66 protein-coding genes, 1 pseudogene and 1 riboswitch (1 of these 68 only partly in view) are annotated in these 57,671 nt (G+C 44.2%); of the genes and pseudogenes, 3 read left to right on the forward strand and 64 right to left on the reverse strand.

Annotated features, from left to right (window positions below; genetic code table 11):
• From MAHAU_RS11855 to MAHAU_RS11880, 6 genes are all read right to left on the reverse strand, one after another.
• Positions 1-267, reverse strand: the start of a protein-coding gene (locus MAHAU_RS11855) for a carbohydrate ABC transporter permease (RefSeq protein WP_013781966.1). The gene continues 639 nt to the left of window position 1, outside the view; only the first 267 of its 906 coding nucleotides appear in the window; the start codon lies at positions 265-267; the stop codon falls past the left edge of the window.
• Positions 268-288: 21 nt separating this feature from the next.
• On the reverse strand, positions 289-1,251 hold the full coding sequence (locus MAHAU_RS11860; RefSeq protein WP_013781967.1) for an ABC transporter permease: 963 nt from the start codon (positions 1,249-1,251) through the stop codon (positions 289-291).
• 102 nt (positions 1,252-1,353) lie between these two features.
• The gene (locus MAHAU_RS11865; protein WP_013781968.1) at positions 1,354-3,069 is read right to left on the reverse strand and encodes a type 2 periplasmic-binding domain-containing protein; all 1,716 of its coding nucleotides are present in this window, start codon (positions 3,067-3,069) and stop codon (positions 1,354-1,356) included.
• Positions 3,070-3,507: 438 nt separating this feature from the next.
• A riboswitch (cyclic di-AMP (ydaO/yuaA leader) is annotated at positions 3,508-3,646 on the reverse strand.
• A gap of 131 nt (positions 3,647-3,777) precedes the next feature.
• Entirely contained in the window at positions 3,778-4,506 is a 729-nt protein-coding gene (locus tag MAHAU_RS11870; RefSeq protein ID WP_013781969.1) for a 2-phosphosulfolactate phosphatase, read from the reverse strand.
• A 97-nt stretch (positions 4,507-4,603) separates the two neighbouring features.
• Complete coding sequence (locus tag MAHAU_RS11875) at positions 4,604-5,128, reverse strand: spore maturation protein (protein ID WP_013781970.1); 525 nt, start codon at positions 5,126-5,128, stop codon at positions 4,604-4,606.
• Positions 5,125-5,703, reverse strand: coding sequence for a nucleoside recognition domain-containing protein (locus MAHAU_RS11880; protein WP_013781971.1), 579 nt, complete (start codon positions 5,701-5,703; stop codon positions 5,125-5,127). The genes MAHAU_RS11875 and MAHAU_RS11880 overlap by 4 nt, the downstream gene beginning before the upstream one ends.
• A 148-nt stretch (positions 5,704-5,851) precedes the next feature.
• On the opposite strand from MAHAU_RS11880, the gene MAHAU_RS11885 reads away from it, so the two are divergent.
• The 3 genes and pseudogenes from MAHAU_RS11885 to MAHAU_RS11895 form a co-directional block, all read left to right on the forward strand.
• A complete protein-coding gene (locus MAHAU_RS11885; protein ID WP_013781972.1) occupies positions 5,852-6,046 on the forward strand; it encodes a spore coat associated protein CotJA in 195 nt (64 codons plus the stop codon).
• Positions 6,047-6,059: 13 nt separating this feature from the next.
• On the forward strand, positions 6,060-6,341 hold the full coding sequence (locus tag MAHAU_RS11890) for a spore coat protein CotJB (RefSeq protein WP_013781973.1): 282 nt from the start codon (positions 6,060-6,062) through the stop codon (positions 6,339-6,341).
• A 4-nt stretch (positions 6,342-6,345) separates the two neighbouring features.
• A pseudogene (locus MAHAU_RS11895) lies at positions 6,346-6,546 on the forward strand (manganese catalase family protein); the annotation flags it as partial.
• Positions 6,547-6,606: 60 nt separating this feature from the next.
• Here the strand turns inward: MAHAU_RS11895 and MAHAU_RS11900 are convergent.
• From MAHAU_RS11900 to MAHAU_RS12190, 58 genes are all read right to left on the reverse strand, one after another.
• Entirely contained in the window at positions 6,607-6,828 is a 222-nt protein-coding gene (locus tag MAHAU_RS11900) for a hypothetical protein (RefSeq protein ID WP_013781975.1), read from the reverse strand.
• Positions 6,829-7,053: 225 nt separating this feature from the next.
• Positions 7,054-7,269: a LexA family protein gene (locus MAHAU_RS11905; protein ID WP_013781976.1), complete on the reverse strand. Its 216-nt coding sequence runs from the start codon at positions 7,267-7,269 to the stop codon at positions 7,054-7,056.
• Between the two features lie 141 nt (positions 7,270-7,410).
• On the reverse strand, positions 7,411-8,904 hold the full coding sequence (gene iscB, locus MAHAU_RS11910) for an RNA-guided endonuclease IscB (protein ID WP_013781977.1): 1,494 nt from the start codon (positions 8,902-8,904) through the stop codon (positions 7,411-7,413).
• A gap of 181 nt (positions 8,905-9,085) precedes the next feature.
• On the reverse strand, positions 9,086-9,763 hold the full coding sequence (locus MAHAU_RS15125; RefSeq protein WP_013781978.1) for an HD-GYP domain-containing protein: 678 nt from the start codon (positions 9,761-9,763) through the stop codon (positions 9,086-9,088).
• Positions 9,760-10,728: a hypothetical protein gene (locus MAHAU_RS11920; protein WP_013781979.1), complete on the reverse strand. Its 969-nt coding sequence runs from the start codon at positions 10,726-10,728 to the stop codon at positions 9,760-9,762. Before MAHAU_RS11920 ends, MAHAU_RS15125 begins: the two co-directional genes overlap by 4 nt.
• Before the next feature lie 281 nt (positions 10,729-11,009).
• A complete protein-coding gene (locus MAHAU_RS11925) occupies positions 11,010-11,534 on the reverse strand; it encodes a hypothetical protein (RefSeq protein ID WP_013781980.1) in 525 nt (174 codons plus the stop codon).
• A 10-nt stretch (positions 11,535-11,544) separates the two neighbouring features.
• Positions 11,545-11,823: a hypothetical protein gene (locus MAHAU_RS15615; protein ID WP_148258425.1), complete on the reverse strand. Its 279-nt coding sequence runs from the start codon at positions 11,821-11,823 to the stop codon at positions 11,545-11,547.
• A gap of 471 nt (positions 11,824-12,294) precedes the next feature.
• Positions 12,295-13,308, reverse strand: coding sequence for a ParM/StbA family protein (locus MAHAU_RS11935; protein ID WP_013781982.1), 1,014 nt, complete (start codon positions 13,306-13,308; stop codon positions 12,295-12,297).
• 15 nt (positions 13,309-13,323) lie between these two features.
• Entirely contained in the window at positions 13,324-13,761 is a 438-nt protein-coding gene (locus MAHAU_RS15130; protein ID WP_013781983.1) for a prepilin peptidase, read from the reverse strand.
• Positions 13,761-14,654, reverse strand: coding sequence for a CpaE/TadZ family protein (locus MAHAU_RS11945; RefSeq protein ID WP_013781984.1), 894 nt, complete (start codon positions 14,652-14,654; stop codon positions 13,761-13,763). Before MAHAU_RS11945 ends, MAHAU_RS15130 begins: the two co-directional genes overlap by 1 nt.
• A 50-nt stretch (positions 14,655-14,704) precedes the next feature.
• Positions 14,705-15,160 carry a hypothetical protein gene (locus MAHAU_RS11950; protein ID WP_013781985.1) on the reverse strand — a complete coding sequence of 152 codons (456 nt, stop codon included), beginning with the start codon at positions 15,158-15,160 and terminating at the stop codon, positions 14,705-14,707.
• Positions 15,157-15,558 carry a hypothetical protein gene (locus MAHAU_RS11955; protein WP_013781986.1) on the reverse strand — a complete coding sequence of 134 codons (402 nt, stop codon included), beginning with the start codon at positions 15,556-15,558 and terminating at the stop codon, positions 15,157-15,159. The genes MAHAU_RS11950 and MAHAU_RS11955 overlap by 4 nt, the downstream gene beginning before the upstream one ends.
• Before the next feature lie 30 nt (positions 15,559-15,588).
• Entirely contained in the window at positions 15,589-16,341 is a 753-nt protein-coding gene (locus MAHAU_RS11960) for a type II secretion system F family protein (RefSeq protein WP_013781987.1), read from the reverse strand.
• Positions 16,338-17,264 carry a type II secretion system F family protein gene (locus MAHAU_RS11965; protein ID WP_013781988.1) on the reverse strand — a complete coding sequence of 309 codons (927 nt, stop codon included), beginning with the start codon at positions 17,262-17,264 and terminating at the stop codon, positions 16,338-16,340. The genes MAHAU_RS11960 and MAHAU_RS11965 overlap by 4 nt, the downstream gene beginning before the upstream one ends.
• Positions 17,265-17,267: 3 nt before the next feature.
• Positions 17,268-18,506 (reverse strand): TadA family conjugal transfer-associated ATPase, encoded by a 1,239-nt coding sequence (locus MAHAU_RS11970; RefSeq protein ID WP_013781989.1) that lies wholly within the window; start codon positions 18,504-18,506, stop codon positions 17,268-17,270.
• Complete coding sequence (locus tag MAHAU_RS11975) at positions 18,506-19,213, reverse strand: CpaE/TadZ family protein (protein WP_013781990.1); 708 nt, start codon at positions 19,211-19,213, stop codon at positions 18,506-18,508. The genes MAHAU_RS11970 and MAHAU_RS11975 overlap by 1 nt, the downstream gene beginning before the upstream one ends.
• Before the next feature lie 158 nt (positions 19,214-19,371).
• Positions 19,372-20,370 carry a CpaB family protein gene (locus tag MAHAU_RS11980; protein WP_013781991.1) on the reverse strand — a complete coding sequence of 333 codons (999 nt, stop codon included), beginning with the start codon at positions 20,368-20,370 and terminating at the stop codon, positions 19,372-19,374.
• A gap of 16 nt (positions 20,371-20,386) precedes the next feature.
• Positions 20,387-24,325, reverse strand: a complete 3,939-nt coding sequence (locus MAHAU_RS11985; RefSeq protein ID WP_171804981.1) for a peptidoglycan DD-metalloendopeptidase family protein — start codon at positions 24,323-24,325, stop codon at positions 20,387-20,389.
• Between the two features lie 613 nt (positions 24,326-24,938).
• Positions 24,939-25,142, reverse strand: a complete 204-nt coding sequence (locus tag MAHAU_RS11990; protein WP_013781993.1) for a hypothetical protein — start codon at positions 25,140-25,142, stop codon at positions 24,939-24,941.
• A gap of 64 nt (positions 25,143-25,206) precedes the next feature.
• Positions 25,207-25,410: a hypothetical protein gene (locus MAHAU_RS11995; protein WP_013781994.1), complete on the reverse strand. Its 204-nt coding sequence runs from the start codon at positions 25,408-25,410 to the stop codon at positions 25,207-25,209.
• A gap of 74 nt (positions 25,411-25,484) precedes the next feature.
• On the reverse strand, positions 25,485-25,892 hold the full coding sequence (locus tag MAHAU_RS12000; protein WP_013781995.1) for a TadE/TadG family type IV pilus assembly protein: 408 nt from the start codon (positions 25,890-25,892) through the stop codon (positions 25,485-25,487).
• Positions 25,893-25,919: 27 nt separating this feature from the next.
• Positions 25,920-26,759, reverse strand: coding sequence for a type II secretion system F family protein (locus MAHAU_RS12005; protein ID WP_013781996.1), 840 nt, complete (start codon positions 26,757-26,759; stop codon positions 25,920-25,922).
• Positions 26,760-26,777: 18 nt separating this feature from the next.
• On the reverse strand, positions 26,778-27,683 hold the full coding sequence (locus MAHAU_RS12010) for a type II secretion system F family protein (RefSeq protein ID WP_013781997.1): 906 nt from the start codon (positions 27,681-27,683) through the stop codon (positions 26,778-26,780).
• Positions 27,683-27,910: a response regulator transcription factor gene (locus MAHAU_RS12015; protein ID WP_041644128.1), complete on the reverse strand. Its 228-nt coding sequence runs from the start codon at positions 27,908-27,910 to the stop codon at positions 27,683-27,685. Before MAHAU_RS12015 ends, MAHAU_RS12010 begins: the two co-directional genes overlap by 1 nt.
• Positions 27,911-27,914: 4 nt before the next feature.
• Positions 27,915-28,481, reverse strand: coding sequence for a hypothetical protein (locus MAHAU_RS12020; RefSeq protein WP_013781998.1), 567 nt, complete (start codon positions 28,479-28,481; stop codon positions 27,915-27,917).
• Positions 28,482-28,520: 39 nt separating this feature from the next.
• Complete coding sequence (locus MAHAU_RS12025) at positions 28,521-29,756, reverse strand: TadA family conjugal transfer-associated ATPase (protein ID WP_013781999.1); 1,236 nt, start codon at positions 29,754-29,756, stop codon at positions 28,521-28,523.
• A gap of 22 nt (positions 29,757-29,778) precedes the next feature.
• Positions 29,779-30,459, reverse strand: coding sequence for a CpaE/TadZ family protein (locus tag MAHAU_RS12030; protein ID WP_013782000.1), 681 nt, complete (start codon positions 30,457-30,459; stop codon positions 29,779-29,781).
• Between the two features lie 18 nt (positions 30,460-30,477).
• A complete protein-coding gene (locus tag MAHAU_RS12035; protein WP_148258426.1) occupies positions 30,478-31,089 on the reverse strand; it encodes an SAF domain-containing protein in 612 nt (203 codons plus the stop codon).
• Between the two features lie 43 nt (positions 31,090-31,132).
• Positions 31,133-31,684, reverse strand: coding sequence for a hypothetical protein (locus MAHAU_RS12040; protein ID WP_148258427.1), 552 nt, complete (start codon positions 31,682-31,684; stop codon positions 31,133-31,135).
• Complete coding sequence (locus MAHAU_RS12045) at positions 31,681-31,974, reverse strand: hypothetical protein (RefSeq protein WP_013782003.1); 294 nt, start codon at positions 31,972-31,974, stop codon at positions 31,681-31,683. Before MAHAU_RS12045 ends, MAHAU_RS12040 begins: the two co-directional genes overlap by 4 nt.
• 208 nt (positions 31,975-32,182) lie before the next feature.
• Complete coding sequence (locus MAHAU_RS12050; RefSeq protein WP_013782004.1) at positions 32,183-33,022, reverse strand: hypothetical protein; 840 nt, start codon at positions 33,020-33,022, stop codon at positions 32,183-32,185.
• A gap of 95 nt (positions 33,023-33,117) precedes the next feature.
• Positions 33,118-33,678 (reverse strand): hypothetical protein, encoded by a 561-nt coding sequence (locus tag MAHAU_RS12055; protein ID WP_013782005.1) that lies wholly within the window; start codon positions 33,676-33,678, stop codon positions 33,118-33,120.
• A 19-nt stretch (positions 33,679-33,697) separates the two neighbouring features.
• Positions 33,698-35,713, reverse strand: coding sequence for a leucine-rich repeat domain-containing protein (locus tag MAHAU_RS12060; RefSeq protein ID WP_013782006.1), 2,016 nt, complete (start codon positions 35,711-35,713; stop codon positions 33,698-33,700).
• A gap of 105 nt (positions 35,714-35,818) precedes the next feature.
• Complete coding sequence (locus MAHAU_RS12065) at positions 35,819-36,253, reverse strand: metal-dependent hydrolase (RefSeq protein ID WP_013782007.1); 435 nt, start codon at positions 36,251-36,253, stop codon at positions 35,819-35,821.
• A 17-nt stretch (positions 36,254-36,270) separates the two neighbouring features.
• Positions 36,271-36,792 (reverse strand): glycosyltransferase family 4 protein, encoded by a 522-nt coding sequence (locus tag MAHAU_RS12070; protein ID WP_041644131.1) that lies wholly within the window; start codon positions 36,790-36,792, stop codon positions 36,271-36,273.
• Positions 36,793-36,817: 25 nt separating this feature from the next.
• Positions 36,818-38,209, reverse strand: coding sequence for an RNA-guided endonuclease IscB (gene iscB, locus MAHAU_RS12075; RefSeq protein WP_013782008.1), 1,392 nt, complete (start codon positions 38,207-38,209; stop codon positions 36,818-36,820).
• Between the two features lie 227 nt (positions 38,210-38,436).
• Positions 38,437-39,042 carry a glycosyltransferase gene (locus MAHAU_RS12080; RefSeq protein WP_342630325.1) on the reverse strand — a complete coding sequence of 202 codons (606 nt, stop codon included), beginning with the start codon at positions 39,040-39,042 and terminating at the stop codon, positions 38,437-38,439.
• A gap of 218 nt (positions 39,043-39,260) precedes the next feature.
• Positions 39,261-40,967, reverse strand: coding sequence for a M23 family metallopeptidase (locus MAHAU_RS12085; RefSeq protein ID WP_013782010.1), 1,707 nt, complete (start codon positions 40,965-40,967; stop codon positions 39,261-39,263).
• 50 nt (positions 40,968-41,017) lie between these two features.
• Positions 41,018-41,464, reverse strand: a complete 447-nt coding sequence (locus MAHAU_RS12090) for a hypothetical protein (RefSeq protein ID WP_013782011.1) — start codon at positions 41,462-41,464, stop codon at positions 41,018-41,020.
• Positions 41,443-42,684: a hypothetical protein gene (locus MAHAU_RS12095; RefSeq protein ID WP_013782012.1), complete on the reverse strand. Its 1,242-nt coding sequence runs from the start codon at positions 42,682-42,684 to the stop codon at positions 41,443-41,445. Before MAHAU_RS12095 ends, MAHAU_RS12090 begins: the two co-directional genes overlap by 22 nt.
• A gap of 66 nt (positions 42,685-42,750) precedes the next feature.
• Positions 42,751-43,479 (reverse strand): hypothetical protein, encoded by a 729-nt coding sequence (locus MAHAU_RS12100; protein WP_013782013.1) that lies wholly within the window; start codon positions 43,477-43,479, stop codon positions 42,751-42,753.
• A 140-nt stretch (positions 43,480-43,619) separates the two neighbouring features.
• Positions 43,620-43,997, reverse strand: a complete 378-nt coding sequence (locus MAHAU_RS12105) for a nucleotidyltransferase domain-containing protein (protein ID WP_013782015.1) — start codon at positions 43,995-43,997, stop codon at positions 43,620-43,622.
• 114 nt (positions 43,998-44,111) lie between these two features.
• Positions 44,112-44,309, reverse strand: a complete 198-nt coding sequence (locus tag MAHAU_RS12110; RefSeq protein WP_013782016.1) for a hypothetical protein — start codon at positions 44,307-44,309, stop codon at positions 44,112-44,114.
• 20 nt (positions 44,310-44,329) lie between these two features.
• Positions 44,330-44,725 (reverse strand): type II toxin-antitoxin system VapC family toxin, encoded by a 396-nt coding sequence (locus MAHAU_RS12115; protein ID WP_013782017.1) that lies wholly within the window; start codon positions 44,723-44,725, stop codon positions 44,330-44,332.
• Positions 44,718-44,939 carry a hypothetical protein gene (locus tag MAHAU_RS12120; RefSeq protein WP_013782018.1) on the reverse strand — a complete coding sequence of 74 codons (222 nt, stop codon included), beginning with the start codon at positions 44,937-44,939 and terminating at the stop codon, positions 44,718-44,720. Before MAHAU_RS12120 ends, MAHAU_RS12115 begins: the two co-directional genes overlap by 8 nt.
• Positions 44,940-45,156: 217 nt before the next feature.
• Complete coding sequence (locus MAHAU_RS12125; RefSeq protein ID WP_041644133.1) at positions 45,157-45,660, reverse strand: hypothetical protein; 504 nt, start codon at positions 45,658-45,660, stop codon at positions 45,157-45,159.
• A gap of 653 nt (positions 45,661-46,313) precedes the next feature.
• A complete protein-coding gene (locus tag MAHAU_RS15135) occupies positions 46,314-48,200 on the reverse strand; it encodes a cell wall-binding repeat-containing protein (protein ID WP_013782020.1) in 1,887 nt (628 codons plus the stop codon).
• Positions 48,201-48,240: 40 nt separating this feature from the next.
• Positions 48,241-49,026 (reverse strand): hypothetical protein, encoded by a 786-nt coding sequence (locus MAHAU_RS12140; protein ID WP_013782021.1) that lies wholly within the window; start codon positions 49,024-49,026, stop codon positions 48,241-48,243.
• Positions 49,027-49,108: 82 nt separating this feature from the next.
• Positions 49,109-51,256 carry a hypothetical protein gene (locus MAHAU_RS12145; RefSeq protein WP_013782022.1) on the reverse strand — a complete coding sequence of 716 codons (2,148 nt, stop codon included), beginning with the start codon at positions 51,254-51,256 and terminating at the stop codon, positions 49,109-49,111.
• Positions 51,235-51,756, reverse strand: a complete 522-nt coding sequence (locus MAHAU_RS12150) for a hypothetical protein (protein ID WP_013782023.1) — start codon at positions 51,754-51,756, stop codon at positions 51,235-51,237. The genes MAHAU_RS12145 and MAHAU_RS12150 overlap by 22 nt, the downstream gene beginning before the upstream one ends.
• Positions 51,757-51,791: 35 nt before the next feature.
• Positions 51,792-52,040, reverse strand: coding sequence for a hypothetical protein (locus MAHAU_RS12155; RefSeq protein WP_013782024.1), 249 nt, complete (start codon positions 52,038-52,040; stop codon positions 51,792-51,794).
• A gap of 18 nt (positions 52,041-52,058) precedes the next feature.
• Positions 52,059-53,903 carry a VirB4 family type IV secretion system protein gene (locus MAHAU_RS12160; RefSeq protein WP_013782025.1) on the reverse strand — a complete coding sequence of 615 codons (1,845 nt, stop codon included), beginning with the start codon at positions 53,901-53,903 and terminating at the stop codon, positions 52,059-52,061.
• Positions 53,900-54,631 carry a TraC family protein gene (locus MAHAU_RS12165; protein ID WP_013782026.1) on the reverse strand — a complete coding sequence of 244 codons (732 nt, stop codon included), beginning with the start codon at positions 54,629-54,631 and terminating at the stop codon, positions 53,900-53,902. The genes MAHAU_RS12160 and MAHAU_RS12165 overlap by 4 nt, the downstream gene beginning before the upstream one ends.
• Positions 54,631-54,921 carry a PrgI family protein gene (locus MAHAU_RS12170; protein WP_013782027.1) on the reverse strand — a complete coding sequence of 97 codons (291 nt, stop codon included), beginning with the start codon at positions 54,919-54,921 and terminating at the stop codon, positions 54,631-54,633. The genes MAHAU_RS12165 and MAHAU_RS12170 overlap by 1 nt, the downstream gene beginning before the upstream one ends.
• Before the next feature lie 4 nt (positions 54,922-54,925).
• Positions 54,926-55,168, reverse strand: coding sequence for a hypothetical protein (locus MAHAU_RS12175; protein ID WP_049783364.1), 243 nt, complete (start codon positions 55,166-55,168; stop codon positions 54,926-54,928).
• An 18-nt stretch (positions 55,169-55,186) separates the two neighbouring features.
• Entirely contained in the window at positions 55,187-55,516 is a 330-nt protein-coding gene (locus MAHAU_RS12180) for a hypothetical protein (protein ID WP_013782028.1), read from the reverse strand.
• Positions 55,517-55,817: 301 nt separating this feature from the next.
• Positions 55,818-56,141 (reverse strand): hypothetical protein, encoded by a 324-nt coding sequence (locus tag MAHAU_RS12185; RefSeq protein ID WP_013782030.1) that lies wholly within the window; start codon positions 56,139-56,141, stop codon positions 55,818-55,820.
• A gap of 436 nt (positions 56,142-56,577) precedes the next feature.
• Positions 56,578-57,369 (reverse strand): hypothetical protein, encoded by a 792-nt coding sequence (locus MAHAU_RS12190; RefSeq protein ID WP_013782031.1) that lies wholly within the window; start codon positions 57,367-57,369, stop codon positions 56,578-56,580.
• Positions 57,370-57,671: the final 302 nt, after the last annotated feature.

The following is a 57,671-nucleotide window of genomic DNA, read 5'->3' on the forward strand; positions in this document are numbered from 1 at the left end:
TAAAGATAGAGCTGTGCCTATAACCGTCCTGGCTATTGTGATAAAGTACGCATTATATACCAAGGGATTTTGAAAAATAAGCTCATAATTACGAAACGTAAAAACACGAGGATAAATAGTTATGCCACCCCTTACCGTATCGCCTGCATCATTAAGGGATATTGCCAAGGCATTAAGAAACGGATATAGCGTTACAATCACAACTATGAGCATAATTACTACATTTACTATATCGAATATTCTATCACCAATGGATTTACTGCGCATGATCTCACTCCTCTCGCTGCCTTAAAATAGTGCATTTTCTGTTCTGGCAGCCAATTTATTAGCACCTAATAAAAGCGCTATATTTATGACCGATTTAAATAAACCTGCCGCCGCTGCATATGAATACCTCGCCTGCTGCAAGCCCACTCTGTATACATAGGTATCTATAACATCGGCATAATTTATTAAAAGCGAATTAGTCATTTGGCTGGTCAGTGTCATTATTTGATCAAAGTTAGTATTAAGCAAATTACCTACCGTAAAAATGAATAATAAAATAATAGTAGGCCTAATGCCGGCCACAGTAATATGCCACATTTTTTGAAGCCGTCCCGCGCCGTCCATATCGGCTGCTTCATATAATTCCGGATCTATAGACGAGATAGCCGCGAGATAAATAATTGTGCCCCAGCCAAGTTCTTTCCATAAGTCGGTAAGAACAGCTATTGGCCAGAAATATCTGCCCTCTCCAAAGAAGTGTATCGGCCTATCTATTAAGCCCAACGACATTAGCAATGAATTTACCGCACCATTGTCCACTGATAAAAAGTCAAACATGAGTGTTGCGGCAACAACCCATGATATAAAATGCGGCAGATAGCTTATGGTTTGTACAGATTGCTTAAAATATTTAACGCGCAATTCGTTGAGCAGTAAAGCAAATATAATAGGAGCCGGAAAATTAATTATCAATTTTAATAAACTTATAACTATCGTATTGCGCAATACTCTGCCAAAATTAGGATCCGTAAACAGATATTCGAACTGTTTAAATCCAACCCATTGACTCATGCCTGGAAAGTCACCCAGTTTGAACTCCTGAAAGGCCATCAACACACCATACATAGGTATATAAGCAAAAATAATCAACCATATGATTCCAGGTATTACCATGAATTGCAGGTCAATTTGTCTGATGAAATCCGTCAAGCCACTTTTTTTATTAGAAACCTTCGGCTGTTGCAGTGCAGTTTGACCGCTCATTTACATAAACTCCTCCCCTTTGATTTCGTATGAGTAAACCAATTAAACGGATAGCTTACAGAGGAGACAACTATTGGCCTCCTCTGTAAATGATTTAATTTCTTATTTACTGTAGCGGCCCTTGGTTAAAACCGTACCCACTTTTGAAACATTTTCTTGATATTTCTTATCATATATCTCTTCTATTTTGGAAAGGCCATTCTTATCAGCAAAAGCTACGATTTCATTATAGGCTGCTTCGGCTTCCGCTTGTGATTTAGCCATTAAAACCTTTGGGTAGTTCTCTTTAATATAATTGTCAATCAACGTTCTCTGAATCCCTTCATTGCTCTGAGGATCCACGACATCGGCTATCCCTGTAAACTCATCGCTGAGAACCTTTGTGGGGGTCAGAATGTGCGCTTGAGTACTGATTACCCAATCCTGCTTTTCCGGGGGCTGCATATCGTTAACAGCAAATTTTATTTTGTCGATATGATCGCTATGACCGGGTATCATCCAAAACCATAACCCAAGGCGATTCATTTCATCCGACGTAAACTCAGACTCGGGCTTTTTCAGTATAGGTATCGGCAGCCCGTCTTCACTGGTCTTTGTTTCATCCCACAGTTCACCTTTTGGGCCATACATCTGCAATACTGCTGCCTCTGGAGTATAAAAGTATGTCCACAAGTCGAAAATCCTTTGCGGATTTTTAGCGTTCTTTGTTATGCAAGTAACATTCCAGCCTACAGATGTGTCGATATCTCCGTAAATATCACTTGGGCTTAAACCATTAGCCGGTGGGAAAGGATTGGGTTGAACTATTTCATAGCTGTCATCCGGATATTTTTCTTTTAGAATTCGGCGGAACCTGTTAGTGGAATCCTGAGAATGATCATAATACAACAAAGCTGTTCGCCCCGCCACTATTTTCTCAAGTATCTGATCCTTGGTATCGGTAAATTGTGTCTCCGATATGAGTCCCTCGCGCCACCATTTATTTATCTCCATACTGGCTTGTTTAAACACAGGGTCTTTGAAAACAAACTGATATTTTTTATCTAGAACAGTGTACCAGCCATTGGTCAGAACACCACCAAAGGAACGATAGAATGCACCCGCCAGCATATTGCCGTCGGGAGTATAGTCTGTTATAAATGGAATAGTAGGCGCTCCGTCTGCTGTTTTAGGAACATCGCTTTTTATCTTTTTAGCATAATTATATAAATCATCAAACGTTTCAAGCTTAGGACTACCAGCGGCTTCATATAACTTTTTATCGTAGATCCATACGTTATTGCCTCCCGTAGCTGCTGTTCTCGGCCAGTTAGGTATACCGTAAAGCTTTCCGTCTATCTTTAACATATCTATGGTATTAGGCAAGAGGTTTTGTTGCATATTAGGGTTTTTCTCCATAAATGGCTCCAAGGGCTGCAACAAACCTAAACGAGCCATTTTTATATTATCCGCACCCCTATCCATCATTATGGAATCAGGTAGATCGCCCGATGATATCATGACATTGAGTTTTGCCTGCGGGTCGGAATCCGGCTTCTGGAACTCAACAGTAACGTTAAATTTTTCTTTAAGAGTCTTCGACACTTCGTCTTGAGCCCATGGTTTTATACCCCAATAATCATAGTTGAAGTAATGCGTAAATGTATATGGTTCGAGCGTTCCATCGCTTGACGAGTCGCTTGAAGACGCTTTGTCGGAATCATTTGTCGCAGAATTATCTGAAGAATCATTAGAAGTATTACTTGTCCCACATCCAACCACTAGAACAGCAAAAATAAGAATTGCCGCCAGTAACGAAAATAATTTTTTCTTCCTCATATATAACTCCTCCATTTTTTATTAATAATAAAAACTCTATAAAAATATTTCCTATAAACAATAATGCAAAAGCTCAACAAATAAATATAAGGCATCACCTCACCCTTACAATTATTTTAGTTTCACACATATAACTTATCCTACACAACACCTCCCCATCCAAAACTGAGATAATTATAGTATATGCTAAATAAGTTGTCAAATATTTTTTGTTCATTTATCACAATTTAAAATTGTAATATTGAACAAATTCATAAATTCAAAATTATCCATTAGATATATATTCAACCAAAAAGAAAACCCTGCAGAAACATGCTGCAGGGTTCTAAAAGGTGGGTTTTATGTCAAGCTTTAAAAGCTCGCTGCCATATCGGTTTTGCCTACATACAATAAAAGGCAAAATAAAAACCGCGGAGTTACCGCGGCTTATTTAATCCGTTCCACTCCCTTTCAACGCCTACGAGGTTAGCTGACGGGCTCGAGCTGAAAGAGTTGCTCTATCCTTTACGGAATACGCCCCATCTGATGGTTCCCCCGCTTTACGGCAATAATGCCGAAAATTAAGCGCTCAACGAACTTATTAACTTTTAACAAATTTATTATATAACATGAAGGCTAATGACTCAAGTTCTATAATTGGCGATTATAGTCCATAATCCGTCGTTTATACACTATAATATGCATTATGCTCTTTATTGCTCATTCTTGCTACCTGTTACCTTTATTCCTTATAATGCCATTCTCATAATGCGGCACCAAATCTATAACATCGTTCTTTAAGCAATATTTTATATCCTCTTCAAATCCGGCCTCCATAAGCTTTCCATAATGGTATGTATGGCTCAACAGCCTATTCAGATCGCTTTTATTTAACTCATATATGTATCTGCTGGTCAGCGCTAGGTCGTCGAGCTCTACCTCTTCCTTATTGCGGCATATATACGATACTACCATTCCTGCAGTAACCACATCGTCTAATGAGAACTTGCCATCTGTACCGGCGCATAATATGACCACATCTTTATTCTCCTGACACAAATGTTTGGCTACCGCCGCAGCGTTAAGCATACAGCCTATCACTACTTCGGCCGCTTCATAAGCGCGCCTTATAGCCCTGGTACCGTTAGTAGTGGTTATTATAATAGTTTTATCCTTAACAGTTTCTTCAGTATATTCGAGCGGCGAATTGGACAAATGAAAACCGTTTATCCCGACAGTTCCCCGTTCGCCTGCTAATAAAAACATATTTTTATCATAGTTCTTGGCCATATTTACGGCTTCTTCTATCTCCATAACCGGTATTACTTCTTTACACCCGTTGGCCAATGCTGTAACAATGGTGCTCGTAGCCCTAAGCACATCTATTACAACGGCTACCCTCCCTTTTAATTCTTTCTCCAGTATGCTATTTTCCGTCGCAAAAACGCTAAGATTCATGGACAATTGGCACGCGGCTATAACCGCTGCCCCTCCTTCCTGTATACAAAAACTCCAGCTTTTTTATTATACATTCTTGTATAGCATCATGCAAGTTTCAATTGCCGAATATCCATCGCACGGCTATGGCTGCCATAATAAACCCTGTGATATCGGCCATAACGGCGGCTGGGAGAGCATGGCGGCTTTTTTTCACTCCAACCGCTCCGAGATAGATGGTCAATACATAAAAAGTGGTTTCGGTAGAGCCCATCATAGTAGAGGCTACTCTGCCTATGTAGGAATCCGGGCCTGCCGCAGACAGAATATTGCCAAGCACGCCCAATGAGGCACTGCCGGATAGCGGCCGTACTATTATAAGCGGCAATACTTCCGATGGGATACCCAACGGCTTTAATACAGGAGCCGCAAAGCTGGCCAGCATATCCATGGCTCCCGACGCTCGAAATACTTCTATAGCCACAAACATCGCTATCAGATAGGGCATTATCTTAAAAACCGTCACTATTCCATCTTTAGCCCCATCCACAAAGGCATCATAAACCTTTACCCCGCGTATATATCCCGCAGTAAGCACAAAAAAAATAAAAAGCGGCACCAGCCATGACGATACGAGCCTCAATATATGGCCTTCTCCAGTATCTTAGCTGCGCATATACCGACCACGGCTGCACAAAAAGTGGTTATCAGCGTTGTACCGATTATACCGGCCGGATCAGAAGAGCCGGCACTGCTGCGCATGGCTATTACTGTGGTAGGTATGAGCTGCAACGATGCAGCATTTACAACTACCAGCATAGCCATATCATCGCTGATAGTCTCTTTATGAGGGTTTAATTGCTGTAAATGCTGCATTGCCTTTATACCAAGCGGCGTAGCGGCATTTCCCAAGCCCAAAACATTAGCTATTACATTCATGGATATAGCGCCCATAGCAGGATGGCCCTTGGGCACATGAGGAAATAATATATGCAGGACGGGGCGCATTACACGCGAAAGCGCATCTATTAGCCTCGCTCTTTGCGCTATCTCCATTATGCCCAACCATAAACCATATGCACCTATCAGGCCAAATGAAATTACGACGGCCTGCGAAGCTCCGTCTATAGCCGCTTTGGTAACGGCATCAGCCCGACCGTTCAGCAAACCTACAATTATACCGACTGCCAGCATCACAGCCCATACGGCGTTTATCACACTGTCCACCCCACCTGCTTTTTGCAATATATACTCGATTAATATATATTCGGCAGAAGGTGGTTTTATTCAACAAGCGCCTGTAACACTTTTATAGCACTCGAATAAAATATATATAGACTATATATATTGTGAAAGGGGAATAGCCATGAATAACGGTTATTCAAACTATGAGCAAAATGCTCCACAAAAGCCTCCTTTCCCGGGCGACAGGTATCCAGGGCTAGCCGAGGCATATGTACCGTACCAGCGCTATACAAACAGCTTTCCACCTATGGAAGCGTTAAAAAACGGCACCATGTTTCCTGAACTGGTAAAGCCCTATAACAAGGTAAAGGCATAGGGAGGAAGATAAAATGTCTGATAATAGAACAGAGTTATTAAATCAAATAAGGGCCATAGAATTTATGGCTGTGGAATTAAACCTATACCTGAACACGCATCCGAATGATCAAAGGGCTCTCAACGAGTATAACTACTACGCAAGGCAGCTCATGGGAACTAAAAGTGAATATGAACGGCGTTATGGACCTTTGAGCAATTTCGGTGGGTCTTTCAGCCGCTACCCATGGCAGTGGATAGAAGAACCATGGCCATGGCAACAAGATATAATCCCCGCCCAAGAAAAGGAGGAATAGGAATATGTGGTTTTATGAAAAGAAAGCACAATATCCCATAAAGATAAAAAAGACTGATCCCCGTATGGCCAGTTATATATTATCTCAATATGGCGGCCCTGATGGAGAATTAGCAGCATCTCTGCGCTACCTCTCTCAGCGCTATGCCATGCCTACCCCAGAAGCTATAGCCACATTGAACGATATAGGCACCGAAGAATTCGCGCCGACATGTTATCAATGATATGACCCAAGCAAAATGAGTTGCGCCAATGCTATAAAGCATTTATCCCTTAAGCCTGTTTTTATGCGCAAGTTGCTCAACGATCTCCCAACCTATTGCTTCCACTCTTTTTAATATCAAGTCTATCTCTTCCGGCGTTTTATCTTTATATTCTGCATTGCATATTTTAATCTTTGTATCTCCTATATTATATTCTTTAACAATTTCGCCGTCAACAACATCGTTCTGATTTAAGTCAATCTGTTGTACCGCATTTATGCTCAATTCCCTTATCCTCCCTTAACTCAAATGTTAATATATAAATATGAACCACTTTTGCCTTTTGCGACAAAAAAAAGGATGGTTCTCATTCCACAAATATTGCTTGTGAAATAAAAGTCATCCTTTTGTTCAAAAAGGAAAGTGCTTACATTTGAGCACTGTTTCCGCAAGGGATTAAGATTTGGACGTTTCCTTAATTAACGATCAGTTGCTGACTTGCCGCGTCTCCTAACCTGTCGCAACAATTTCTATCGCGCGTGGACTCGCTGCCTTACGCCGTATCGCCTTGGCCTTTTCCAGTCGTATCAGATATCCGTATATCGTGCTCTTGCTTTTCCCGATCATCCCGGCCATCTCGTCGATTGTAGGCGGATACCCGTGTTCTGCTTGAAACTCCTTGATTACCTCTAACACTTTCTGCTGATTTTCCGTTAATTCTGACATTTTTCGACACACTCCTCTCACTCGTATATTATTATATGCGAACATGTGTTTGTTTGCAATATATTTTACCTACATACTCATCTTTATGAAATTCTGCCGAGAACACTCCTCTATTTATTGAGGAGATGATAGGCAGCCGTATCACAAGCATACTATACCTGTATTCCTCGTCATCAGTCTGCAACTGCCGGTAGACACATAACCGTCATGTCCTTCCAACAACAACGATTGCCCTTTGTGTAAAATGCCTTTGACAATAAAGCGTTGGCCTTTGTACAATACGCTGCTTCCGCTTGTTATCGGTACGTCTTTGGCGGGCGTTCTCATCCGTTTGACAGCCCTGTATACTTTCAGCCCGGATATGGCACATGACGCTTCCTCCTTCTCTGCAGCTTCTGCTATCTCCTGCCGGTATTCTTCAAGCGACGGCTCTTCCTGCTCGGTTTTCTTGTGCCTGTTCCTCGCCACTATCTTGCTGTCTTGTTTGTATAGCCTGTCTCTTTGTGCATCTGTAAAACTACGGTTATGACGCCTGTACTGCTTATACTCATACGGCTTTATCTTCTCTATGCGGCTTATATGCCCGGCTCCCATAAGCGCCAGCGCATAGCTATCGTTGTAATGCGTCTTACTCAAGCCCAGTTGCCGTCTCATTGTCTCGGTTTCGTACCCGTAGCGTATCTCTACGTTCTCTTCGCCGAGCTTTGACTTAAGATATTCATAGAGATACGGCATGATGATGTTGAGTATGCTTGGATCAGCATACTCCTTAGCCGCGCCGGCTGCTTTCTGCGCCAGCTTCGTTTTGGCCTTAGGATCTTTGTGCACTTTTTCATGGCATTTACCGCATAACCCCGCTATGTTTTTGTAGGTATCGCTGCCGCCTTTTGAGCGCGGGACTATATGGTGCAAATGCTCTATCTTGCGCTTGCCGCATAACAGGCATTTACCTTCCTGTTTTGCTATAATATACTCACGCATGTTGTTGTAGCTATACAGCGTACCTTGTTGATACTGCTTTCCTGCTATATCGGGATTCTCAAGCTTCTGTATATCAAACTTGCCATACTCGAGCACCACCTTCCTGATAGGCAGTATCTTCGCAACTTTATTGAAATAGTTGATGTGAGTCTGCAAAAGCTGGTGGGCTGTCGGCGTAAGCCAGCCTTCCGGCCTCTTCCTGTTGCTGAACCGCGCTTGCTTCGGCTTGACATACTTTGCTGTTATAGGCTCCTTAGTTCCGGGCTGTACCACTTTTCTTGGCGCCCGGAAATAAGTATGATTCGCAATAGCACGCCTTATTTTCTTCCGGCGCCTGTTATGCCGCCTTATCATACGGTACATCTTGCGTTCTTTCATCAGCTTGGGCACGTCCTTGTTGCGGCAGTGATTTACAGATGAGTACAAAACATCGGTTGTGCTGCTGTCAATAGCCGTGATGGACTGATGTGTGCGCCCCGTGTCATATGCAGATGCCACATCCTGCGTGTATGTTGTGCTGTCATATAAAAGCTGTATAGTGAACGGTTTGCTCTGGACTACACATGCTTTCTTCTGTTTCAGCAATATCCTTACCCTGTCATGCCGTTTTGTCGGCATGAGCGGTTTTCCGTCTTTTGATATAACGTATACCATCTTTCCACCTCTCTCAAGGTAAATACTCAACCACACAGGTTGGTAGGTCTCCCCCGGCTTGATACGGCTCATCAGTGCCCGGGACTGGGAGTGGCATCCCGGAGTGCGCAGCCGTATCAGCCAGCCTGTTCAACTACCGCATCCTAAGATGCAACATAGCAGCCACGCGGCTGTATGCTCCTCAATTTATTGAAGAGTAGTTGACTTTCTTTTTATACCATTTCAGTTCCCGTTCGTCCACGCTGTCTGCTATATCCTGGATAAGTATATCCATCAGTTCCCCTTCGTTAACTTGCATTAGAGCGGCCACTACCGCAGGTTCAAAATACCTGCCTTCTTCTTTTTTTATCTTCTTCAACGCTATCTCTACCGGCATTATTATCTTTGTCCCTCTGGGTGCCGCCAGGCTGTCCATATAATCGGCCACCGCTATCACACGTGCCGATAACGGTATCTCTTCACCCTTCAGTGCTTCCGGATACCCATATCCGTCCCACCTCTCATGATGATACAATATGCCGGGTAAGATATTGCCCAGGTATTCTTTCCTGTTTATTTCACGATATCCCAGCCGCGGATGAGCCAGTATGTCGTCCCACTCTTCCTCTTCCAGCCACGTGCCCGGCTTTATCGGCCACCTGCCCCTGATGTCCCAGCCCAGATCGGTTACTCCTATGTCATGCAACAGTGCCGCTTCCAATGTCCATCTCGCTTCGTCATCCGACATGTTCAGATGCTCCAATATCTTGTACACTATCGCTGCCGTTTTGCTGCCATGAAACCAGATATAGGGGTCGTCTAACCGTAAACCGACCCCCACTCTCTCAAATTCTTCAGCTTCTTCTTTTATTATACTCATTTTATCGCTACACCACCTACAACACTTGCATTGTCATTATTTGTGCCGCTTGTTAATTGCCCCAAGTCGATTGCTTTTATTTCGCTTCCCGGGTATTTGTCGGTATAAAACGATTCTTCTCCCTCAAGGCATATAATTGATATCGGCTGCCTTTGCGTATATCTTGCCGCTGTCATTTCGTAATAAGCACTCAGCCTAGCCCGCTTCTCTATGTCATTTAATACAAGCACTACTGCTTGCCGCCCATTATCTACCGTGTAATCCGCTGCCGGCCACTGCGGAGGACCGCCATGGGCATATGCTATTTGCGCCGCTTTCTTTATCAAGTCTTCTTCTCCATATGCTCGCATAAGATTTATCCCATCGGCATTATATGGTAACAATAACTGCTCTTCCAGTCCTAACGCTTCTTCGCCATATGCTTCCTTCGCCGCCTCGCTTTCGTAAAATATCACTGCTCTTTTGATACCGTACATCACCGACAGTTTCTCCATTTCCCGTTTCAGATTGTATAAGCTTTTCTCCTGTGGTTTCGTACCGATGTTATATACTGCGTATTCGCTGCGGTCTTTTAATATGCCAAGCAATCGCCCTCCCATTATAGCTTGTTCTTTGTCCTTTTTTATCTCCCAACTCGGAATAAACTGCCATTTGCTCCCTGTAAATTCTATCGCCATACTTGATATCCTTGGATTGCGTTGCTTTAAGCTCTTTGCAGTCGGTAAACTGCGCCACTCCAAACCCTGTTCTTCTAAATATCGCTTCCCGGCTTCTCCTAAATACACAAGGTTGTTTTTCCTGCGAATATATCCTGCCCTGTCCAGCGCTGTAATCCTTGTTTGGTGATATTTGCAAGTACCGTATATTTTCCCTACGCTGTCTACTGTCGCTGCGCAATACTCACCAAGATGCTTTAGCAAATCAAAATCCCTCTCTGTGATTCTGACCCGCTGCTTCTTTTTCACTTCTTATCTTCACTCCTTTAACTTGAATAAATATGCAATACTTATCTATAATTATTTATAACCGTTGTTATCACTGTAACCTAAATCGTTATGTTTTACCTCGTATCTACTAACCTTGCTTTTGAGTATATCGTGCTCGTTTGGAAGCTTAATTTCAGGCTATTAAAACAGGCGCTAAACGTTGACTTTATCAGTTTTATTATAAGCGCAAAAGTATGGAATTATAAAAGTATGGATTTTTAGGGTAATAATCCATACTTTTTTGGCCTATCGTGCTACCGTTATTTACATAAAGAGGGAAGTATTTCAGCTAACTGATCATATGAAAAAATATGCACGATGGTATGAGGTTTTTCATCTGGTTTGCCATCCACACCATAGGCCATATGTTCACAAGTATCATCGGGAATGACATGTGCTCTGACTATACCATTTATTATTGCTTTGACATCTCTGTTGTCTGCATCCCAATTTGTGGCAGGCGCGAATATTTTGATTAAGATAAAAGCTTTATCAAATTTCGGGCAAACCGGCAGCGACCATAAAACAGCCCGCGTATTTGCGACCCAACGATCAGACGCGCCCGGTACACGCTTGCGTGTCATAGGCACATAGTCCGGTATATGGACTGTTATTACTTGACCGTCATATTCGGCTTTCCAGTCATCCGGCGGCAGGACTATGCAGCCGGCCGGATCATTTTGCCCGATAGCATTCCTGTTATGAAGCTGAACTGTTTTGTACAGTTCCGTCCTGGCCTTTTCCAAATAAAAGCAGACATTGTCCAAGTCATCATTATAAACCATATTTTTCTCCTTACATATTGAAGATGTCGTTTATACCATCCAGTATTTTCTTTTTAGAAGGCGATATTTCTTGTGGTTTTACCGCAGGTATATGCTGTGTGGTACCCGATTGGACTAATCCGGTCAGCATTTGTTCTATGTTATCCAGTCTTTGATCTATTCTGCCCAGCTCGGTATAAAACCGAATTGCACGCCTTATGTATTCTGCGCGTTCCGTACCGGTCATTGCTGACAATACCGCATATATATCGCTGTCTTTTTCTTCGCTTACACGTACCGATATGACCATAGCATTACCTTTCTTTTTACCAGTTGATTTTTCCAGTTGGTTGTAAACATATTTTTTTGCCTGTTTTATGCATGTTTGAAGGCTGTAAAATTGAAAAGTGTAAACATTTCCTGATAAGCTCCAGTTTCCATGTTTACACTTTTCAAAAAAAGTACCTTCAAACCCGCTTGTAAAGCGGCTTAAAGTATGTTTACAAACCATGTAAACATTTTCACGGTTTTGCGGCTTATATCCCGCTATGCAAGCAGTTTTGAGCATGTTTACAAGTCAACAGGCAAAAGGCTGATTTTTTTCCAGTTGGTTGTAAACATCTTTTTTTCCCTGTTTTATGCATATTTGAAGGCTATAAAATTAAAAAGTGTAAACATTTCTCCGCTAAGTGCTGATTTCCATGTTTACACTTTTCAAAAAAAGTACCTTTAAACCCGCTTACAGAGCGGCTTAAAGTATGTTTACAAACTTAATATTTGGTTATATTTTGCTGGAATTTTCAACGGCAATTCTCAGAAAGCCGTTTGCGTTTGCCATCTGTGCATCATTCATAAGCGCTACCCGCGGATGAAAGGTACGGAACATAGGGTATAAATCTATTCCTCCGCCCCCTGATATGAATATCGTATTGAAGAGATTCAGTTTATCACCCCATACTCCCCTGACCCTGTTTTGCACCGCTTTGGCTATTTCTGCCCGGACTGCCGTAAGATCGTCGGTTATGTCGAGGTAATCGTTCATATAAAATATCCTGCCTTTGCGTGACAGGTTCAGCAGATCAACCGTGTCAAGCTTGGAACCGCCGGTTTTTTGCGTATACAGCTTATCAACAGCCTCAAGTACCTTTGACATGCCGATATCTATTGTGCCGGACAGCTCCACCTCAAGCGAGAAAGTGTCATTTACGGAGAACGCTACAAAATCGGTTGTCTTATAGCCGATATCTATCAGGCCCACATACGAATTTTCCAGCAGGTATTTATCCGGGTCATCCATAATAACCGAGTATATTGCACCGGCAGCCTGCGGGAAAATGATCGCGTCGGATACTTCGACTACCCTGCTCGTACCATCATTGATAAAAGTCAAAACGGCTTTGTATCCCTTGAGCATTTGGCTGAATTGAGTTCTCTGATGCACATACTGTTCAAGCGGCAGACCGGTTACGATGCTAACAGGCGTATCATCTGCTGAAACAAGAGCCAAACCGGTTGCCAGAAGCACCCTGGTATCATCCATGTTAAGCTTATTATCTGCCAGAACGAAGGCCGCCGACGTTTGTTTTTCGGCTAATTTGCCGACAAAGTACTCGCCGTAGTCCGTTCCGTCCACAATCTTTATGTGCAGTAAGTCAAGAGGATCCTTGCTGCCGCCCCATATATCGGCAAGCCGCCTGTCGTATCCACGGCTTACCAGCGACGGGAACATGACTTTTTTGCCGTTATCACCCACGGCTTTCGTATATCCATATCCTATGTCTATTCCTATATTCACCTGTGAAAACTCCTTTCAAACTCCGATTAATGGAATCATGGCCACAATTGACAGAAATACCGCGGGAGCAAACGGTGATTCCGTCTTAAGCCCCCGTCTTGTAACAATTGCCCGGATTACGCCGTATATTGCGCCTATGATACAGGACGCAAAAACAACAACGAATATATTCGAGCCGTAAAATAAGGCCAGCGATGTCAAAAGTTTAACGTCTCCGCCTCCGAAACCACCGTTTGATACCGCAAACACGGCAAACAGTACCGCAAATACCGCAGCGGTGCATATCAATGCTTCCGGCAGGCGATGAGCGTATAAAAGCTGGTATAGTGTGCCGTATACCGCTACAGTGAGGGGTACCCAGTGGTCTATTTCCCTGCGTTTCAGATCGGTTGCCGCTGCGTATCCTGATAAAATAATTATCGGCAACATAAGCAGAATATGGGCAGGCGGCATCAGACCACCTCCGCAATTATTTGTTCGGCATCCCTGTCCAGGTCGTCCACTTGAATAACAGGAGCGTTTAATACCCCGATTAAAGTACGCCACATCCTGCTGGCCGGTTTTGTCACCACCAGTGTATAGTCATAATCACGGCAGTTTTCCATAATGCGCTTTATCTCACCTTCGGTGGCCGATGTCAGCATGAGTACTTTGTTGGATGCCTGGAGAGCGGCTTGTACCAGCTCGTCTTCTTTATTGGGCAAATCGATTATTATAAAGTCAAACATTGTTCTCGCATAATCTATCATTTGCTTAATATCACCCGGTGTTATACCTTCCGCAAGGTTAAGCCTGGGCGGGGTCTGCATGATATATATGTTATTCCTGAATTCAACGAGGTTGGCTTCAAACGCCTCTTTTGTACGGTTTTTGAGATACATGCCCATATGCGGCAGCACCGGCAGATGAAGCATATAACTTAAGTCGCTGCCGCCGTCCTGGAAGTTTAAATCAAGTATCAATATGTTCAGGTCCGTAGGCAATGTCTCAGCCAGCGTTTTAGCGAGTGTAGTCCTTCCTACTCCTCCTTTAACCGACCATATGCTTATTATCGTTTGTTTGTATACGCGCTTAGTTTTTGGCTTTGACAATGTCTTCCTGAGTGTGGCGGTTAATTTCGATACCGTATTGCCGGTAGACAGGTACTCGCTATACGGATATATGGTAAGTCCTTTACGTGATGCGATTCCCGTTAATGGTGAGATATCCGCATCATCGTATATCAGAGCATCGTAATTATGTTTTTCCAATAATATGGCCGCCGATTCGGTGGATGTGGTGACCACAAGGTCTTTGTTGTACACCTTACGTATACTATTTATATTAGACGAAATTAAAAGTTCCATAAATTTTAACTGCCCGTATCTTTCTTTGCTACGGGTTTGCTCCTTTCCTGTTATTTTTTTGTGACTCCTTTTATGATCGCCGTATTTTTGAACGGGATTTCTACCGGTGTTGAAATCGGGTTGTTGTAATCCGGGCTTTTATACCTGTTTTCGGATACGATCCCTTCTATGGTCAGATGATATCCGTCTATTGTGACGGCAAGTGATGTTACATTTTTTGAATACGTGGAAAATACGTTTCTGACGCTGTCTTCTATTGCTGATATATATTCCGGTTTATTGCTGATTACTCCTGTTGTTTCCAGTTCTTCCTTAGCCACCTCGTATATGTCCCATGCCGCTTTGGTAACAGCCTCGTCTCCTATGTTGTCTATCTTACTGCGCTCGTTTAACAAAAGCATTGTATTAAACTGAAGGAGTATAAGCATAAGTGTTATGGCTGTTATCATAAACCCGTATACCAGCATGGATACGCCGCTTTTGTCACGAAACAACTTTCTAATCATGGGATCTCCTCCATTATCTGCGTGCTTTCCCCCCTAACAATCGGTGATGGGAAATACGAAAACAAAGGAGGTACTTCATATGTGACTTCCACGGTTATTCTATCCCCGGGGTCAAACCCGCCGGGAGCGGTAAGAGTTACGTTCAGTCTGTCAATCCAGTCCTTTAAAAACCCGGTACCGTAACGTTCCGCCGCCTCTTTTGCCGTTTCGTACGGGGCCTCGCTTCTGGCAGCCGCACGTGCCGCCGAAAACGCCGATGCCGTTACGGTAAGCTGTGCGGTACCCAAAGCCATCATTTGTAATATCATACCTGTTAGCAAAAACAAAATAAGCAATACGGCAGCGGTTGAGACCAGCTCGGACACGCCCCGCTTGTCGGTTATTAATTTTCTCAGCATTATATCCTCCTTTCTGTTATTTGCCTGCTACTATTGCGCGAAAAAGTTGAGAAACCCCATACTGGTTATCATAGGCATAAGTATCATCACTATAAGCGGTAAAAAATAACCGAGAAACACAACAAAAAACAGCGCGTTGTCCAGCATATTTACATGGCTGAGCTTAGTATTAAGCCTTTCTTCTTCCATATCGCTCAGCACATCTTGCAGTTGTGCTGCCAATCCTTTTGATGATTCTTTTGATTTTGTCAGTATCCTTGTCACGCGTTGGAAATACTTGTTCATACTTTTTTCGGCGGCTTCCTGCAAAGATTGTTCGAGCGGTATACCCAGATTGATGTTGTCAATAGCACCTTTTATGATATCGCGCATGGCACCGTGTTTGTTGTCGGCTATATACTGCAATATGTTTTCTACCGGCATCTCGACGGATAACCCCTGCACAAGCAGATTAACTACGGTGGGCAGTTCGTTATCTTTCATAAGCCTCTGTTTAAACTCGTCGATCGGTTTCTGGTAACCTACATATAAGGTAATACCGAATCCGGCCAGGCCGATAAATAATATGGTGGGACTGATACCGCGCATCAGGCCGAAAACCAGTATAATGGACATTAACGCGCTTAATACTAACACCGCAGAAAATAACTCGGCTGCGTTTTTAGCGTCAAATATGAACAACCGCGCTCCGCCCGTGTTTTGCAACGTACGGTCTATTTTGTCAATAATGCTTTTGCCGGCAATCTTCTCAGCCGTTGATTTCTTGACAAACTGCGCTTTCATATCTCGGTCGCCTCCTTGTTTGTCCGGTTCAGTATATACAAAGTAGACCCGGCATAACTTATCACAGTATATATCAAAGCGATTTTGCCCCATAACGTATCAAATGAGTTGAGATACTCCGGAGATGAGGAATATACCATAAACATCAACGCAATCATGATGCCGGCAATAGACAACATCATGCTTTTTATCTCGGATAACTTAGTCGCCACTTGATTGTTTTGTTTCAGCCGTGTTCTGGTTTTTTGCGACACTTCTTCACAAACATCAGCTACCGAAGCCCGCATCTGATAAGCAAAGACTATGCTGTCCACCCAAAAGTCTATCATAGTGCTCTCCGAATCCCGGGCAAAATCCTTCAGCGCAGGTATTATACCTATCCCGGTATCCAGTTTATGAAGTATTTTCTCCAGCTCCCCATGTAACGGCTGGTCGGTTATCTGTGCTGTTTCTCTTATGCCGTTTTCCAGATTAGGCACGAGCTTGAGCCGGTCAGCCATGTCCTGTACCGCCTCTGCAAATTGTTTGTTCAGCTTATTATGCCGGGAGGTGCCGATCATGTTTAATACCCACGGTATGACAATGATCAACCCAATCGGCAGCAAAAAGCTCAGCCAGCCCATGCCGGCAATGTTAAGCACGGCAAACAGTATGACGGACAATACTGTAAGCGAAAGCAAAGCATCTTCGGCGTTGATTTTCGCTAACCCCGCCTTACGTAATAATTCCCGGAACTTATCAACTGTCTTGTTATAACCCAATAATTCCAGCAGACTGAACGGTTTAGCCTGTGGAGCTACCATTTGGCGCTGCAAACGCTCAATAAGCTTTTGCTTTTTATATGCTTTATACGATTGATACAATACAACGAGTACAAACCCGCCCATCGCGGCTGTAAAGGATATTAATAATATTTGTGCCATTGTTTAACCCCCATATACGTATTCAAGAATATAATTGCCGGCATCGTCCACATCCGTCAATTCGGCTATTTCACCTATGGCACGGGCTTTGGTATTACCCATCTCGTCATCTTCCAGCTTAAGAAAGACCAGCACGTCTATCGCCCTGGCTATCATACGCCTGATCAGGATTTTATCCAAGTCACGGTATTCGTTTATCAACGTTTCCAGTTTGTCCAATCCCAAAAGCGCCGAATTGGCATGTATGGTTGTCATAGACCCCCTGTGGCCCGAATTAAGCACGTTTACCAATGTAAAGGCCGATTCGGGCGTGCGTATCTCGGTTAATATTATGCGGTCCGGGTTGGCGCGCAGACAATCATTCAGTATATCCTCATATGTTATGGCTCTTGCCCCTTCGGTCTGTTCTCTCGTCTTGAAATAATAGGTGTACTTGAGGGGAGCCTCTATCTCGCGCGTGTCTTCTAATACAGCCACTATATGGTTCGGCTGTACATAATACGTAAGAGCGTTTATCAGTGTGGTTTTTCCCGCTCCGGTCTCGCCTATTACCATTATATTCTTCCGCCGGCGTACAGCGTCGGCAAGGTATTCGGCTACCGTACCGTTGAACGGGTCGCTGCTTTTCTTGCCTTTATATACCTCGGTATGTGTACGCCCGGTTGATACGGGTTCCGCCAAATCGCGCAGACCGTCAACCAAACTTTCCAACGGTTCACTTAACATCCAATGCCGGCGTATCACGATATACGGTTCGGCAGCTTCAGGCGGTATAACGATGAGGGCACGCGAGCCGTCATACAGCTCGGCATCAACAGACGGTTCCGCTGCGGATATGTTCTTATCGGCAGCTGCGGCTATCCTCCGGTATACCGTTTCGACCTGCGCTAAATCAGTAAAGCCTTCGTCCGCATCTTTTTTGATACCGTCTTGGACATACATGATATGCGTACCAAATACTATTATATCTGTCACACCGTTCATATGCAGATACTTCTCCAAAGGGCCGAGCCCGTACAGCAGATTAAATACCTCATCGGCTATCAGGTCAACCTCAGGCAGTTTATGCGGCAGATTAATCTCGAGATATCGCAATACGGCGCTTCTTACGGCTGCGTTTATCTTATCCGTACCGGTTATGCCTAAAAGTTCTGTTCTTACGGCATTCGCTATTAAGTCATAATCAATGGTTTTTGTTCTGTTTATGCTGCGTGAGCGTTCTGTCAAGCTTTGATTAGGCATTACCTGTCACCGGCCTTCCCGGCAAATATCTTTCTTTTTGGCTCTTCAAATATGTCAGGCATAAGCCGGTTAAGTATATGGACACAATGTTTTTGCAGCCGGCTGTCTTTATACCCGCTGATGTTTTTTATATATGGAACGGTATATATGACCGGTATCTGCGGGCCTGCCAGATTAACACATTCCGTATTTTTTTTCGATTGCATATTGACTACCTGCACGATATTGGAAATATCGATGAAATTATTGGACATTGCCCAGTCCAGCGTACCAATGGTCCGGCTGACCACCGAAAAGTTATCGGTCGTTATAAGAAGTATTTTGTCGGATATATTCATAACATCCATAACTGCCGGAATAAATGTGGGCTGGATATCAACTAATACTAACTCATACAAATCTTTCAAACCGGCTATTAAATCAGGAACATCGTTTTCCTCAAATCTTTCCGGCGTATCCGGATAACCTGATACAATTGCATCAAATATCTCGTCAGCCGGTCTTTGGACAGCCTGCTCAATACCGCTGCGCATAGCAGTATATATATTTTTCCTGCGGTCTATGTCAAGTATTGCCGGGAAATCTCCCGGTGTAAAGTCAAACTCAAGCGCGCACGTCTTGAGTTTCTTTGATGCTTCCCTGGCTAATGCTAAGGTCAGTAGAGTGTTTCCCACCCCGCCTTTGGGCGAATATATAGATATTACCAAAATTGTTTTCCTCCTTGCTTTTTTGATTTATCCCCCACCATAACCGGCGGGGCTTGCATTAGCAAAAACGACCTCTGAGGCGTTTGGTAATTCCGGAAGGATAAATTTATACCTCCCGAACAAAAACGCTCCTGAGACCGTTTCTGTTGCAATACGGGCTATTCTGCAATTAAGTTTGTTACTGCAGTGATGTATTTTTGGTAGTCGGCTTTTGCCCCGGCGATATCTACTGTTTTGTCATTGTTGACTATAACCGCATTGTATCCCGCCCATAACCTGTTAACAGCATCCGCAGCGGCTTTTGCTTGCTGAAACGCCGGATTAACGGAGCTGTCATATTTCAAAGTTTCAAAAGAATTGCGTTTAGTGTTCAGGTCTTTCTGCCATGTCTCAGACCAGGATTTCCAACTGTTGATGTTTTTGGTTTTTTGCTGCGCCGCATAGGCGTTCTCAAGTTCTTTATATTTCGCGGAAATCATATCCCGGTACTCGGAAATTTTGGCTATGCTGTTGACAGCCGATAATGCTCCGGTTGTATTTTGGCCGGCAGGTTCTTGGTCGGCGGCACTTTCGCTTGGCAAACTCTGGCCTTTATTGCTGAGGATCTTATAGGAACCGGATGCAATATACGGCATAATAATCTTAGCCGTTTCGACATCGGTTTTTATAATTGCATATGGCTGTGATTGCCCTGACGAGCCTGATACTGTATTTTTTATTTGATATATTTCCACGCCGTCTACAATAATAGGCGGCTGCTTTTGATCGCCATACAATGCAAGCAGTATCTTTTTATTTATATGAGTTAGCACATCATCTGACGACGGTATGTTCATGGTTAGTAATACTTCATTATCTTTTACCGCAATATCCTCCGGCTTAGCCAGTATCGATTTCGGTATCAGATCGCCGGGTATACGGCCTACCGTTGTCATTTTGCCTATAACAGCATTAGGATCGGTAAGCACATCACCAGGCACTGCGCTTACCGGCAATGCTTTAACTGTTATCATGTCCGATGTTATTTCCATTGTGTCGTTTATTTCTTTTGTAACGACCACAACTTGTTTTGTGCCTTCGGTGTTATATGTGAAAAGATAGGCGGCGACGAATATTATCACCGCCGCCGCAATTGCTATTTTAATTATCCTGTTCATGATTTTTTCCCTTTCTCTATGGTTTAACGATCGTCAGGGGGTCAACATAATTACCTTTGGTATACGACCCTATGGTTACGCGTAAATCCAGATGGGGCCCGGTTGATCTGCCGGTTGTTCCCACCTTCGCTATCGGTTGGCCTTTTGTTACTGCCTGGCCATTGGATACAAGGATGTCACTGCAATGCCCGAACATGAAATCATATCCGCCAGAGCGTATTACGAGCAGATTACCGTAACTATCATCCCATCCGGCAAATACCACCGTACCGTCCTCTGGTGAGATTATGTTTGTTCCTTCCGGTGCCGGTATGTCTATACCGTGGTGCGTTGTTACCACGTCGGTTATCGGGTCGATACGCCTGCCGTAATATGATGATATAACCGTATTGCCGGGAACGGGCCACTGCATTTCGCCGCCGGCTCCGCCTATGGTTAAAACACCGCTGGCCGGCCACACACCTCTGTATTCCCATTTGTTTTTCCCCGGAGCATTAGTAAACGGGTGCGCAAAACCGGCCGACAAAGGTATGTTACTTTGGCGCAATGTTGTGGAGATCCCGTTTACCGGTATTTCAACGGTAACATCAAAACTCTTTTCCGTTCCTTCGGACAAATAAGTTCCGGTAAACGTAAATGGCGACGTCGGCTTACCCGCCTTGTCATATTCATAGTATGCCCGGTAGACTCCTTTACCGCCGCTAATCCCGGTTAAGGTTTGATTTTTCAATATCCCCCAGGAATATGACGGTATAATGGTATATCTGTCTATCCTGTGCTGCGAATCGGCTTTGGTTACCGTTATAGGTTCGCTGCGCAGAACGGTTTTGTCTGCGCGCAAAAACAGCAGGTTTAAGTTGTCCCACGTTACGGTAATTTGCGCCTGTGCCGGATTACCGTTTGCGTCTTTGTGCCATTTTGTATATATATACGTAGGTGTAGTTGTTATAGTTATGTTACCGGACACGGTTTTTTCTGGTTCCTGAACAGTAATTGATGCCTGTGCCTGTTTACCGTTGTATACCGCCGTTATGGTAGCCGTACCGACACCTTTTCCGGTTACCACCCCGTATGAATCAACCTCAGCAACTGACGTATTATTTGAGGTATATAACGAACTGGTGGTTACATCCTTAGTTATTCCGCTGTAATACGTAGCCCTGACTATAAGAGGCAGCGTTTCTGTCCTCACAATCGTAGCTTCCGACGGGTTAATTGTTATATACAACAGTTTATCCACCTTATACGGCCCAAAGTATTGCACCTTAACATTACCTGCTGCGTCGGTTGCTTTAGCGTGCAGATACCACGTGCCTTCCGCAGCTTGTGTTACTGCTGCTGTGTAGTTAGTCCACGCAGTCGGTGTTGTAATGCTTGTGCTCCATGCGTATTGCCTTGCAATTACCCCGGATCCGCCGCTGTCCATATAATTCAATGTTACCGTTACCGGTGTTTCTTCCCAATCCCTGCTTGACGGGTTAGCTGTAATAGTTGGTAGTGTCTTATCTATCTTATACGGACCGAAATATTGCGTCTTAACATTACCCGCTGCGTCGGTTGCCTTAGCGTGCAGATACCACGTGCCTTCTGCAGTTTGTGTTACTGCTGTCGTGTAGTCCGTCCATGTAGTTGGAGTCGCGGTACTTGTAGACCAAGCATACTGTTTTGTGGATAACCCCGAACCGCCTGTATCAGTATAAGTTAATGTTACAGTTACATTAGTATTACCCCAGTTCCTACTTGGCAAATCTGCTGATATATCAGGTGGTTCACTATCAATATTATAACTACCTGAATATAACGTATTTACATTACCAGCTTTATCATAAACCTCTACCTTTAATTTATAAATAGCGCTAGTATTAAGTGTTACAGTTTCAATTCCAGTATAATAACTGCTCCAGCTCCCATATGTCAAACCGTTATCACTAGAAACAACATAACGCCACTTATCTAAACCCGAACCTCCACTATCTGTAGGTGTTATAGTTACTGTTACGCTATCATCCCAACTACTACTATTTGGTGCAAAACTTACTAAAGGTAAAACTTTATCTATCTTATATGGTCCAAAACACTTAATTATAACATTACCTGCTATGTCTGTTGCCTTAGCCCACAAATACCAACTGCCAGTAACTGGCTGCGTCGTGGCTGAACTATAATTTAACCACGTGCTAGGCTGTATAGTATTACTCGAACTCCACACATACTGCTTAGTGGATAAACCTGAACCACCTGTATCAGCATAAGTCAAATTTACAGTTACATCGGTATGTTCCCAAATGCTCTCAGATGGATTTGCTGTAACAGTAGGTAATGTTTTATCTATTTTATATGGTCCAAAGTATTGCGTATTAACATTGCCTACATTATCTTCTGCTCTAACATGTAGATACCATATACCTTCCTCAGTCTGTTTTACCGGTGCTGTATAGTCAACCCATGCGGTGGGTACAGCTGTACTTGTGCTCCATGCATATCGCCTTGTAGATAAACCTGAACCAACTGCATCGCTATATGTCAGAGTTACACTTATATCTGTATTACCCCAATCACTACTTGCGGGAACAGCTATTATGGTAGGTGGTGTCTTATCTATCTTATATTGTCCGAAGTATGTCGTTATACTATTACCTGCTCCATCTACTGCTCTAGCGTGCAAATACCACACTCCATCTGCAGTTTGTGTTACCTGTCCTGTGTAGTTATTCCATACAGTTGGAGTTGTGGTACTCTTAGACCATGCATACTGCCTAGTGGGTAGACCAGAACCTCCTGCATCAGTATAAGTTAAAGTTACAGTTACATTGGTTTTGCCCCAATCTCTTCCAGATGGACTTGCGGATATGCTAGGTAGTGTCTTGTCTATCTTATATGGTCCAAAATAATCTGTCATAACATTTCCCGCATTATCACCTACCTTCACATGTAGATACCACGTGCCTTCAGCGGTTTGTGTTACCGGTGCTGTATAGTTATTCCATGCAGTTGGGGCTGTAGTGCTCGTAGACCATGCATACTGCTTAGTAGATAAACCTGAACCACCTGTATCACTATAAGTTAAAGCTACAGTTACATTAGTATTATCCCAGTTCCTTTCTTCTGGACTAGCAACTACAGTGGGCACGTTCTTATCTATCTTGTATGGTCCAAAATAGTTATATACATAATTACCGCCTTTATCTTCCGCTTGAACATGTAAATACCAACTACCTGTCGCACTCTGCGTTACTTGTGATATCGGTGCTGTATCAACCCAACCTGTAGTTGGTTTACCTGTTGTAGTAGACCATGCATACTGTACACTGTCTAATCCTTTATCATCTGTTACAGATATATTAACAGTTACACCCGTATTTCCCCAATTACGTGATGTTGGATTTACTGATATAATTGGTGGTGTTGAATCAAAATAGGCTGGGCCTATATATTGATATACACCTCCAGTATAGCCCCTATAATGCTCAACCCAATAAGCAATAAAATATTTACCGTCTAACCCTATAACAACAGATTTATTATAATTATTAGCATAACTTATAGTTGAATCTAATAAAGTATCTACAGCAGCATCAAAATTACCTTGCTCTAAATAACTTGTAACAAGGCTATTACGTGAAATTCCTGAAGCTGTCCAATAAACATAATCTTTCCCTGGTAATGGTGCTGGAAGGTCATCTCCTGAAATATTTATTATTTCAGGATGGCTATCAACGCCGCTCAAATACTGCCAAGTCTGATATCGGTCAGACCCTCCAGCTCGAATAACATTATACTTATCACCAATTGCAGCAGCTGGTCCAAACAAGCCTTCACCGCCTAAGATTATCAAATTTTTGGCTCTCAAATCCTCAATTCCCTGAACAACATTTGCCTGCAAAACTGCTGCATTATCAACTAAAAAAATCGGATAGTTGTCATTAACACTTGCAGCACTTTTGCCATCTGCCATATCAGAACCACTTCCAGTTGCTGTCACAACATATAACGTATTACTTTGTCCAAAAACTTCTCTAGCAAATTGAATACTTTGTGCCGATCTTGACGCTGAATTTTGATTATACACTTGCTGATATTGAAAAAATGGTCCATATAATGAATAAAACCATTTTGAAGTACCAAATGGATATATAAAATACATATATGCATCATATGTTGCTGATGCCCCAAAATAACTTCTTTCTATATATCTCATATCAATTCCTGGGTACAACGAAGCACATGAATAATAATCTGGGATTATACTAGTACTGTTTATAGTGTAAGCTATAGAAGATGGTTGACTTGATGCATATGGTTCCCAATTTGGATTAGGTATCTGTGCATTAGCAACAGTTGTCCACAAACATATCAAACTAAAAACACACGTAAACAAAACTAATTTTATATTTCTTTTCACCGAAATCGGCACACATACTTTACTCTCACTGGAATTAAAATAAATGTGCCTTTCCCTCCTTTCGTATTTAACGAAATACTGCCGAGAATGTTCACCAATTTATTGAGGGTAGTTGAAAGCTAATAGCGGCCACTTTATTCGTAGTGGCCGCCAACCCGGACCGATGTTAATCACCTACGCTTATTTTGCTTAAATTACTAAAAACGTTAGAGAACAGACTGGATATCTGGGTTCTGGTGGTAGGTGTTATGAACAGCACAGCTCCTACTACCAGCGCTATGATAGCTATCCACTCGAACATATCAGCCGCTTTCCTGTTTGATATCAATTCCTTAGCCTTATTCGACACAGCTATATATATCTTCATCATTTGTTTCATCACCTCCTTTCCCCCTGATTGTCCGGCGTTGTTTCCGCTTCTTTCCTTGGCGCTTTTAGGAATTGGTAAAATCCTGCACTTTGCCGATCATGTTATTCCATATTTCTGATATGGCAGTTTGGACATCGGGGAATACCAGCGCTACTACCAGGGCGACTAATCCCAGCGTGCCCGCCACCTCAACCAAGTGGCTGACGGCTTTCTTGTCGGACAGCAATTCCTTAGCCTCGTTCGACGCAACTATATACGCTTTCAGCATGGTTTTTCTCACCTCCTATAAAAAAAGGCCTCCTCATTTTGAGGAAGCCTTTCCGGTTTTTCTTTGGATAACGACTATGGCCTGTCTTCGATCAGCTGCGAACTGCTGGATTGTACTATAGTGCCTATGTCTATGCCGTTCATGTTGAAATACGCATACTTGGGGAAAGCATATTTGACGGTTACCGTAACCGTGTCGCCACTCGATCTGGCTGTAACGGTAGCCTTGCTGTCCCAGTCATGCAGTATGCCTGAACCGTACTTGTTAGCAGCTTGTATAGCAGCATTGACAGGCGATGCTGAACGCACACCCGCCCGCGCCCCTTCAAACGCCGCGTTATTAACCGTTGTCTGGCCTATGCCGATTATGGTCAGTTGGGCCATAGCTATCACAAAAGCCATTATGAACGGCAGCAGCACTATGAACGTTATCGTACTTGTGAACCCGCGCTTATCACGGATCAGTTTCTTAAGTCCGGACAATTGTTTATTGCCTCCTTTCGAGAAAAGTTATTGACCCATTGCACTGAAAAACTTGAGCAGGTCGCTAAGCATCGGGTACAGTATTATTACCAGATAGGGCAGAACATACCCCGCCATGATAGGTAGTATCATGGTGTTTTCCATGTTATTTGCTTTAGCCATGATTTGTGTTTCCAGCCGGGTTTCCATATTATCTCTTATCTGTTCCAACCCGTGGATCATTTCGGCTGTTGTTTCGCTTCTGAAACTTAATATGCGCGCTACGCGTTCAAAATCAGGCGACAGCGTCTTAGCCGATACTTCGGTTAACGCTGACTCGAGCGACGAACCGGTAAACAGCATATCCCTCAATTCTTTCAGGAAAGGAGTAACCACACCGCTTTTTGTATCGGCTATATATGATATCACCTGTTCAACCGGCATCTCTATAGCCAAGCCTTGGATCATGCTGTCTATAACTGCCGGCAACTGGCTCTCGAATTTTGATTTATAGGTGGATACTGCACTTCTGTATCTGCCTATGGTGTATGCCATTACGGCAACTGTCATCATAACCGGGCCTATAAGCCCCGCTCCCGATATAATACCGTATACCATAAGCAATACGGCAGCTGCCGAATATGTGAGCAAGGCTGCTATATATTCGTATACGTTGCGGGCAGTGAATCCCAGCAATCTGATGCCGCCCGTTGTGCCCGGTATGGCAATATCCACCCCGCCTACCGTCTTTATAGTACGATCCATAGTTGACAGCACATCTTTATCAATATATTTACCGGCTACCGATGCGGCTGTTTTAGTAAACGGTATGCCGTGTTCTTTAACTTCTTTTTTAGGTTTAGCCCGTGCTTTTGCAAAAATCGCCAAATTAAGTCAGCTCCTTTTCTACTGTTTTGTTATACCGTCTATCTGTTTCATAATGATATAGGTTGTTATGAACAGACTGGCGATCACGTATATTAAAATCATTTGGCCGGTTCCCGTACTGAGTATAAGGTCTTTTGTCTCTGCAGAGCTTAGAATGGTGTAAACTACCATAAGCGCTATAAGCCCAAGCATGGCGAAGGCGGCACCTTTCGTTTTGGACAATACCGCGTGTATGTTCATACCGCGTACCAGTTTACGGTTTATCCTGTCGGCTGAGTGGTCGCATACATCGGTTATATCGCTTTTGGCCATACGTGCGAATATGATGCTGTCCACCCATTCGGATATGCTGTCTATATTCGTTTCGGTTTTAAATTGTTTAAGCGACTCGTCGATCGGTTCACCCGACTCCACTCTCCGTATAAACGCGTCAAGATACTGCTTGAGCGGTTGCCCGGCATATTCCGTCACCGATTCTATGGCTCTGTACAGATTTGGGTTAGCACGCAGGTATACCGACACATCGCGTGTAAAAGCTCCGAATTGTTGTTCCAGTTTATAAATCCTGTTGCTGCGGCGGTTATCAAGATACATCATCGTCAATACGATAATCAATACATCGAGCAAAAACCCGTATAATATATTGCCCGTTATGCCCGCTGCGGCGATCACGCCGGCCATAATGTATAAACCGTATATGATAAACATATCCGGGTCCATACCCGGTATGAGCTCAGCAGCCGCCATAACCAGTTTGTCGTTTGTCTCGCCCAGAAAGGCGAACGGCTTGAACTTATCCGGCTGCTTGCGTATCAGCATTCGGTTTATCCGCCTGCGCAGCTCATAATCCTTATAATCCTGATACGACATAAAAATTAACATACATATCATAACCGCAACAGCGGCTAGTATTGCTACAATCATCAGATCACCTGATTTCCCTGGTCACTTATCATCTGCGGCAGCATGTCGTATGCCTTTTTGATTACCTGCGTCTTCCGGTGAACACGCATCTTGCGCATAATGTGGTAAACGTGGTTCTTGGCGGTGTTCTTGGATATTAGCAGTTTATTTGTTATTTCTTGATTGTTTATCCCGTTGATGATGCATAACAGCACTTCTTTTTCGCGGGTAGTGAGTTTTTCCGGCACGGTTCTATACCTCCTGTATAAATATCTCTTTCAACACTGAAATAAAATCTTCGTATTTCTTTATCTCGGCTTTTAATTCTTGGTTTTCTTTTCTCAAAACCTCTGTTTGATTGCCGTTGGCCATGCGTTTTTTTATGGTTTGCAAAATCGCGTTTAATTCGTCTGTTTTATCAGCTGGGTTATCGGTCTTTGGCTTATCGGCGGCAGCTGTTGGCTGTGCCGCTGGGAGCTTTGCGTTATTCGGTTCCGCCGTGTCTGGTTCGGCCTGCGCTAAGGCTTCGGTTATCCGCTCGGAAAGCAATGGCAATTTAACGGGCGAATAAAATATATCCCTGATGCCGGCTGCTTTCGCTTCGGCTATAAGCTCGGTGTCTTTGTTATCCGCCAGAAACATTATACGCCGGTTTTCTGCCGGTGTTATCAGCCGGGCTATTTCGCCCGGTTCTGTGCTCTTTTTAGACAAAACCAGTATATCGGCTTTTTCGCGATCAATTGTTATCCGATCGGCAAATTCCTCTTTGAGAGGTTCGTCTATCGCTTGTATCCGCGTATCAATATAGATTTTTTTCATAAAAAACATCCCTTCTGTATACTTTTTTTAGTGCGTCTCTTAAAACGAAATTGGCAGTTCGACTATTTTGCCGTCTTCTATAATATATTCCAAGTTATACGACCCGTCATCGTTTAAGCCGTGCACCTCCGCTAATTCTTTTATTATCCTGCCTGTGTTGTCACCCTGCTCATTTTCCAGTATATCAAGAAACACCACTATATCCACTGCGCCTACTATAAACTTATGCAACATAAGATCGTCCATGCTGGGCTTGAAGTCTTCAATCAGCATCTCAAGCCTCTGCAGGCCCAGGTACGTACTTGAGGCGTGTATGGTTGTCATAGACCCCCTGTGGCCCGAGTTCAATATTTCAAGAAACTCATATGCCGCTTCTCCTGTACGTATCTCGGTTAATATTATGCGGTTCGGGTTGGCACGCAAGCAATTCCGGAGCATATCCACCCAGGTTATGGCTTCCGCCTCGCCTGATGCTTCTCTGGTTTTAAGATAATATACATATGTCAATGGCAGTACCATCTCATGCGTGTCCTCCAGCACGGCTACTATGTGTTTAGGCGGGAAATAATAAGTAAGTGCATTTAAAAATGTGGTTTTACCTGACCCCGTTTGGCCTATCACTACAATGTTCTTGCGGTCGGTTACCGCCTGTTTAAAATAGCCGATTATTTCGGGTGTGAGGTTTTGCATGCCGGGGGCCAGTTCCGGTAATTGTTTGGTGCCGTATGTGTGCTTGCGTATGATGATGTTAGGCCGGTCTGATACCGGCGGTATCATCAGAAGAGCACGCGAGCCGTCGTACAGCTCAGCGTCGGCATAAGGATCTGCCACATTGACTGTCTTGCCAACGCCCGCCGCTATCTTGTCTATTATCCTGCGGACATCGGCCTCATCGGTAAAACCTGCCGGGTCGTCTTTCTTTTCTTCGCGCTCTACATACATAATCCTTGTTCCCATAACAAATATATCCGTCACATCAGGGTTTCTGAGATACTTTTCAATAGGCCCCAGCCCGTATAATCTGTCATATACCAGTGTGGCATATTCGTCTACCCGCCCCGGTGTGTCTAAAAGATACGGATGATGGCTCTTGAGATATTCTTCCGTATATTTTGTAACCGCCGCCTTAATACGTTCGGTATCAAGAGGGCCGCCTGATGCCGATAACACTGCTGTACGCACATATTTGAGCATATCGTCCATGTTGGTTATGGCGGCTTCCAAATCGATATCATCCACTTTATTGATTTCCTTTATACGCTCTGTTAACGGCATAACTCAATTATCCCTTCTTATCCTATATTTCAATAGCTGTCACCTGAACGGCTTGCTGTATTTTTTCATACATAGTTTTGATATGTTTTTCCAGCCGGTTGTCTTTATGGCCTTTCAGATCTTTTATGAACGGCACTTCGTAAAAAAACGGTAACCGGTTCTGCATTTTATCTAAAAATTGTATCTCTTTACCTTTCTTCCTGTTCACCACAAAGAAGAAGTTTTTGGCCTGGTTTATGTTGTTTACCATAATCCAGTCGAGAAACCCGTTTATACGGGCTGCCACGCGGTAGTCGTCTTCGGCTATAAGCAGAACCGCGTCAGACCTGTTTAAAACGTCTATGGCACGCTCGATAAATCCCGGTTGTATGTCGACTAATACCACATCGTATTTTTCTTCAACCCGCCTGACCATACGGTCGAATTCGTCACGCGGTATACGCTCATGCGCATCCGGGAAACCGCCCACTATCACGTCGTATTTTGCGTCTTGCGGGCGTTGCACGTTGTCCGCAAAATTGTATTTGGTTGCCATAAGAACGTTCTTTGTTATGTCAAGGTCAAGTATAGCCGAGAAATCTCCCGGTGAAAAATCGAATTCTATGATACATACCGATTGATTTTGCGATATTACCTCAGCAAACCCTAATGCGAGAGTGGTTTTACCCACCCCGCCTTTAGGTGAAAATATTGAAATAAGCACTGTTAATCTCCTTCTTCCTTATTTTGAAATAACAATAGCATACTCGCCTGCCGTAATATTAACTGCCTTGACAGCCGTATCTTTATCCGTCTTTATAATGGCATACTTGATGTTGCTGCCTGTTGAGTCTGTGGTTGTTATCACACTGTATACCGGCAGGTTCTCTATTACGTTTGTGTTCTCCTGAGGTTGTTCGGCAGGCGCTGCTGTTTGGTCCGTTGGCTGTGTTTCGGTTATGGGTTGCTGTGCTGCTGCAGTATTCCCCAGGCATACCAGGTTAATTTGGTTGCCTTCTCCTATCATGGCCGACAGTGATTCCGGCAGCTCAACCGCAATAAACGTTTCATTTTCTTTCAGCACCGGTTCCTGTTCGGATAATGCATCCCTGAATATTATATCGCCCGGTGCACGTGTTACCGCCGCTGTTTTGCCTATAACATCGTTGACATCCGTCATAGCCCCGCTCGGGATAGCTGTGTTGGGCACCTGCATGGTATCCAGCATGGTTTCCTCAATCTTCATGCCGGCGTTGATTGTGGTTTTAGCCGTCAGTATACCGGTTGTACCCGTTGTTGATGTGAAATATACATATACTATGGCACCCACGATAAGCGCGGGTAGTAATAACATTAATAATCGTTTGCTCCCTTTCAAGAAAAAATCTCCTCTCAAATCAAATTATTTGCTGTATAAGTATCTGCTCGAGATCCAGCAGCATTTCATTTATATTTTCTTTGTTATTAGTCTTGCCCATAAGCCGGAAGATGCCTTTAAGCTGTTCTTTGGCAATCTCGGCGTTGCCGTTCCCGTCCGGAGTAACCGCAGCCGCTGTCTTGGTTACCGGATCTTCAAACGATACCCGGCTGCGCAATCCGAGATACATCTGCGCCACATCGGTAAACCGTGCCGGATTCTTATACCTTTGTGCTATAGCATCGATTGTTACCGGGTCAAACACCAGGTCGTATATGCCCAGCGCGAGAGCATAACCGATATACGGTGATTTTTCATCGCCTACCAACAGTATTACGCGCTTATTGTCACGCCGCAAAGCGAACAGAAAATCCTTAAGCGGTATTTTAGTTTCTATATTAGTCGATGTTATAACCGTATCGGCTTCTTTTTCCTCAAGCAAATAATCGGCGTAAAACCCCTGTTTTCCGTTTACCGCATCGGCTACGGCCTTATCCAATTCTTCCATTCCTGTATAAACAATTACCATCACGCGAAGCTCTTCCTTCCTTTATTATTTTTTGTCCTGTAAACATACAAAGAACTGTTTCCTCTGAGAAACTCGCGAACATCATCGGCCCGGCCGGTACGTTCCAGTTCGGCTATGTGAGCTGCCACATCAGCTTTATCCCTGTACAGGAGGGCAGCTATTAAAGCCGGCGTATAATTCCACTCGTCTATCATCTGTACGATGAGCATGTCTGTTGTATCGCTGTATGCCCGTATCGGGTGTGTCGTATCCGGATTCTTGCCCTTATGCAAGACTGCTTTTCCCTTGCTCAACTTAAGACCTCCTTAGCTATTTTTGTTGGCTGTCGGCCCTTTGGACGAATTAATTGTATAATTGTTGACGTACAGCCATGTGATGTATACACTACATACCGCCGCTATAAAGCCGATAATATTGTCCAAAAGCGAATCACCTCCTTCCAAACGCTGCAAACAGTACCAGTACCGTAACAGCCGGATTAACCTAATGCCCGGAAATACTCTATTTAGCGACTATGTCCAGTTTAGCTGCTGTTGTCCCGATCATTTTGTGTTGGTTATCATATATAGTGTAGAGTGCCCGGCCTTCGTATCTCCCCGGAGCAATATTCTTTGTTATAGTGCAAAACTCAATTTTCTCTGAGGGCTTTAATACAGGCGACATGTATATATTGAGCGGTTCCTTGTATGTTTCTATTAATCGGCCGGTATGATCTTTCCTGGATATTAGCTGTACTTCAACTACACACGATAAATCGTTTGGTTTGCCTCTGGCTTTACCGGTATTCTGCACGCGCAGATTCATTTTACCGTTTTCGATTGTTGGTGTTAAATTAAGATTGACATTAAAATATGCCGGTTCAGGCGGCTTAACCTGATTATTAGTGAATTCAGATGCTGTTTTATCTGTATTATTGTCTAGAGGGACTGTGCTTTTAGGTAAAATCAAAAAAAGCATTAGTATAATGCATCCAATAGCAGCCAGTATAGGTAATTTGCTATACTTTTTCTGTAATATGCCTATATATGAATCATCATCAGTTTTTACATAGCCCAGCAGCTTATCGTTTCTTGGCTTATCAGATAATACCGGGATATTGTTGGTTATATATCCTACAATGTTTTCTTGCGGTTTACTGTCCTTGTTCTGTTTCCGGTCAGATTTGTCGCATTCCACATATCCTATAACACGGCTGTTGTCATCCGGCAATTTATCTGTTATCTGATATAAACGGTTGCTGATAATTAGGCTGTGTGCGGCATCTTTAATGTTCGTTTTTGCTAAACTGATTGTCTTTTTATCGCTTGATACAGCCTGTTTTTTTAACGGATAATAAATCATTATTTGTTCTCCTCGCCCAATAATTAAATTAAGAGAAATAAGAGAAAGGCAGTGCTATAACTATGCACTGCCTTACGCAAAAAAAGAAAACAAAGTTATTCCGCAGGTCCTATCTCTAAAACCATGTTATATTTAAAACTCTGCCCCGCAGTATTTGGCCATGCTTTACCATAAAGAGCACTGCCAACCAAGGGCAACGTGGACGCCTCAGGTGTTCCTGCGTCCAAAGTGCCTAACACTTGATTTGGTACTGATAAATTTTTCCCATTTATAGATATTGCTATATTTGATTTCGTTTGTTCAACAGTCAAGTTATCCCAATCAGTAAAAGCATTATCAGCTACTAATGCCGGTGCTTGCACATAGCCTGCTGCTATTTCTTCCGGTGTTAATACTGCCGGCTGTGTGCTAACCATTGTAACTGTTAATGGTTGTGATGCCCTCGATACTATCTCGGCAGATGCCCATTCAATACTACGGTCTTCTTTTATAGTAAAATTTAAGGATACCGGTACATCCACATCAATATCATTAACTGATTCGACTGTGCCTATTATACTGACATCGGATGTTTGTGTAACCCCTTCCGCCAGTACAACTGACGAAAACCCCATAACCATTATCACAATAAGTGTTATTGATATAAACTGTTTCATAAAAACATATCCTCTCTTTCTATTGCATCTCAATCAGCAATTCAACATTATACTGAATATTTTTGCCAGCCATATTTCCCCAACTCTTTCCATACTTTGCTGATAATGCTAAATCAAGGTCTTTTTCACCATTAAAAGCCGATGGGATTGTTCCAATAAGCCCTGATTTACGGTATAAACCAACTCCATTTAATATTAAACCGATTTTCGAACGAGTATCTGCTTCTCCCAAACTAAGCCATCCAGCATCGGTATATGTGGCCGGGTCTACCAAGCTTGGTGAGTCGCCTACCGTAGATACATTATTTATGCTAACCTTTAATGGTGCTGCACAATGGGAAACCAATTTAATTACAGGAGCCTTAAAAAGTCTATTACGATCTATAACAAAATTAATAGATATCGGAACATCCACATCCAGCGTTGTTATAGGCTCTATATTTCCCAGTATGATTACATCATACTCACCATCTCCTATAGCCATATATGAATAATCATCGGGGTCTAAAGACGCATTATCCAACTGTTCTTGTTCCTCTGGGCTAATAACATCATTCTCACCAACCATAATCGGCAACTTATCTATAAGCTTATTTTGACTATCAACCAACAATATTATCGATAAACCTGCACTCTGCGCTTTTACTTCTCCAGTATCTGTAATACTTACACTTGCTGGTTGCACCATACTGCGTGCTACAAATCTATATGATGCATCAGCAGGGTTTAGATTAGCTACTTGATAACTTGCCGTTTCTCCAACTTTTAAATAGTTAACAGATTTATCAACTATATTTCCTGTAACAATAGATGGTTCATACAACGCTTGTTCATCTCCTGATGGGGGATTATTTTGACTTACAATAATGCCATCATGCGGTAAAGAAAAATACTGACCTAAAGAGCCTGACATAGAATAATCATCGCTCCAGCTTGCTAAAGTATCTCCTGGCTGTATACTTACAAATCCTGATGTTACTGGCTGATTACCACCATTTGTTATTTTTACTACTTTTGCACCATATACATGTTCAGTGTTATCTGGAAATTTAGCCATTAAGCCTACAGCCGCAAATCCATCTTGAAAAGCCTTTAATTTGCCAGTTGAATCTATAGATGCATTATAATTTGTTTCACCATTGGTATCATATAAATCCTGAACAACCCACTTATACTGCAAATCTGGATTACTTACCGTAGCTGTAAAATTTAATTCTTCGCCAGTACTTAATTCATAAACACCTGTTAAAGATTCAATATCAACGGTTACTCTAGTATCTGTGTCCATAATATTTTGGGGCAAACTTTTATTATAACCACTAGTTGATGGCACAACCCGCTTAGTAACATTGCTTAGATGAATCATATTTGCTAAACTGCTTTGCGAGCTTGTATATAACAATAATATCGGTTTTGTGGTACGGTCAAGAGTACTATCTGCAAAATACGAAGTCGAAATTGCACCTACAGGAATCTTAATAATACCTGTTATATTTGTGCAATCATAAAATGCATATAACATATATATTACTTTGTCTGGTATAGCAGGTAATTCTGTTAAAGAAGTGCATTCATAAAATGTATATGACATATTCGTTACAGTATCTGGTATAACAGGTGCTTCTATTAAAGAAGTACATCCAGCAAATGTATACACCATATTCGTTACAGTATCTGGTATAACAGGTGCATATTCCAAAGGCTGCATACGAAATGTACTATCCATGGTCGATACAGGTTTCCCATTTATACTTGCTGGAACCTTGCCTACTATCCTGCCATCTACTATGTCTCCTAAATACCAAGCCAACCCTACTGTACCTGTACCATTGTTAAGCACATAATACCTCCACAGTCGTGCATGTTCAGGCGTCATTTCATTGCCATCCGTGTCTATCCATACATCACCTTCTGCATAATATAGCATTGTTGGGTCAGCAGCACTAGTAGTTCTTACCTCAACAAAAAACATACCACTCAATAAAACGGTTATGCATAACACATATGCGAGTAGTTTTCTACGGTTAAAATGCATGCTTACTAATTTCCTTTCTAAAATAATTTAACCTGCACTTTTTCTGTTTTTTAATAATTACTAATATAAACCGCTCTTATCGCGGAAAAAACATTCAATGTTATATCACCTCCTTTCAAACGCTGCAAACAGCACCAGTACCGTAACAGCCAGATTGGCAATGATACTGCTGCTCGGGATCCCTAATATGTGCCTGTGGCGGCCAAACGGCCAGAACAGCTTAACTCCCGACGGGTTAAGCATATCCAGCACAAGATGAGTAATGCATCCTGTAGCAACTGCATACCCTGCTTGAGGGTTATATAAATATACCGGCAGTGAAAATACCGCCAGTCCGATAAAAGAGTGCATCCAGCCTCTGTGCCCGCCGCCTATTACCGACAACAGCGGTATTTTGCTGCCGAGCATCGAATGAGGCGTATCGAGATCAGGAAGCAGAGCCCCCGCACCGGCCGCTATCATACCTGCAGGCGTGCCGGATAATATATAACCGGCTGCTATCCCCGCTGCAAGATGCGTGTATCCTTTCAGTTGAAACACTTCCTCTCCATTTTCCCCTAAGCCAGTTGACCAAGGCTAAGCGCTTTCCGACTTGCTGCCGCTACGGTGTAAATATGCAGATATTTGGTTGCACAGACGTCTATGCTGAATTTTTGTTCGGCTTTCTGCCGCGCGGCCTTACCCATCTGTTCTTTTTTGTCTGTGCTTAAAACAAGTTTTATTGCTCTTGCCAGTTCATCAGGATTAGCAGGCGGCACAAGTATACCGCATGATCTATCTATCTGCTCGGCAATGCCTCCTACCGTTGTTGCAATAACCGGCAGACATGAGAACATAGCTTCAGTGACTGTAGTGGGCAGGCCTTCCAAAAGAGACGGTTGAACGTACAGATCCGCTCCGGAAAGCAAATCCGGTATGTCTTTTCTTTCGCCCAAAAACCTGACACGATTTGTTAATCCCAGCCTGTTTGCCTGGCTTTGCAGCATATCCCTTTCAGGGCCGTCTCCTATAATACGCATTTCCCACGAAAAATCGCGCAGCTTGGCCAGCGCATCTAAAAGATAATTGTATCCTTTCATGAAAATATTTACCCGCGGAGACTCGCTACTTTAGTTGCGAGAGGAGCGGGTTTCTCCTTTCTTTGTCGTATTGCCAACCAGAGTTCCTTTGCAGAACTTGCATATATTTCCATGATACCCCTTGACAGAGACAATTGCCCGTACTGTCTTTGATGTCGAAGTACCCACTTGATCTTACAGCAACGCGTCCTGTAAAGTTACCCTGATATTTGCCATTTGGTATGTTAGCTTTAACTATATCTCCTGTTTGGAACCCAAAGTACTGCTTCCGGTTTTTACGGTAGCCCTTTGGGAAACCGTATTTGTCTGTCCTGCACATCTGCCTATTGCCTCTTCCTATGGCTGACCATATTGAAACATATTCTGTTGAAATTGTTATTTCATCAGATGTGCTGGCGCCGACAAAGCATGCATCATAATAATGCGTTTTAGGCAGTTTGTGCGCTAGTCGCTGTTTCTTTGTCATGGCACCCGTGCCGCATTCAACCGGCAAACCAAACTTTTTCAGATTGTTGTACAATGCCCATCTGGTTGCATTCATCATTGCAGCGTCTTTAAGCGGTTGTTTAGCTTGTTTTTGTATCTCTGGATAGCCGAATTCTTCTGCTGTCATATTACCTTTCTTTTGGTTACATTTATGACAAGCTATTGTTAAATTGCTTATCCTGTCAGTGCCACCTCGGGATTTAGGGATTATATGCTCTACTTCCAGCGGTACATTCTCTTTGCCGCAGTAAGTACATTTACGCCCCCATTTCTCAAGCAGGTATTCTTTAACCTCATAACCAAACAATTCTCCATGCTGGTACTCCACATCGTTGATGTCCGGGTTTTGCATTAACTGCGTATCAAACTTAACATGCTCTGTACTGATTGCTGTTATAGGCAACAACTTACACAGTTTTGTTACGCAGTTAATCGTCTGATTAACTCTGGCCTGTAACGACGGAGGTAAACGCTTTTCACGATACCCGTTATCAACATAGTTCCTTGCTTTTTGGCACGGCCTGCAATATCGGCTGCCATGTTTTGCGTTTTTACCACATGCAACGCATTTTGCAGGATGCCTGTTGTTAAAACGTGCCTGCCTGTATCTTGTCTTGCGGTTACGTCTACTACTTCTCAACGCACGTCTGTCTTTAAGTTTTTTCTTAATATTGGATTTATGATGTATTTCTCCTAACCATATGGCCTTAGTATCATCTGCCAAAACAGCTACACCTGTCGCTTTGCTGCCAGGGTCAAGTTTCAATCTTAAGGATTGCAACTGACTTTCTTCTTCCGTCCTGTCTTTAAGCCGTATTGTAAACGGTTCTTTTTTGTGGACAACTGCTCTGCTGCGTTCAAGCAACAATCTCGCTCTTTTCTCTGAACATGGCATTAACGGCTTCTTGTGTTTATCTAGTACAAATACCATAATTTTCTCCTTTCGGAGCCCCTTACGGGGCTAGTAACGCTGCCTTCCGGCAATCTCTCCGCGCCAATGTTATATAAGCTTTTTGCGCTTAGCACACTGCCCATACCCTCGGAACTGTTTAATGCTGAGCGATAGATCTACGGACTGGAGAAGCATCCATAGGTATCATGACTTATATAACGTAGTCAGTTAAGACTTAGGCTGGTCAACCAGGCTCTTTTACAAGCCTACCTCTTTAGAGGTGGGTAGTTGACGCCCGCTAATCTGCCGACGGATACGATGACGGGTATTGAGTTACGATCTTTGTGTTTGGTCGGATAAATCGTTTTATCCAAGCCATTGTATACTACCGAGGAAATCATATCATCGGGCAGTTCAACTGCATATTCTTCAAGAAAAGTCCGCATCTGCCCGTTTGATACGAAGACTACCCAATCAGCAGCTTCTATACCGGCTATCTCGGCCCGTCTGATATTGTGCCATATGGTGCTGCCTTTAACTAGCGAACCGTCAAGGAGGGTTTCCTGAGCTAGTATGTTGTGAACGGTTAGCACAATCGGTACGTCCGGGAACCTCTCTCTTGCCAGTTTAGCCGAAAAAACATCATTCGCATGTACTACATCCGGCTCGGAATCGAGATTGCTCAGGTATTCCCAAAACTTAACGCTGTTATGTGCATAATACCGCTCCCCCTCTCTTAAATCTCCGGGCTTAAGCGAGACAATATCAGCCCTATGTCCCATATCCGCATATTTGTCCTGCATTCGCGTGATAAACGTTGAAACGCCGTTAGTGGCCGGGTGGACCCAGCCGATTGAAATTAGTATGTTGATTTTGACCCATCTCCCTTTCTCGACCGTTTATATATAGAAAAAATAAAAACAGGGCCCGCAGGCTATCAAAAGAAACGGACCGAAGTCCGCACTAAAGAAAGGAGAACCCTGCGAACCCTGAAATATTTGAACGGATACCCGGCAAACTTAAAAGAGGAAAGCGGAAACCTTCCGTTTGCCTCAAAAAAGAAAGGAGAACCCGGGCATCCGGACAAACCCTATTTGGGAGTGACCTGCGACAGTGGATTAATCCATCTGCTGTTGGTCCACTTGCCTATCGATATGCCGAAGTGCAGGTGCGGGCCGGTTGACCTGCCGGTTGTCCCGGCTAATGAAATCTGTTGACTCTGCTGCACTGTCTGTCCTGTTGTGACAAGTAATTTTGAATTATGTCCATATAATATATTATACTGACCTGACTCTATTATTACAACATTGCCGTAAGCATCGTTCCATCCGGCAAATACCACTGTACCGTTCGAGGCGGATAATACGGGTGTTCCTTCCGGTACGGGTATGTCTATACCGCTATGGTCAGCCTGTTTGCCGGTTATCGGGTCGGCTCTGCCGCCGAAATACGATGATATTTTCGTATGCCCCGGCAACGGCCATGATATGCCGGTTGTTATACCGATTGTTTTATAGCTGTCGGCAGCCGCCCATATCTTTGATACGTATTTTTCTTCGGCTTCGGCCAGGCGATCGTTTGTATACCCGCCATAATTAGCCAAGCCTTTGAGCGTCTGTTGTTTCCATATTTCGCTGTTCCAATCCACTGTTATATTCCCTATATGGCCTTTTAACAGCGATGTGCCGGCTATAACCTGAGCACGCGGGTTATCACGGTCAGCCACCCTGTCAAACCCCAACCGTTCGAACAGCCCGCCGTCTATGTGGAACGGCATGATCTGCATCAGGCCGTATGCGCCTGACGAAGCGTTACGGGCTAGCGGATTAAAGCCTGACTCGATCTTTATAACGGCAGCAATCAGCCATTCCGGTATACCGAATTTTTGTGACGCCTCTTGTATGGCCGGTATTATATCTGCAGGTATACCCGTATAATTCGTATTACCCGGCAAAGAAATACCGGTACCGTAGCCGAGCAGCCAATCCATACGCTGCTGATTATTTTCAAACCCCGCTGATGCTTCTAATACGGACTGAATCACTATATCCATATCGCTATCGCCCAGTTTTAACTCCTCTTTGAGGTATTTTTTCAGCCTGGCATATTGTTCGCCTATCAGTTTAGTTTCGAGCGGTTGCATATATGTTGTCCGCGTATTACCGCTTGTATTAGTTACTTTTTTGTAAGTATAGCTGTATTCACCGATTATACTATCGGCGTGAGTCAGTAGCGTATCGGTGGATTTGTCGATTACTACCCACTCGCTCCATGTCTCCCCTGTTTCCGGGTCGGTAAATGTTTGCAATTGCTCGGTTATCCTGTCAGCGGTCATATACTCAAAAAACGGTTTCATATCTTCCGCTGTCTCGTTTATTTCATCAACGGTTATCTTTGTATCGGTTGCCGTATTCTTAAACGTTATAACCGACCATACCTGGCCTTCGGTCAGTTCCAGCATGGCATCTCTGCCATATGAATCGTATTGGCTGCGTGCATTGGCTTTTTTAACTGCCTTGGTTATACATTCGTCGGCTATCTCGCCTTCCTCGGTTTCTATATCGCTGTGATCAGTAGTCAGCTGCGCGTATATGACGCTTGTGGCAGTAAAAATTAAAACAACAACAACTACAACCGCGATTATGATCGGCAGGTATGGGGCAAGCATCTTAAGTATCAGCTTTCCGCCTGCTTTAACCGCCTTGCCGCCGGCTTTCTTAATACCACTTGTTACTGCTTGTTCGGCTTGTTTTGACTTTTGTTCCGCATTATCGGGCAATTTAAACACCTCTTCCATAAAAAAAGCCCTTCCTGTTTGCGGGAAAGGCTTTTGTAGAGGGCAATCGCTTATTTGAAGTTTTTATAGACATCCAGGCTGTATTTGAATGATATACGCTCGGTTTTGGATGTGTCTACGCCAAGGTGGCCAAGCGTTGCTATCCCGCTTGCGTATATCCGTTTATTGCTGTACCATACCTGCAGGTTTTCAACAGAAATATTGTTATTTGCAAGCGATGTCAGAACCCTGTTCCTCGCATCATTAGCATTAAACGTAACATTTTTGTTGTCAACCGCTATTGATTTGCCCCGGGCTATGGTCAATCCGTCCTGTACGGCATTGTATATCTTCTGCCGGCTTATGCTCAGCTGCGTTACGCCCGTAAAGTTGATCATCAATATACCGAATATCAGGATTAGCACACTGATGAAAATCATGACGGCATCACCGCGTTTATCGCTTTTTAACCTGCACAGCGGCCTACCGGTCTTTCTCAGTTGACGGTTCGCTGCCATGTTATAGTCCCCCAAGCATTACGGTACGGTACGGTTTTAATGGGGTATACTTCGCCGTGCTGATTATCCGGCAGTTCTACAAACCGGCCGTTTAACGTGTTAACCGGCGCGTCTTTGAACAGATCCAGCGTAAGCGGGCCCTCGTTTGTTTTTACCGTTACGGAGAAGTATATCAGCGATTTACCCGGTATACCCGCTTTGGTGTATTTGAATTTGGCCCAGAATGTGACGCCGCTGCTGCCTACACCGCCGGACAGTATCCTAAACTCCACGGGGCTGACTGTCATCGTGCCGTTGTTCTGGTACCTTGTTATCAAATGGTACGGCTTTTCAAGCTTCGTTATCTTTGAATTAGTGGTCAGCGTAAAAGTCAATTCAACTTCAAACGGTTTCCATGTTTTGGCGTCCAAATTTTTCTCGGTATACAGATAGTCACGGGTAAACTCAACATTAGCTGTTGTTACTAGGGGAGGCTTCTTCGGAGGAAAATCGATATCTTCGCTAGGGTCGGTCACATATATGGTATACGTTTGCGTTGTTAGAGGGTGCACAGTCGGCTTGCCCCTCGTTACTACCGGGGGATCCTCCGTCTGCGGAAGCCACACCAGATCAGTACCGTTAGCCGTGATGTGTTTGTACATATTTCGTGTGTATGTGTGTTTCTCGGTCACCTCCACGTCTTGCACCCACTGTACCGACTTGACGGTGTAGTTGCCCACAGCACTGAATTTTACCGTTGTTCGTGGCCCTGCCGTCCGGTTGTTAGTGTTTGGGGTAACCATGGTCATGGCTCCTAAGCCCGCCGTTTTAGTCCATTCATAATATAAGACTTTTCTGTCAGTATATGTCTTGGTTTCCGTCGTTGTTTCTGTTTCTCCCGTAAATATCCAATCGTCTACAATATAATTTCCGCTGCCGGCGGCCGGGTCTCCCTTATTCCCGCCGCCGCTACCTGAGCCTCCGCTGCTTGAGCCTCCGCTACCTGAGCCACCGCCGCCACTGCTACCCTTTTCCGTCTTGCCGGGCGTGCTTTGTTCGTCTTTATCAGTTTTTGCCGGGTTCGGCTTTTGGTCTTTTTTGTGCTCAAGCTCTACTTCTTCATCAGGTTTGGCGTGCTTAGTGTTGTCATCATCGTTATCTCTTGATGCAAAGGCCGGTACCGCGGTAAGCGTCAGTATTATCACTAAAGCGAGTAATACCGATAAACTCTTTTTCAGCATTATAAAAAAACACCTCCGTAAAAATAGTAAAAAAAACAACCCCTCTCCGGGGTTGGGCAAAACTTGTTATTCGTCTTCAATAGGTTCTTCAACGTATATTTTCCACTGACCGTCTATCTTCTTAAGCCACACGGCCCAGTAGCTGCTGCTAACATCTTCTTTAACAGGAGCGATATTATGCGCTCTTACTTCCACTTCGGCATATGCATAGGCGGGGTTCTCAGGGTTTTCAGCTACTTCTCCAAAGTCCGGTGTGGTAAACACACAATATTTGACCGTTATGCCGTCAAATTTGCTTATTTCTTTTACCCTCACTACTCTTTCTTTTCTTGCCGGCGCGTTAACCTTGGCATAATTTTCGGCTGTTTCAGGACACATATACTTTTCACCCTCATGACCGGTGAACGTACGGTAGTCGTATTCGTTCTGCGCTCTGTTGTATGCTGTCAGCATTTCTCTGATCGCGTCCATTTCCGGTCCGTATTTCTTGTCTAATGCCGCAATTGCCGCCTTATCTTCTTCGGTTAGTTCGGTTTCGTCAATCTCTTTGGCCGAAGCAAAGTATTCCTCCAAGGTGGAATCGTTAGCCGCTTCTTTATCCGCTTCTTCCGCGGCTTTCCTGGCCGCTTCTTCCTCGGCGGCTTTCTTCTCCGCTTCGGCTTTGGCCAGCTCCTCCTGCTGTGCCTTCTCGGCTGCAAGCGCCGCCTGATGTCTGTCGTATGCGTACCAGCAGCCTATGCCGACCAGTGCTACGGCTACAACAACTACTACTATAAAGATTTTGTTTTTGAACATGGCTTTTGCTCCTTTCTTATGACAATTTCCGCTATTCGACTTGATGCTGTTGCCTGATGAATTGGCGTACACCTTCTACAAACTTCTCGGCTTGTCGCATTTGACTCTCTGCCTCTTGTTTAGCTGCATGGAAAATTACATCAATGATTCTCTCTTTCATAAAGCTCTATGCCCTCTTTCTCAATATTCATGGAAAACGGCAGTACATCTAGGAATTGCCGGTATTGATCAAGATTTTGCAGGAATATAGATACAACAATATTATATTTTAAAGATAAATCAACTGTTATATCAGTTATTAAATCATCTACACTTTTAATATAACTGTCGTCCCCGTCAACTAATGCTATTATATCTATGTCCGAATCACTTTCTTGAGAAGCACGAGCGTAAGAACCATACAAAACTATGCTTTCCAATTTTTCTCCCAAAACGGCTTTGATATTATATATAATATCATTTATAAGTTCGGGAGACAGTGAAGTCTTTTTGATTACTTGTTCTGTTCCGTGCAACATGCCTTACATCTGCTCCTTTCTTTTCTTCTCATATTATACCATCTCCGCTTGGAAAATACAAAAAAGCAGCACGACACAGCAACCCGCCGTACTGCTTTTCGATTGTATTCCTTCTTATTCGGCTTTCCCGGCTATACGCCTGACCTCATCTATGGACAGGCCGGTGTATAAAGATATTTCTTCCACCGTCAGACCGTGGCTAAGCATATTCTTGACAAGCGTCCATTGGCCTTTTTCTATGCCTTTCTCTATGCCGATTTTTTCCCTTTTCTCAAATTCTTCTTGAAACAATCTGTCGATATTGGCTGACATAGTCTCCGCCTCTTCTCTATTTATCTAATGAATCGAATATCCACATCAATCTGTGGTTGGCTCCATACCCTATCTGCTGTAATAACAGGCAGATTCATATGTCTGCCCAGAGCAATGCATGCCCGATCTCCCAAAGATAAGCCGAATTGTTTTGTTATCGAACGCAATAATCCTGCCTCATAGGCCAGTTGCCAATCAAAGCTTACAACTTCGATATTAAGCAGTTCAACAATCACCCGAATATCTTCGGCAGTTATACCAATATCATCTAACTTCGACACCAATTCAGCAAAATTAACAGAACCGATAATGGCCTCCTCCTTAATTGCCTGCCTGACTATATCAGCTCCTGGTTCATCGTTAATTAACGCCAATACCGCAGAAGCATCCAATACCCAGTTGCAGGACTTACTCATTTTTTGCCTCTTTTCTTCTTTCGACTATTAATTCTTCTGATAAAATCCGATTTGAGCGGACGTATTTATGCATTATCTGTTGAATACGCTCAATGTTTTTATCCCGATCGGTATCTATCAGACTTTTAAGATAAGTTCTAGCTTGAGAAATTTTTTCCTCCGGTAATATCTCTATAAGTTGAAGGATCTCTTCTTTGCTATCTTGAACTGACATAACATATTCACTCCTTTCCTCTTTATATAAATTTGAGGATGACCGTGATGGCTATGCTCGCTACTCCCAAAATAACGGCGGTGACAAGAAGGTTATACAGCGAATCTATCCTTTTGTCCTGCGTATAAAACTTGTCGGTAAGTTTCTGCTCTACGCTAACAATTTTGTCGGTTAACTTCTGCTCTACGCCATCGATCTCATCGGATAAATTGCTTCTTTATAGCAATTTGATAAAGCCAATCATCGCCGCCATACCAGCTATAACAGTGCCAACCGTCCACATGAGATTTTTGGACAAGCCCTTTTGGATATCCTTGATCTCCGCCGTCATATCGGCACGCAGCTCCTTGTTCTCTGCTGTCATATCGGCGCGCAGCCCCTTGATCTCCGCCGTTAGGTCAGTGCGTGTTCTCTCGGTGCTGGTACGGACTTCCTTGATCTCCACCGTCATATCGGCACGCAGCCCCTTGATCTCCGCCGTCATATCGGCACGCAGTTCCTTGTTCTCCGCCGTCATGTCGGCACGCAGTTCCTTGATCTCTGCGGTCATGTCGGTACGCAGTTCCTTGATCTCCGCCGTTAGGTCGGTGCGCAAACCGTCTATTTTCTGATCCAGTCGATTCAACCTGTCATCGATCCTGTTAGGCCGAAAGTCTATTGGTTCCTCGTAGTTATATCCGGCAGTCTTTTCTTTTAGTTCGTCTTTTTTCCCTTCGTCCATGGCTTTCGCCTCCTCAATCATATTATATCACTTCTCCTTCCCGTTTTAAACATAAAAAGGCAGCACAAACACAACTGGCTTGTACTGCCTTTTAGTCCTGTTTCTCCTTGTACTTTGCCGGCAGAAAATGTCCGGCATCAACATAACGCCCCTGCTTAGCATGGCGTTATTTGCTGCCACCCACAGTAGTGGACCCGCATTAGGTTGCGGCGTTGGACAGCTCGGGCCTCCGAACTTTTAGTCCGTTATCCCAAACATTTTTTACATCTATAGTATACCACGTATTTCTGATTTTGCAACAGCTTCTCCGGGTCGCTGTTTGCCAACGCAAGATCATGAAAATATTTACCCGCGGAGACTCGCTACTTCAGTTGCGGGAGGAGCGGGTTCCTCCTTTCTTTGTTAATTACAAATACCATAATTTCTCCTTTCGGAGCCCCTTACGGGGCTAGTAACACTGCCTTTCGGCAATCTCTCCGCGCCAATGTTATATAAGCTTTTTGCGCTTAACACACTGACCATACCCTCGGAACTGTTTAATGCTAAGCGATAGAGCTACGGACTGGAGAAGCATCCATAGGTACCATGACTTATATAACGTAGTCAGTTAAGACTTAGGCTGGTCAACCAGGCTCTTTTACAAGCCTACCTCTTTAGAGGTGGGTAGTTGACGGGCGAGGTCCCGTGTCCGGGCATGCCGGATACTGACTCTTCTCCCAGAAATGGTTCTTGCCTATTTCCGAATCGCTAAGATTAAAATAATTGTATGTTAAGACATTGTGCCCATCTGAAGTTACCGGGTCGTCCCAAGTGGTATCCAAGTGATAGTACTTGCCGTCAATCTTGACTATATTCCAAGCATGACCTCCCATGGTTATGCCGTTGTTCGCGTCGCCTGATACTATTATATTTTCTATGCCCGCCATATTGAGCAACAGGCTTGTCGCTTCGGCATATCCTTGGCATACCGCCGTATTCTTGACCAGCGCGCCGTACGCGTCGTACGATTCCTGCGGGATGGTATTGTTGTCATAGTTTTCCTTATCGTACTTTGTATTATTAACCACATAATCATGTATCGCCTTCTCTTTTTGCAAATCCGACATCCCCGGCTTAACTATTGAGGATACTATATCTTTAGCCTTGTTGTATAGTGCCAGCACTTCCTGTGCATCAGGGCTGATCTTAGGTTCGATGCCGTCGGCCACCGACTTCAGCAACTGTTCGGATGTATATATTAATCCTTCTTCTATGCCCGACAATTCAATTTTGACGGGAGTTGAATGCATTATTTCGTTTCCCTCATCATCTTCAAGTACAATTTCGAACCAGTATGTGCCTTTATATTCCTCAGATATAAAAGTGTTTGCCGAAACGGTCTGAGTTGTTGGCTGATAGGTAGAAGCACCCCCCAAATAACTTACGGGCTGACCATTAGGATCTTCTTTTAATCTGACGCTGAGGAATGTATACGGAACAGGTCTTTGAAAGCTAAAATGTACCACATAAAGCGGATCCTCTGCCCCCTCGATGTCTACCGTTACGTTATAAAGCTCCACCGTATCGCCCGTGAACAGACGCTCTACAGCTGTTTCGGACACAACGTCGGTTCCCCCGATAACCGTGATCATATCGCGCGATATTCCTTTTTCTTTTGCAAAAGCCCTGACTTCGGGTTCTACGCTGTCCTTTGCCGCCAGCAACAACACCGGACTTTTTTGCGCCGCTAAAGGCGCGGTGGATAACGCATCGGCAAAATCAGCGCCTGTTACCATAAATATGCCGTTGTTGGCAGTTGAATACCGTTTGGCTATGTTAAGCGCTGTTATATATCTGTTATCGCCGTATATTCTTTTGGCATGTATGCCCATGTTTTGTATCTGCGCCGCCGCACTGTTGCCCACCACATCAGGCCCGCCGATTATATCGACTTCTTTAATACCAAGTTTCAGCAGAGCATCGGCCGTTGCTTCCGGCAAAATATTGTTATAGGCAAACAATATCGGCCAACCGTTCTTTGCCGCAATTGGCGATACTGCCAAGGCATCCGGATAGTCAAGCCCTGTCGCTATTATCGCCTTGCCACCGGTTGCTCCCGTTATCTTTGCTATCTCGGCTGCCGTAGCGGCACGGTCATCGCCGTATACGCGCTCGATGCTTATACCGTACTTGTGCAACTCGCTTACCACTGTATTCGATACCACGTCCGGGCCGCCCAATACATATGCTTTTTGAGGTTTGAGGCGCTTGATTTCGCTTGTTATCGATGCGGGGATTTTGTCTTTTTGTACAAGCAAAAGAGGCGCATTAAACTTATATGCCAGCGGACCGCCTGCCAATCCATCGGGGAAATCATCCCCGCACGCAATGACCACCGTACCTGCACTGTCCCAACCTGCTTTGCTTATTTCCGCACAGGTGGCATACCTGTCGGCTCCCGCAAGCCGCGTGTATGTACTTTCTCCGGCAGCCGACACGGTTACCGTACAGGCAACCATGACGGCTATAACAACTATTATTGCAATTATTTTCTTTTGCATGATAAAGTTCTCCTTTCTTTTTTTCTCTACGATTACGTTGTTAAGGAATAATGGCTGATGATTGACTGTTGTTGTCTGTGACGCTGTTCCCGGGTACCTGCAGCTTTATCCACAGCTCAGGCAACCCGATATATAACGTTTCTCCGGTTTTAGGCGAAACCTTATCTAGCAATGGCTCGTACCTATCCCTTCGTATAGCGTCTTCTGAATCCTCATACACAACCCCCTTTATTGTAAAATTGCCCATCGCATCACGTTTATGCTTGACGCCGTTAACGTTGACCGCCTTTGGCTTATTTTTAACAATAAAATAATTGTATTGATACACAAGCCTGGGTTGTTCGCCATACACAAGTACAGTATCTTCCGCATCGAGTTTTTCCAACAGATATTGATCTCCGATTTCTCTGTATACATAATAATAGGCTTCCCCACCAGCGATACTGTATCCCAGCTTGAAAGGCTCAGCGGGGCTATCTGCCGTTGTATTGTTTGGGCCGAACGATTTGATACCGGACATCTCTATTTCTGCCGTTTGAATATCGCAAGCAACCGCCGGAGCCACTGTCTCGTACCATATAATGGATACAGAAACGATAGTAAGAGCGACGCCGGCAACTATGCTTGCGATTCTTAGATATTGACCGATCGCGGTATCATAATATATAAGCCAAAATATAATGATGACAAGTATTATGGTTACACCGATTAGAGGCAAAGCCAATCCTATATCCAGTTGCATATCTATGATGATACCGACAATAGCAGCTGCCACCAGTATTGTTAATATGGTTAACAATATCTTTGCTATATTTTCAATTCTCATTTTTGCTTTTTCTCCTTTCTTTTTTCCCAGCTATATAAATATTAGCATATACATTGCCGGAATGGCAACTTAAAAGCGGGTGTTAAGGTCTCATTTTATCCAGGCTGTCAACCCTCGAGTGGTAGTTTATCGTATCGGCAGCGGCATTTAATCCGCTGAATGCCGTTTTGCTCGCTACTTGTACGCTCCTGCCTGCTGCCTTGATATTGTTTCTTAATCCGCCGCCTTGTACACCGACCGCCTCGTTCCACGCTTTACCTACGCCTTTTATACCTTCTTTGTTCTGCAATGATGTCGCGATAGACGAGCCTGCCATAGCAAGCGGTGTTCCTACCGCGCGGACTGCCGTGCCTGCCAAACTGCCAAGACCGGATGCCAGTTGCTGGCCTGCCTGGCCTGCCGGTAAAGCCGCTACCGATGCCACGCCGTGAGTCAATGTTTGTGCTATATTGGCAGCTCCCTGCACAAGCCCAAGACCGGTTATCATATTAGCGCGGGCATTGCTGACTGAACCGCCCATTACCGGGCTGTGCACTCCGGGCTGTTTCGGTGCCGGGTTTGGTGCAGATGCCTCTCCCGATGCACCTGCCATACCATCAGCTGCACCCCCGCTGCCGACAGAACCCGATGCACCCGCCATAGACATCATGCCTGCCGCAGCAGCTGCGCTTGCTCCGGATCCTCCTGTACCACTTGCTCCGGACCCGCCTGCCGCGCTTGCGCCGGCTGCGGCTCCTGCTGCGGCGGCACCGGCGGCACCTTTGCCTAAAGCTCCCAATACCTTGCCGGCTGAGCTCATACCACCGAATTGAGCGGCTACCGTTTTGCCCAGTGTGGGTAATGCGGCTACCGTACCGAGCATACCCGCCACTTTCGAGGAAGCCCCGGCTTCGTCAAACCCGGACAGCCTGATCCACAGGTTCTGCACTGAGTTTCTGATCATTTCCGAGATCGGTATAAGCACCATGGCGCATACCAGCGTACCGCCGGTGCCCATGTATGGTGTAAACTGCAAGAATATCATGAACACAAATGCATATGCCGTCTGCATAAATATATTGCTTATTATCTCACCCATCCATATACCGGCCGCACTCACGCTCTTCTCTATGGTCCACAGCGCGGCTACAAACGGTGTGAAGATGTACAGCACGGTTATGGTGAACATGCGCATGAAAAACATGATGTTCAGCCGGAACTCGAGAAATGCGAATAACAATATGACAAACGCGGTTAACAACGGGCTGCCGGTTTTTATATTGCTTATCAGGTTATCGGATAACCCTATCGTGTCGCTTAACGACGAGCCGTTGCCGATCATGCCGGAGATACCCATCACTAATGCATTGTTTACCTTAAGCAGGGTCTTTACAAATGCCGGTGCGAACAACAACAGTATACCGGACAAGGCCAACCGCTGTATGGCATCGATCGCTTCCTCTCTGGCTCTGGGTCCTTTGGTGCCGGCATTTATAAAACGGAACCCTGTTATGATAACCGATATAAGAAGTATCGGAAACGCCAGTGTTTGTATACGGGTAAACCATGTGTTCATAGCCGCATCCCAATCCGAGCTCATGATGACAGGATTGGTTATCAGGGCATCAACAGTTTCACCTTTATTGAAGATTAGCGTATCCAAGTCTTTGAAATCCAGCAATCCGCGGCCGAATTGCTGGATAGCCGTTGCCACTGATACTATTACCTGGGCAAGTATCTTCTCGAAGATATTGCCTTCCTCGGCATCAACGGCAGCCCGGGCAGCTGATACTGTAGAAGTAGCTTGCTGCTTGGTATCACCTTCCGCAGCCGGTTTTTCAACAATTGCTTTATATATATTATTAGCCGATGCATAAGCTTGTTTATAATCGCCTTCAAATCCGAGAGACACGAATTGCGTCTTGCCGTTTTTTGTGGTCGTCACGCTCATGCGCAATATACCTTTTTTCGGTTTGGACAAATCAATATCTTTGGTTTTAACTGTTATTTTGCCTTTATCGGATCGGGCTTTTACCGCATTAATTATCTGTGTAACATCATCTGAAGTAAGCATAGCATCAGCAGGTCCCGCGCTTAAACTGGCCAGCATATAAAAATCAATTGTTATATCGTCATCGTTTCTAATCAGATTAATCGCTTTTGTCAGGTCCGGATCAGCGGCTGATGCGGTAAACGGCAATAATATAACTATCGCAATAATTACAACGGTTAATATTTTCTTGTATTGCAATTGATATCATTCCTTTTATGTTTTCCTGCGTTTTCCGATAAAGTAGCCGAGTAGCCTTCTCCTTTGCCCGGAGGCGCAAACCCGACCGGCAGTTGACGCGGTTGTTTTTTTTGCGGTTTGCTCTCCTTCCCGGCAACAAAGCCCACAGCCGGGGGATGCGCTTCCATTTTGCGAAGGCGCTTAAGTTCTCTGGAATACGCTATATCGGCCTTGATTTCTTTTAAGTCCAGCAAAATCATTAGCAACCACAAAAATACTGTCATTGCGATGTATAACCACAGCCACGAATTAAAATGCAAGGTGATATCGGTATGATATATTGTGTCGATAGCAATGCCTACCACATACGACACAGGCAAATTTATCAACAAGCTTTTAAATAAGCGCGGCGCAAAGCCCATCATAAGGCCAAGCCCCACAATTCCCAGCACATAATACAATATATATACCGGGTGATCACCCAAAATGTGAGCAAGAAGCATTAAAAATAAAAGTTCCATTTTTTATTCTCCTTTCTTTTTTTGCCAAACACAGCCTACTTGAATATTTTCTCTATATTCTCGAACGTTTCCCTCAACAGACCCTGCATAGCGGCATATATCTCATTAACCTGCTGCATTAGGAAATAGATCCCGGTTGCCATTATGCCGAACAGCGACGCAAGTTTGAACAACACGGCCGGGAATGACAAAATCAACAAAACAGCAGAGACCGCGACACAAAACACGGTGAACCCGGACGGATAAGCCTGTGCGATCTTAACCAACCAATCTGATACCGGCATTTTGACTGCACAGGCTCTCTACGTGGTGATATACGGCCATTCGTACGGTACCGGTTCCACCTTGATTGCCGTTACGTTGCCGTTCAGTGAAAATACAGTTTCACCCGGCAGAAACGACGACAACAGTTGTTTTGCGCCTTCGGCCAGATGAAAATATTCCACTACTTTATCTACCATATCCGGGTTTTGCCGCATCAGAAACGACGTGTTGGCTGAGTTGATAACTGCCCGGCCCTGTTCACAGCTTAGGAATTCGTCTATGAACTGGCTGCCGATCAACAGGCACGCGTTGTGTTTTCTGCCACGGCGTGCCAGCGTTTCGAGAAACTCCGCCGATTCTTTGTATCTGACGAACGTCCAGCCTTCGTCAACCGCTACTATCTTCTTTGCGTTCCGGTGTTTCTGAACGAAATTCTGCCAAATCCAGGTCAGCAGCACGAAATGAGCGTATAATTTTGTGAATTCGTCTGTGATGGCAGACAAATCAAACCCGACTATGGGCGCATCGGTATCCATGGTGCTGTTACAATCAAAAAAGCCCATGGATCCTGTTTTAAGAAACGGTTTTAAAATCTCGGATATCTCGCTTGCGTTAGGTTTAGCCGCCAGTGACTGCTGTAAATCCGACAGTGTGGGCATAGCTTTTTTCACACCGCCTATCGCGTATGTCCCGTCATCTACCTTTATCCCGCCTTCGGTATACAGACTTTCAACGTGTGTATCTATGCCGCGCTGCGAGTATATCTCCTGTACTGCCTGTTCGATTGCCACTATTTCCTGTGCGGTAAGTGCCCTGCCCATGAAATTCTGTGATATGGTTCCTAATAATGCCCGGATATCGGCTACCTTGTCCATGATCGGCACGTACTGTTTATTACCTGTCTCATCCGTATCGGGTTCTATGTCAAGCGGGTTTATGCCTGCGCTTCTGCCCTGGCGGATAGTAATGTATTTACCGCCCAGCAGGTCTTCTATGCTTTTTTTATACTCGCCTTCCCTGTCCAGCACAGCTATATGCGTGCCGGTAAGGGCACTCTTATTGAGTATGGTCTTGATACACACCGACTTGCCGGAACCGGGGATCCCGAATACCGTTATATGTTGATTGTTAAGCAGCGGCGGTCCTATGAACGAATCGAGAAACACGGGAGCTCCCGTAAACAGGTTACTGCCCAGGTATATGCCGGACGGGTGGGTCATGTCGGGATTGGCTATCGGGAAAAAGGATATCAGGCCGCCGGTTGTCACGTTGCGCCTGAAGCCGCGCGGGGGGATCGTATTTATTGGTAACGCCGCTTTTAATCCCTCCACTTGCCTGAACGAGAGACAACGCACCTGGGTTGCTTTCCGTGCCAGGACGTCGTTAACCGCAATACACCTGCGTTCAAGTTCCTCGACCGTTTTGCCGTACACAGCTATTAATACTGTTACATAATACATACGGTCACGGTTGGTCTGTATTGCTGCTCTCTCGGATTCCAAGTCGCTTAACATCTCCTGAAGTTGCGGCAGGTGGAGTATATTACCCTGTTTTTGCTGTATATCGTACATAGCAGCCGTTTTAACAACCTGTTCATTCAGCTTTTTTATGACCAGGTTATCCGGTATGCTCTCCACTGACACGGACAAGTCTATCTCCCCTGCTGAAAATAAATCATCCAGCCAACCGACATACACGTCTCTCGGATATACCGATACCGCATATACGCGGGCATAACGCCCTGGCCCGAGGTATAACATATCGGCTGTTTCTTCCAGCGCATCCGATATAAACAATGATTGTAAATCGATTGAACCGTTGTGCAGATCAAAGTCATCCGATTTGTCTGTATTTGAATGTTTTTTACCGAAAAGTTTTATCAAATTATCTCCCTCCCGTCAACATACAACTCGAAAGCACCTGCGTTCACACTATCCGCAGGCTTTGCGGATGATCCTCTGTTAAGCCTTGAGTACAACATGTTCAATATCTCGCTTGAGCTAAGCCTGCGTGCCGGTACTTTAGCGCGTTGCAAGCCTGCTATCACGACACTGCACCTGCGGTTGAGTTCTTCATATGCTTTTTCCACCGGGCCGTCATATGACACTATTATATAATTTCTGCGGACATATACCGTTCTTGATTTCATCATATTGTTCAAGAAGTTAACAGCTTGCTCGGCATATGTCATCAGCTTCGTATTGTTGCTTGCCGGCGCATTTTGAGCTATATCGTTTATGGCATTTTGTACATCGATATAATCCGAGGCGGCGTATAACTGTACATCGAATGATAAGCTTAAAGCTGCCTGTATCAGTGCGTTTTCCACTCCGTTTTGTTCTTCTTCGGACATCATTCGGAAATCAATAGCTCCTACGCTTATGACGGCGGAATACCGTCTGCCTTTCAGAAATATGACGCTGTCCCGTATATCTTCGATATCCCATATATCTTTCAAACTGGTCTTTGATTTGCCGGATTGCGCTGTTTCCCCCTTTTCTCGAGCCGACACCGGTCCGGATTTGCGGCGTATATCGTCTGTCTGCGTGTAATACCATACTCCGCCGAGTATAACAATGCTTGTTACTAATGCGGCTATCATCCAGCCCATCAGCTTTTCTCCTCTCCAAAAAAATACCGTTTATTCCTCAGGTGGAATTTGGCCCATGTCAGCGTATACAAGTCAAATTGCACGCCGTTTACCTTCAAAAAAGCAAAAGCAAGCATAATACCCGCAACTGCTACAAACCCCGCTATCCTTAACACAAACGGCACCGGCACCCAAAACAACCTGATCCCAAGAGCGGCAATAAAGAGATACAATACCTGGCGGATAGATAAATACCCGCCGAATATCTTATCTTCTTCCTGTACTTCAAACGGTATATTGAATGTGCGCATACACCTATTGTCCCAGCTGGAATATGATATTTGCCACTGTCAGCGCCGTACCGAGCAGTATTGATCCGCCGGCTATCCACGGCAGCCCGGATATAACCTCGCTGCGCTTGTTCGGGTTATTGTGCTGTGCCATTAGCTTAAGGGCTATCAGCACCACACCGCCCAGTATGAACACAAACCCGATAGGCCCGCTGACTTCCATGATTACGTCTACAACCTTTTGTTTGACTGTTTCCAGACTGTCCAACTGAAAAACACCTCTTTCTTATTTGAAAATTTGTTGTATTCCCGCCAGCAAAGACATAATGAGCGGCAGGCCGTAGTATATTAAAAGGCCTCCCACCGCCGCACCTATACCGCCCGCACCGGCTTTTTTGATGTTGGACGAGTGCGTGATTCCGCCGGCAATCACCAATATAACAGATACCAAAAGCGACAAAACCGCTATCGGTACTATTACACCCGCTATTGAGTTAATGAGCATTACGACCGCCTGAGATACCTTTTGGGCAAATTCGCCTGCGGATACCGGCTCAGGATTGGTCGGGATGTCCGGGGCTATTGTTGCCAACACAACTGGCAATTTTTGAAACATTTTACATCACCTCACCTCTCACAAAAAAATAGCCCTCAGCTTATTGCTAAGGGTTCCAGTCAGATGTTTTTGTAGTATATAATCTTGTTGCCGCAATCTTGACAGTCAACGACAAACCTGAACATTCCTATATCCCGGTGGTTCGCATCTGCCAGTGAATATTCACGTATTGGCGAGAAATGCCTGGTTCGACATAATGGGCAACAAGCTTTGCCGCCTATGTATACAGCCTCCAGGCGCCTGCTTGGTTTGTTGCTGCGATTTGAGGCTTTTCTGGACATATTAAAGATCCCTTCTTTCTTTAACTGCAATACGAACGCCGATCGAAATATTCCTGCCTGCGGTACCATTTAGCATAGTCGGAGTACCCGTAGCAAGTGATAACGGTTGCTTTGGCGTTTTGAACTTCGGCTAGAATCTCAAGCCCGTTATACTTGAGCACATATTCCTTATGCGGTCCGCTATGCTTGGTATATATGACCTCGCCATGCTTAATAATCTCTTTGATTGTCTCAGTTATTTCGCTTTTTGGTGCTTCGGCATCGACGCGGTCATAATACCGTTCGTATGCATGCGGAGTTATGAACACACTGTTAATCCGTGGTCTTTGTATGGTTTTCTGCATAACATATTCTCCTTCCAAAAAATATCTCTACAAAAAAATAGCCGCCCCGGCAAAAGCCGAAACGGCGGAGTACAGCAACAATTAGGAACAAAGCAAACTACAGAAGGGGATCGGGCATGCTGTATTTGCAGCATGCCCAAAAAATGAATCAGAGCGGAAAAAACGGGATACAACAAAAAAGCGGAGTCATATGACTCCGCTCTAATTTATCTTCTTTTGGATTTTTGGTTGAGCAATTTTCGCTACACTACCTGTGGGTATAAAACGACCATATATAAGAGACCTTTTCTCTCATATTTCTTAGTTTTCTATATTGCTATCGGAAAGTTGCCGCCCGACTAGCTATTTTTAGTACAGCACAGTTCGGAAAGCTACTGCCCAATAGATTAATTTTAGTATAGCACATACGATTTTAGCTTGTCAATACTTCCGCTTGCTATTTTTTCTTGTGCCGATGTTTTTTCTTTTTCTTTTTGCCGCCACCAGGCGGTACCGGCTTATCATCGTTTCCTATTGCCTGTTGTTCCGTTTCGGAGTTCCATTCTTCGGCTTTAGTTTTGTCCTTAGCCTCTTTGGCAAGATTTATCCAACTAGCCGAAATACTCTGAGGCAGGTCTGCCGGTCGTACAGCCCATTTTTTAAGACTATACGTAAATCTTTTCCCATCTTGTGACAGGTCATATGCGTTTCGGTTCAGCATGACGGCTTGCTCCGGGCTCAAACAAGTGCGTTTTGACATAGATACGGCGTTCTGCTCTTGGAGTTCCAGCATTTTTTTCTCAATCACTTCTTCACGGTATTTTTCCAGTTCGCTATACCTCGGATCCGTACGCAGCGTTTCAACGACGTCTTGCAGGCTTATGCCGAAGCGCTCCGCGGTTTTGTATTCGCTATACCGGCCATAATCATCATCAACACATTTCATACGCCAGAAATATTCGCATATTGTCCGGCTGCGCTCATCCTGATCTTTACCTCGTCTTTGCTGTCGGCACCTTTTTGCTGCTTCATTTTTTCTTTTCTTTTCTCTATCCGCATTTTTCTGCCTGACACATGCTATGGTCCGTTCGTACCGCACTGGATCGTTTTTAACGATGCCCCTTACGGTATTACGGGATAAGTTAAACTCTTCGGATAGTACGGATATGTTTGTATCTCCGCTGTAGAAGCGTTTCCGCACCGCTTCCTTAACCTCATCGTCGATCATATTTCGACCGCTCTTATTCATATTGATACCCCCTATCAAATTTGCCATATATTCTTTCCAGAGCCCTGTACACCGCATCAATGCTGAAAAACAAAAAAAGCCGGTACATACCGGCAAAAAGGCATAAAGATACATAGTATCTTTCAACCCTCCTGCTCGGTATTAATACCGGCTTTTGGACAGCGTTATAGAAACGCTTTTCTCATTTTTTATTTTTTGTAAATTGCTGAAAAACAAAAAAAGGCAGCACAAACACACTTGGCTTGCATTGCCTTTTCGACATGTCTATTCCCAATTCTGCCGCAACAAACAGCAGAATCGTC

This window comes from Mahella australiensis 50-1 BON (assembly GCF_000213255.1).
Taxonomy (GTDB): Bacteria; Bacillota; Clostridia; order Mahellales; family Mahellaceae; genus Mahella; species Mahella australiensis.

Coding starts and splice junctions, on each gene's coding strand:
- MAHAU_RS12155 (WP_013782024.1), bottom strand. CDS start 52,040: ATGCCGGTATCAGATTGGTTGGTTAAGATCGCACAGGCTTATCCGTCC.
- MAHAU_RS12025 (WP_013781999.1), bottom strand. CDS start 29,756: ATGCCGTTAACAGAGCGTATAAAGGAAATCAATAAAGTGGATGATATC.
- MAHAU_RS12010 (WP_013781997.1), bottom strand. CDS start 27,683: ATGATTGTAGCAATACTAGCCGCTGTTGCGGTTATGATATGTATGTTA.
- MAHAU_RS12190 (WP_013782031.1), bottom strand. CDS start 57,369: ATGAATAAGAGCGGTCGAAATATGATCGACGATGAGGTTAAGGAAGCG.
- iscB (WP_013782008.1), bottom strand. CDS start 38,209: ATGGTATTTGTACTAGATAAACACAAGAAGCCGTTAATGCCATGTTCA.
- MAHAU_RS12170 (WP_013782027.1), bottom strand. CDS start 54,921: ATGCGCACATTCAATATACCGTTTGAAGTACAGGAAGAAGATAAGATA.
- MAHAU_RS12115 (WP_013782017.1), bottom strand. CDS start 44,725: ATGAGTAAGTCCTGCAACTGGGTATTGGATGCTTCTGCGGTATTGGCG.
- MAHAU_RS12165 (WP_013782026.1), bottom strand. CDS start 54,631: ATGGGCTGGATGATAGCCGCATTAGTAACAAGCATTGTTATACTCGGC.
- MAHAU_RS12100 (WP_013782013.1), bottom strand. CDS start 43,479: ATGTTCAAAAACAAAATCTTTATAGTAGTAGTTGTTGTAGCCGTAGCA.
- MAHAU_RS11985 (WP_171804981.1), bottom strand. CDS start 24,325: ATGGCAGATGGCAAAAGTGCTGCAAGTGTTAATGACAACTATCCGATT.
- MAHAU_RS12085 (WP_013782010.1), bottom strand. CDS start 40,967: ATGGAAGAGGTGTTTAAATTGCCCGATAATGCGGAACAAAAGTCAAAA.
- MAHAU_RS11970 (WP_013781989.1), bottom strand. CDS start 18,506: ATGCCTAATCAAAGCTTGACAGAACGCTCACGCAGCATAAACAGAACA.
- MAHAU_RS12105 (WP_013782015.1), bottom strand. CDS start 43,997: ATGTTGCACGGAACAGAACAAGTAATCAAAAAGACTTCACTGTCTCCC.
- iscB (WP_013781977.1), bottom strand. CDS start 8,904: ATGGTATACGTTATATCAAAAGACGGAAAACCGCTCATGCCGACAAAA.
- MAHAU_RS12060 (WP_013782006.1), bottom strand. CDS start 35,713: ATGCATTTTAACCGTAGAAAACTACTCGCATATGTGTTATGCATAACC.
- MAHAU_RS11870 (WP_013781969.1), bottom strand. CDS start 4,506: ATGAATCTTAGCGTTTTTGCGACGGAAAATAGCATACTGGAGAAAGAA.
- MAHAU_RS15615 (WP_148258425.1), bottom strand. CDS start 11,823: ATGGTCATATCGGTACGTGTAAGCGAAGAAAAAGACAGCGATATATAT.
- MAHAU_RS12180 (WP_013782028.1), bottom strand. CDS start 55,516: ATGTTTCAAAAATTGCCAGTTGTGTTGGCAACAATAGCCCCGGACATC.
- MAHAU_RS12090 (WP_013782011.1), bottom strand. CDS start 41,464: ATGGCAGCGAACCGTCAACTGAGAAAGACCGGTAGGCCGCTGTGCAGG.
- MAHAU_RS12110 (WP_013782016.1), bottom strand. CDS start 44,309: ATGTCAGCCAATATCGACAGATTGTTTCAAGAAGAATTTGAGAAAAGG.
- MAHAU_RS11860 (WP_013781967.1), bottom strand. CDS start 1,251: ATGAGCGGTCAAACTGCACTGCAACAGCCGAAGGTTTCTAATAAAAAA.
- MAHAU_RS11865 (WP_013781968.1), bottom strand. CDS start 3,069: ATGAGGAAGAAAAAATTATTTTCGTTACTGGCGGCAATTCTTATTTTT.
- MAHAU_RS11965 (WP_013781988.1), bottom strand. CDS start 17,264: ATGGCACAAATATTATTAATATCCTTTACAGCCGCGATGGGCGGGTTT.
- MAHAU_RS15125 (WP_013781978.1), bottom strand. CDS start 9,763: ATGAGTATAATAAAAGAAGAAGCTGAAGAATTTGAGAGAGTGGGGGTC.
- MAHAU_RS12070 (WP_041644131.1), bottom strand. CDS start 36,792: ATGAAAGGATACAATTATCTTTTAGATGCGCTGGCCAAGCTGCGCGAT.
- MAHAU_RS12185 (WP_013782030.1), bottom strand. CDS start 56,141: ATGCAGAAAACCATACAAAGACCACGGATTAACAGTGTGTTCATAACT.
- MAHAU_RS11980 (WP_013781991.1), bottom strand. CDS start 20,370: ATGAACAGGATAATTAAAATAGCAATTGCGGCGGCGGTGATAATATTC.
- MAHAU_RS11945 (WP_013781984.1), bottom strand. CDS start 14,654: ATGGAACTTTTAATTTCGTCTAATATAAATAGTATACGTAAGGTGTAC.
- MAHAU_RS11995 (WP_013781994.1), bottom strand. CDS start 25,410: ATGCTGAAAGCGTATATAGTTGCGTCGAACGAGGCTAAGGAATTGCTG.
- MAHAU_RS12140 (WP_013782021.1), bottom strand. CDS start 49,026: ATGAGAATTGAAAATATAGCAAAGATATTGTTAACCATATTAACAATA.
- MAHAU_RS12120 (WP_013782018.1), bottom strand. CDS start 44,939: ATGTCAGTTCAAGATAGCAAAGAAGAGATCCTTCAACTTATAGAGATA.
- MAHAU_RS11925 (WP_013781980.1), bottom strand. CDS start 11,534: ATGGTTTATAATGATGACTTGGACAATGTCTGCTTTTATTTGGAAAAG.
- MAHAU_RS11960 (WP_013781987.1), bottom strand. CDS start 16,341: ATGAAAGCGCAGTTTGTCAAGAAATCAACGGCTGAGAAGATTGCCGGC.
- MAHAU_RS12035 (WP_148258426.1), bottom strand. CDS start 31,089: ATGTTATTACTACCCGCGCTTATCGTGGGTGCCATAGTATATGTATAT.
- MAHAU_RS11885 (WP_013781972.1), top strand. CDS start 5,852: ATGAATAACGGTTATTCAAACTATGAGCAAAATGCTCCACAAAAGCCT.
- MAHAU_RS12055 (WP_013782005.1), bottom strand. CDS start 33,678: ATGAAACAGTTTATATCAATAACACTTATTGTGATAATGGTTATGGGG.
- MAHAU_RS15130 (WP_013781983.1), bottom strand. CDS start 13,761: ATGCCGCCTGCCCATATTCTGCTTATGTTGCCGATAATTATTTTATCA.
- MAHAU_RS12125 (WP_041644133.1), bottom strand. CDS start 45,660: ATGGACGAAGGGAAAAAAGACGAACTAAAAGAAAAGACTGCCGGATAT.
- MAHAU_RS12095 (WP_013782012.1), bottom strand. CDS start 42,684: ATGCTGAAAAAGAGTTTATCGGTATTACTCGCTTTAGTGATAATACTG.
- MAHAU_RS12020 (WP_013781998.1), bottom strand. CDS start 28,481: ATGAAAAAAATCTATATTGATACGCGGATACAAGCGATAGACGAACCT.
- MAHAU_RS15135 (WP_013782020.1), bottom strand. CDS start 48,200: ATGCAAAAGAAAATAATTGCAATAATAGTTGTTATAGCCGTCATGGTT.
- MAHAU_RS11955 (WP_013781986.1), bottom strand. CDS start 15,558: ATGCTGAGAAAATTAATAACCGACAAGCGGGGCGTGTCCGAGCTGGTC.
- MAHAU_RS11950 (WP_013781985.1), bottom strand. CDS start 15,160: ATGATTAGAAAGTTGTTTCGTGACAAAAGCGGCGTATCCATGCTGGTA.
- MAHAU_RS12050 (WP_013782004.1), bottom strand. CDS start 33,022: ATGATTTATTATCCGTTAAAAAAACAGGCTGTATCAAGCGATAAAAAG.
- MAHAU_RS12150 (WP_013782023.1), bottom strand. CDS start 51,756: ATGGAACTTTTATTTTTAATGCTTCTTGCTCACATTTTGGGTGATCAC.
- MAHAU_RS11990 (WP_013781993.1), bottom strand. CDS start 25,142: ATGATGAAGATATATATAGCTGTGTCGAATAAGGCTAAGGAATTGATA.
- MAHAU_RS11905 (WP_013781976.1), bottom strand. CDS start 7,269: ATGTCAGAATTAACGGAAAATCAGCAGAAAGTGTTAGAGGTAATCAAG.
- MAHAU_RS11890 (WP_013781973.1), top strand. CDS start 6,060: ATGTCTGATAATAGAACAGAGTTATTAAATCAAATAAGGGCCATAGAA.